The organism is Prauserella shujinwangii, assembly GCF_003001955.1.
In the GTDB taxonomy this organism is placed as follows: Bacteria; Actinomycetota; Actinomycetes; order Mycobacteriales; family Pseudonocardiaceae; genus Qaidamihabitans; species Qaidamihabitans shujinwangii.
Genome location: NZ_PVNH01000007.1, coordinates 112,744 through 169,904 on the forward strand (window position 1 = coordinate 112,744; position 57,161 = coordinate 169,904).

Here is a 57,161-nt window from a genome sequence, read left to right on the forward strand (position 1 = left end):
CGGGGAACGTCATGAGCATCGCGGCGAGGGCCAGCACGGCGACCGCGGCGACGGTCACCCGGCGCAGCAGCGTGATCTGCGTCTGCACGCGCCGCGCGTGCCGGTTGTCCCGGACGTCCACCCGCAGCTTGGACAGCGTCGTCTGCTCGGCGGCGACCAGCACCGCGCCGAACAGCCACGCGGCCGTCGCGATGAGCGCGAGGATCGCCGTGTGCGCGATGACGTCCCGCCAGGTTCCCGCGGGCAGCGCGAGCACCACGGTGGCCCGGAGGATGAGCACGGCGCCGAGCCAGCGCAGCGGCCTGCTCGCGTGCTCGGCGAGTTCCGCGGGCAGCGGAGACCGCCTGCCGAGCCTGCGCAGCGTCCTGCGCAGCACTCGTTCCGCGACCAGGAACAGGGCGAACGCGACCACCGCGACGGCGCCCGCCCAGCCGATCCGCATCCAGGCATCCGGCATCGCAGCGTGTTCCTCCCTCGGTCCGCGTGGAAGTCCCCGGGGAAGGTGCCCGGCCCCGCGCGGCCGGTAAACACCTACGGGTGATCGCCGGTGCGCCGCGCGCGGTAGGCGCGCATCTTGTGGCGGGCGCCGCAGATGTCCATGCTGCACCACACGCTGTTGGCGGCGGGCGAGCGATCGTGGAAGACCCAGCGGCAGTCCGGGTTGCGGCAGACCTTGAGCCGGGCGAGCGTTCCGGTGACACCCGCGGTGAACAGGATCCGCAGCAGCGAGGCCAGGACCGCGTCGGACCCGTCGGTGTGCCGGGGGCGCAGCACCGGCTCGCCGTGCCGCGTCCACCGTGGCCCCGTGAGGGTTCGCTCGGCGAGCCGGTCGAGGACGGCCGCCGCCGCTGCCGTCGCCGTTCCGCCGAGCACGTCCCGGATCGCCTCCCTGGCCTCGGCGAGCCTGGCCAGCTCGGCCTCGTCCGGCTCGACCCGGCCGAGCGCGTGCTCCCGCAGCCACGCGGTGGCCCCTCCTGGCGTGGCGAACGCGTCCTCGTCGTACAGGAACCGGGCCGAGTTGCAGAAGTCCTCGAGCCGGCGGAGCTCGCCGGGAGCGGCGGCGCGGGCGAACGGCATGGCGTCCATGTTACCGTCTGAGGGCATTAGCTGGTAACCAGGGAGGGACGATGCACGGCTGGGAGCTTCCCGAGCGGTTCGAGACCGGGGCCGGGGTGGTGCGCTGGGCGCGGTGGGGATCGGGGCCGCCGGTGGTGCTGCTGCACGGCACGCCGTTCTCCTCGCTGGTCTGGCGGGACGTGGGCCGGGCGCTGGCGAGCGGGCACGAGGTGTACGTGTGGGACATGCCGGGCTACGGCCGGTCGGAGATGCGGCAGGGCCAGGACGTCTCCCTGCGCGTCCAGGGGGAGCTCTTCGCGGCCCTGCTCGACCACTGGGGGCTGGCCGCTCCCGCGGTGGTGGCGCACGACTTCGGTGGCGCCGTGGCCCTGCGCGCGCACCTGCTGCACGGGGCGCGCTACGCCCGGCTCGCGCTGGTCGACGCGGTCACGCTGGCGCCGTGGGGCTCCCCGTTCTTCCGGCTGGTCGCCGAGCACGCGGAGGTCTTCGAGCGGTTGCCACCGCACCTGCACCGCGCGCTGGTGCGGGAGTACGTCGCCTCGGCCAGCGCGCGGGGACTGCGGCCGGGTGTGCTCGACGCGCTCGTCGCGCCCTGGCTGGGCGAGCCGGGGCAGGCGGCGTTCTACCGGCAGATCGCGCAGGCCGACCAGCGGTACACCGACGAGATCGAGGACCGTTACCCCGACCTCGACCTGCCGGTGCTCGTCTGCTGGGGCGAGGACGACACGTGGCTGCCCCCCGACCGGGGGCGCAGGCTCGCGGAGCGGATTCCCGGCGCGCGGCTGCGGCTGCTGCCCGGCGCGGGGCACCTCGTGCAGGAGGACGCGCCGGCCGCGCTGACCGGTGCGCTCGTGGACTTCCTGCGGCCGGGCTCCGGAGGGTGAGTCAGTCGAGTCCGGGGCGGTTGCGGAGGGCGCGGCGCAGCTTGGACGGCCAGGCCGCGGGCTGCAGTCCGGCGTGCCGGGACGCCTCGCCGAGCACGTCGAGCAGGTCCTCCCCGGCCGCGCTCTCGAGCTCGATCTCGATCTCCCGCCACGTGTCGAGACCCGCGGCCTCGCCGGAGGCCTCGGCGGTGACGTGGTCGTCGGTGAGTGTTGCGAGTGGACGGTCGTCGGCGTCGAGCAGGGGGTAGGAGTAGCGCGTGCTGCGGATGCGGGCGATCGGGGTGAGCTCGTGCTCGCCCGCCAGGTGCCGGATGCGCTCCCGCAGCGCACCGGGAACGGGCTCGGTCGGTTGCCCGAGCGGTTCGGTGACCTCATCCCGGTGGCCGTCGGCGCGAGGCAGCTTCAGATGCCAGCCCGCGTCGTGGCCGCCGGTGCGGCGGCGCAGGGTGACGCGGGCTCTGGTGAGCCGGTAGTCCGCCGTGTCGAAGTAGGTGGCCTCCAGGACCGACTTCACCGGGTCACCCTGCCGCGCCACCGGGCCGACGCCGTCCAGGCGCGGCACGGGCCGGTCCAGGTCCAGCTCGAACTTCAGCTCACGCTCGATCATGTGCCGCCATGATACCCAGGACGGCGTGCACCGGCCGGGTAACCGACAAGAACCCATTTCTTGACAAGTTGAGTTGTCGGTGACACCGTGGGAACCATGCAGGATGTGGCGGTGATCGACGACCCCGAAGCGGCCGAGGCGTCCCTGGATCCGGTGCGGGCCCGGCTGCTCGCGGAGCTTGTGGAGCCGGGATCGGCCACCACGCTCTCCCAGCGCGTCGGCCTGCCCCGGCAGAAGATCAACTACCACCTCCGCGCGCTGGAGCGGCACGGTCTGGTCGAGCTGGTCGAGGAGCGGCGCAAGGGCAACGTCACCGAGCGGATCATGCGGGCGACGGCGGGCTCCTACGTCATCTCGCCGCAGGTCCTCGGCGACGTGCAGCCGGACCCGCGGCGCGCGCCGGACCGGCTGTCGGCACGCTGGCTGCTGGCACTGGCGGCCCGGCTGGTGCGCGACGTCGGCGAGCTGGTCACCGGAGCCGCCCGTGCCCGCAGGCGGCTCGCCACGTTCGCCCTCGACGGCGAGATCCGCTTCGCGTCCGCCGGGGACCGGGCCGCCTTCGCCGAGGAACTGGCGAGCGCGGTCGCCTCCCTCGTGGCGAAGTACCACGACGAGACGGCGGTCGCCGGCCGGGACCACCGCCTGGTCGTCGCGGTGCACCCCACGCCCTCCCGCGAGCCGGAGACCGCCGCCGACGCTCGTGAGTGAAGAACGTGGTTCTCACCACGGAGAACACTCACGAGCCGGCGTAGAGCGCCTCGATCTCCGCGTGGTACTTCTCCGCGATCGGCTTGCGCTTGAGCTTCATCGTCGGCGTGATCTCGGCGCCGCCCGGCTCCCAGAACTCCGGCAGGATCCGGAAATTCTTGATCTGCTCCACCCGGGCGAGCTTCTCGTTCGCCGCCTTGATGCCGGACTCGACGGCCGCGCGCACACCGGGGTCCTCGGCCAGCGCCCCCGGGGAGGCGTCGGCGAGGCCGTGCTCCGCCGCGTAGGCCGCGGCGGCGTCCGGGTCGAGGGTCAGCAGCGCCACCACGTACGGCCGGTCGTCGCCAACCGCCACCACCGATCCGGCCAGCGGGCACGAGACCTTCACGGTGTTCTCGATGTTGGCGGGGGAGAGGTTCTTGCCGGACGCGTTGATGATCAGTTCCTTCTTGCGGTCGACGATGCGCACGAACCCGTCAGCGTCGATGGTCGCGACGTCGCCCGTGTGCAGCCAGCCGTCGGCGTCGATGGTCTCGGCCGTCTTCTCCGGCTGGTTGCGGTAGCCCTTCATCACCAGGGGCCCGCGCACGAGCAGTTCGCCGTCGTCGGCGAGGGCGATCTCCACCCCGCGCAGGGGCTTGCCCACCGTGCCGATGCGGAACGCGCCGGGCCGGTTCGCGACGGTCGCCGCGGACGTCTCCGACATGCCCCACAGCTCGTACACCGGGATGCCGAGGCCGAGCACCCACTCCAGTGCCTCCGGCGCGATCGCGGCCGCGCCCGACGCGGCGAACCGGACCCGGTCCAGGCCCAGCCTGGCGCGCAGTTTCCCGAGCACGAGCCGGTCGGCGAGCCGGTGCTGTGCGCGCAGGGCGGCGGGCACGGGCCTGCCCGCCGACTCCAGGCGGACCTTGCGGATGCCCACGTCGATGGCCCACTCCGCCAGCCGCCGTTTCGTGCCGTTCGGCTCGGCGGCCAGCGCCGCCTCGATCGCGGCCTTGAGCTTGTACCAGACCTGCGGCACCGCGCCGAAGAACGTCGGCCGGGTCTCGGGCAGCGCGGCGATCATCTGCTTCGCGTCGGGCACAGTGGTGATCCGCAGGCCGGTCACCAGGTTCTGGTAGTGGGCGCCCCACCGGTTGGCGACGTGCGCGTCGGGCAGGTACGACACGACGCTGTCCACGCCGGAGACCGGCGCGAGGTCGAACGTCGCGGCGAGTTCGGCCAGCATGTTCGCGTGCGTCAGCTCCACGCCCTTGGGCGGGCCGGTGGTGCCGGACGTGTAGATGACGGTGAGCACGTCCTCCGGTCCCACGGCGCGCCACGTCGCGTCGAAGTCGAACCCGGGCGCCGGTGTCTCCTCCAGCGCGGTGAGGGTGAGCGTGCCGTCCGGCGCCGGGTCCTGCGCGTCGACGCACACGATGTGCTCGACCGCCGTGCCCTCCCTGGCCACGCGCAGCTTGCCGAGGAACTGCTCCTCGCAGACCACCACGCGGGCGCCGGAGTCCCGCAGCACGTAGGCGACCTGCTCGGCGGCGAGCGTGTTGTAGATCGAGAACGGCGTCGCACCCGCGTGCAGCGCGCCGGTGTCGGCGAGGTGGAACTCGGGCCGGTTGGTGAGCATGAGCGCGACGGTGTCTCCGGGCCGCACGCCGAGCCCGGCCAGGCCGGTCGCGATGGCGCGCACCCGCCGCGCGTACTGCTCCCAGGTCACGCGCACGCGGTCGCCGGGGGTGCGCAGCGCGACCGCCCCGGGCGCACGCGCCGCGGTCCGCTGGAACGCCTCGCACAGGCTGCGGTTCTGCAGGATGTCCACGGTCATCTCCGAACTCCGCTGGTCGGCCGGATGCGGACCAGGGTGAGCCGCGCCACGTCTATTGTCAAGCTGTCAATAGTGGGCGCCCCGGACGGTGCCCCGGTCTTCCGCGCGGCTCCGTCTGGTGGAAAGCTGGAACGGCGCGGAACCGGTCGCGTCCGCGCGGCGTCCCTGTGGTGACGTCAGGCCGAACTGGGGGAGCGCGATGCCGGACACCACCGACGCCAGCGAGCGGATGATCGACGAGTGGACCCGGACCGTCCAGCAGCGCGCCGAGCGGTACCAGGCGATGGCGGCGAAGGTCGAGACGCTGTCGATCACCGAGCGCTCGCGCGACGGGCTCGTCGAGGTGACCGTCGACGCCAAGGGCCTGCTCACCGGCGTCACGATCGCCGAGAGCGCCCAGGGCAGGCGGATGGCGGAGATCTCCCAGCTGATCATGCGCACCGTGCGGGCCGCGCAGGCGCGGCTGCCGGAACTGCTGCAGCAGGCCATGGCCGAGACGATCGGCACCGAGGACCAGGCCGCCAACAAGATCTTCGAGGACGCGCGCAGGCAGTTCCCCGCGCCGCCGGAGGACGAGCAGGCTCCGGAGGAGCCGCGGCGCGAGATGAGCTTCGGCCCCGAGGACGACGAGCCGCCCGCGCCACCACCCCCGCAGAACCCGCAGCCACCACCCCCGCGGAACTCGCCGCCGCCACGGGAGCGACCGCGCGGGCGCTCCCGCGACGACGACGAGGATGACTTCGGCGGGCGCTCGATCCTGTCCTGACGCCGTCTCGGCGACGGCCGGCCTGGGGGTACGACATGACACACGGTGGTTTCGAGGTCGACGGCGACCTGGACGCGCATGCGGGGCAGCTCGACGACTGCACGGGCATGCTGCGGCAGGCGGCCGACGCCGCGCGGCAGGTCAGCATGCCGACCGACGCGTACGGCATTCTCTGCCAGCCGTTCCGGATGCTGCTCGACCCGGTGGAGCAGTACGGGATCGACGCGCTGGACGAGGCGGTCACCGCCATGGAGGCGGCCGCGGACAAGGTGCGCACGGCCGCGCGCCGGTACCGCGGCACCGAAGAGGGTTTCCGCTCGGCGCTGCGGGCGGGTGAGTGATGCCCGAGGGCAACCCGCTCGTCGCCGACGCGCCGCGGGACGGTGACGGCCCAGGGCCGCTGACGGAGGGCAACGGCGAGCACGGCTGGGCCGGTGGCATCGGCATCGCCGAGTCGGCGATCGACGCGTACAACGGCATCTCCTCCGGCAACTGGGTCGAAGGCGGGCTCGGCGCGCTCGGTCTCGCCGCCGAGGGAGCGGCCGCGGCCATCGACCCGTTCGGCTGGCTCCTGTCGTCGGTCGCGTCGTTCCTCATGGAGCACGTGCAGCCGCTGAAGGACATGCTCGACTCCGTGGCCGGCGATCCGCCGGTGATCCAGTCGTACTCCGAGACCTGGAGCAACGTCTCGGCGCACCTGGAGGAGACCAGGGCGACGTTCGACAGCGCCGTCCGGAACGGCACCACGGGGTGGCAGGGCGACGCCGCCGACGCCTACCGCCGCTCCTGCTCCGAGCAGGCCGAGGCGATCGGCGGCGCGGCGACGGTCGCGGGAGCGATCAGCACCGTCGTGATGATCATGGGCGAGGTGGTCGCCTTCGTCCGCGAGACCGTGCGCGACCTCATCGCCGACCTGGTGGGCAAGCTGATCTCGTGGGTGCTGGAGACCGTATGCACGCTGGGTTTCGGCACGCCCGTGGTCGTGGCCCAGGCGGTGACCGCGATCTCCAAGTGGGCCACCAGGATCGCCGAACTGCTGCGGAAGCTGATCGAGACGATCCGCAAGGTCTCGCCGCTGCTCGGCAAGCTGGCCGATGTCTTCGCGAGCATCATCAAGGTCTGCGGCAAGATCGCGGGCAAGGTCACCGGGCTCGACGTGATCAGCACCCGGAACATCACGCCGGGCGGGTTCTTCCAGCGAGGCGGTCCCGATGTGCCGTCACCCGGCGGGGGCGGCACTCCCGGCGGTGGCGGCGGCACCTCCGGTGGGAGCGGCGGCTCCGGTGCTACCAGCCGTTCGGACGGTGGCGGTCCGGGTCCCTCCGGGGGATCGGGAGGCACTCCGGACACCGGGGCAGCAGGCGCGCCGTCCGGAACGGAAAGGCCGGCGGCGGTGCGGGACGGCGGTGCGGGAACTCCTTCCGGCACGAGCACCGAAGCGGGTTCCTCCGGCCAGTACACAGTGGACAGCACGCCTGCCCGGGGCGACTCCGGTGCTCCGGGCACGACGCCCCGGACGAGCCCCGACGCGCCCCCGGCCACGGCTCCGCACGGTCCGGGCCCGGTGCGGAGCGACCCGCCCACGTCCGCACCGGCCGGCGGCGGCCACCCCGGCAGCGGTGGCGACTCCGGTGGCGCGCCGCCGAGGGCACCGTCCGGCGGCGGCCAGCCGCACGGTGGCGCCGACCAGGGCGGCGCGCCCGGGGCCACCCCGTCTGGTGGCGGGCACGTCCCGTCTGGTGGCGGGCACGCCCCGTCTGGTGGCGGGCACGCCCCGTCTGGTGGCGGGCACGCCCCGTCCGGTGGCGCGCACACCCCGTCCGGTGGCGGGCATCCGCCCGCGGGGGGTGGCCAGCCGGGTGGCCCGTCTCCCGCGGATCCCGGCGGACCCCGTCCCGCCGGGCCGCAGCCCGACACCACCTCCGCGAGCGCGACGGCACCACCGGCCGCGGCCGCCGCACCTCGGGCGGGCGATCCGGCACCGGCCGGGGTGCCGCCACAGCGGGGGCCCGAGGGCGGCCCCACAGGCACCGCACCGCAACAGAACCAGCCGCCGGCCGCGGGCGCGGCTCCCGCCGCCGGTGGTGGCGGCCCGGCCGCGGGAACCGCGCCGGGCGGGCGTCCCGGTGGCGGCGGCGCCTGGTCCGGCACTCCGGGCGCACCCGCGCCACGCACCCCGGACCCGGCCGTGCCCAGGGGCGGCCACCCCGCCCCGGCCCGGCCGCAGGACCCGCCGGGAGCGCGCCCCGGCACGGGGCCTTCCGGCGCCGCGCCGCATCCCGCACCGCGCGGCCTCGCGCCGTCGCCGCACGGACCGGGCGGTCCTGGCCCGTGGCGACCGGGCGGTTTCCCGCACGCGCCCGGGCAGCCGCCCGCCCCGGCCCCCGCGTTCGGCCCCGGTGCCCCGCATGGGCCCGGCGGCCCACCCGGACCGGGCGGCCCACCCGGACCGGGCGGCCCACCCGGACCGGGCGGCCCACCCCGGGCGGGCGGCCCGGCGCAAGGTCCTGGCCACGGCCCTGGCGGTCCCGGCGACCGGCCCGGTGGTGGCCCCGGTGGGGAAGGACACCACCGGTCCGAACCGGACGGACACCGCCCCGGACCAGGCGACCCCGGACCCGCGCACCCCGCGCCGGAACGGCTCACGCCGGACGAGGTGAACCAGCACCACGCCGAACGCACCCCGGCGGGCACGTCGTACCACCGCGGCGACGGGGAACTGGGCGACCTGCCGCAGCGGGTGCGGCCCGACCCGGACGGCCGGTACACAGTGGACGTCCACGTCACACCGGACGGCCATGCCCGGATCGGCGACCGGCTCTACACGCCGGAGGAGTTCGCGGACGTCCTGCGCCGCAACGGTGACTACGACGGGCGCCCGATCCGCCTCATCGGCTGCGACGCGGGATCCAACGACTTCGCCCGGCGGCTGTCCACCGAGCTGGACACCGAGGTGCTCGCACCGAGCAAGCCCGCGTGGACCGACTCGCGGGGCCGGGTGTTCTCGTCCGACTACGAGGTGGGCCCCGACGGCCGGATGCGGCCGAGGATCCCGCCGAACGGCGAGTGGGAGGTGCACCGCCCCGACGGCTCAGCCTCCCGGGCGGGAGACGACGGCTTCACCCCGGACACCGCGGATGCCGACAAGCGCGACGTCGACGGTGCGGACGCGCAGGCCCGGGGCCGGGAGTTCCCTTCGCCGCAGGAGCACGACTGGCGGGAACCGTCGTACACACCGCCTGCCCGCCCGGTCACGGTCGCCCCCGGGGAGCGGTTCTTCGACCCCGCCAACCCCCGGCAGCTGGACCCGGAGACCAAGTACGAGGTCACCGACGGAACCGGCAGGCGGACGACGGTCTACACGGACGACTCGCGGCCGCCGAACATCACCCACGTCGACGCCGAGGTGCCCAACGTCCGGGTCGGCAGCGACCCGCACCAGCCGGTCGGCAACCCCGACACCGACCACCTGCTGCCCGGCGTCGACTACCGGGTGGACACCGGCGAGGGCGTGTTCGAGTTCCGGACCGGCCCCGACGGCAGGCCGGTGCTCGACCTGGACGACTTCGACCCGCCGTCCGACCCGCCGCCGCGCCGGATGCCCCCGGTCGAGGGCTGGGACCCGAGCGCCCGGGGCGACGGTCCGTTCAGCAACAGGCCGCGGGAGGAGCTCCAGCCGAACGCACGGTACGACGTGTACTCGACCGGCGCCGACGGCGGCCGGGTGTGGCACGGCACCTTCTACACCGACTCGGACGTGCCGCCGAAGTTCACGCACATCGAGACGTGGCCCGACCACGAGCGGGGCCGAGTCAACCCGGAGACGGGCGACCGCACGACCATGCACGACCGGCACGACGGGCGCCCGGACGGGCTCCCGCTGCCCGGCGTGAAGTACAAGATCGGCGACATGGTCTACCACGCCGACCCGCACGGCAACGCCGCGGTGTCCTTCGAACCCGACTACAGCAGCCCCGCGGGCAGGCGCGTCGACACCTCGGTGCAGCGGCGCGTCGGGCACATCGGGCAGGCCGACCATCCCCAGGCGGGTGCCTTCCGCGGCGGGCACACCGCCGACCACGCGGCGGGCGGCGGCCAGGGCAGGCTCGCGATGTTCCCGCAGCCGTACCGGCAGAACCACCTGGTCGGCAACCCGGACAACTGGGCCCAGATGGAGACCGACCGCCGCACCATCGAACGGCACGGTGCGGACAATGGCAGAGTGCGCGTGTGGAACGACGCACCCTCGGTCGGTGAGACCCCGGACCGTACCCACGTGCTCTCCGAACGGAGAGCGCCCGACGGCAGCGTGACGCACAACTACAGGAGCTTCGTCAATGTCCCCAACCCAGCCCCGCCCGTCCGGCCCTCCGACGGGGACTCCTGAGGACGATCCGGCCGACGCCCTGCTCCGCCGGATCGGCGCCCAGCTGATCGCCGTCGCCCCGGAAGGCTGGCGGCGGATCGACTTCACCGCCACGATGGCCACGATGGTGGAGGACTTCGCGCTGACCGTCGTCCTGCCGGACGGCGGCACGCCGCCCGTCGACCCCCCGCCCGGCATCAAGCCGGACTTGATGGACCTGCGGCACCGCATGTACGAGCCGGGCCGGGGCACCTGGCTGTCGTTGCGGCTCGTCATCGACCCGCCCGGCTCCTACGTCGTCGACTTCAACTTCGACCTGGACCCGCGGTGGGACCCGCCGGTGCCCGACGTCGTCTTCCAACGTGACTTCGAGGCCTACCCGCGCGACCCGGCGCACGTCCCCGGATGGCTGCGCGAGCGGCTGGCCGGCGGTGCCGGTGACGGGGAGAGGAGCCCGCGCCCGTGAGCGGCCCGGCACCCTTCGGCGACGCGGACCAGGAACGCCTCCTGCGGCTGCTGCACGACGAGCTCCGGAGGTCGCTTCCGGCAGGCTGGGAGTACGCCCAGGTCAAGCACCGGGCGATCGGCCGCCACGCCGAGACGGCGGCGATCGTGCAGTCGGTGGCCGGGCCGCTGCTGCCGTGGCGGGCCCCGGAGCGGGTCACCGAGCTGTTCGGCGAGCTGAGGGCGGCATCGGCCACTTCGGACGGTGGCACGTGGCTGAGCGCGGTACTGGAGCTGCGGCAGTCCGGGGGCTTCCGGGCCCGCTTCGACGGCACCGGTGAGCCGGACTTCCGTGCCGGGCCGCCGCCCGAGGCCTTCGCCGAGGAACTGCGGCTGTTCCCCCGCGCCGAGGAGCACGTGCCCGGGTGGCTGCGGCGCCGCGCGGACGAGGCGGGGGAGGGCCGTTGACCCGGCCGCCGGAACCGCTGACCGCCGAGGCGCGACAGCATCTCGTCGGGCAGGTGGGGCACGCGCTCGCCGCGGCCGCACCCCGTGGCTGGCGCCTGCTGCGCGCCGAGTACCGCGCGGTGGGCAGGCACGTCGAGGCCGACCTGCTGGTCACCGGACCCGACCGGGTGGCCCGCCCGGTGCGGCCGCCCGAGCCCGCCATGCGCCTGCTGGCGACCCTGCGGGCCGGCATGTACGAACCGGGCCGGGGCACCTGGCTGTCCGCCGTGCTCGAATTCGCCCCCGGGGACGAGCCGAGGGCGGAGTTCTCGGTGGACGCCGAGCCCCGGTGGCGGCGCGTGCCGCCACCCGTGGGCTTCGCCGACGAGCTGCGCTTCTTCCCCCGCGCCGCCGAGTTCGTGCCCGGCTGGCTGCGCACGCGCGCCGGGCTGCCCGAACCTGCGCCTCCCGCCGGGCGCCTGCGCACGCCGCGGCTGTACGACGGGCTCGACCCGGCGGGCAGGCCCGTCACCACGCGCGGGCCGCTGCACCCGGCCGAGCGGGACCGCGTGCTCGGCTACCTGGAGGGCGCGCCGGTGGTGCTGGCCGCCCGCGGGTTCGGCGACGACGTGTTCGACCCGGACCGGCCCGCCTCGGTGCCGCTGACCTTCCGCACCGACGGCACGTGGGTGTGGCCGGGCGCGGTCGCCTACTACCTGCGCGAGCACGAGCTGGCGCCGGACCCGGACCTGCTGTCCCACATCCGCGCCCTGGACTTCCGACTGCCCGAAGTGGACGAACCGATCCGCGAGCTGGCCGTCGCCACCGTCACCGGGCAGTAGCCCGCCCTGGCCCGCCACCCGGCTCGCGCAGCAGCTCGCCGAGGTCGGCACCGGTGGGCACCTCGGCCGGGGCCCGGCCCCGCCGGAACAGCCGCGCCCCCGCGGCCGCCCCGCCCAGCGCCAGCCGGTCACCGTCCCGCTCCAGCCACGTGCCCTCGCGCAGCCCGAGCACCGGCACGTCGTCCTCCTCGAGGAACTGCAGCAGCCGTTCCTCCCTGGTCTCGCCCATATGCGTGCTGGCGGGATCCGGGTCCAGGTAGTGCGGATTGAGCTGGAACGGCACCAGCCCGAGCGCGTCGAACGTCGGCGGGCGCACGATCGGCATGTCGTTGGTGGTCCGGATCGTCGGGCAGGCGACGTTCGTGCCCGCGCTGGACCCGGCGTAGCGCAGGCCGTCCGCGATCCGCTCCCGCAGCGAGCGGACCAGATCCCGCGCGTACAGCTCGCGCAGCAGCCGGAACGTGTTGCCGCCGCCGACGAACACCGCCCCGGCCGAGTCCAGCAGGTCCTCGGGCCTGCCGCGGTGCGCACCGGTGACCTCGACCCCGTACGGTGCGAGCGCACCGGCGACCACCGCGGTGTACCCGTCGTGGTCCGCGAGCGCGAACGGGACGAACACCAGCCTGCGCACCCCGTCGAGGAAGGGGCCGAGCGCGCTCGCCGCGTGCTCCAGGAAGCCCTGGCCGGGCGCGGCCGAGTTGGACAGCAGCAGCAGACGCACGACCAGTACCTATCACGGCCGCGGGTCCGTGGCGCCGTCCGGCCCCGCGGCCGTGCGGTGACGAGAACGTTGATCCACCTGTTGTTCGGCCGGCGTCGACGGGCAGCGCCTTCGCCAGCAGCGTCAGCGGGATCGCCAGCAGGGCGGGCGGCGGCGGTCCCAGCACGAACCCGATGTTGGGCACGTAGGCCGAACACCGAGGTGACCCACCGGAACCGGCGGGTGCCCGACGCGCACGGCGTCAGCGCGGTCACCACGTCGCGCCGCTCGCCTCCGAGCAGCCCGAGCCGCCCGGGGAAGCGCACGGCGTCCATGCCCATGGAGAACACGAGCAGCAGGTCCGACGCCACGTTCGCGACCTGGCCCGGGAGGTTCCGCAGCACCTCCGCGACGCTGCCGACGTCCAGCTGGTTCAGCGCCGAGTCCACCTGGTCGCGGCCGATGCCGAGCCGTTCCGGCAGCGAGGTGGCCTGCGTGATGAGTGCCTCGAACTGGTCGGCGTACCCGGGCAGCGTCGCGGCCAGCTCGGCGATGGCGTACGCCGGCGAGCCGGCCAGTGCCGCGAGCACCCAGGTAGGCGGCCAGCACACCGGCGAGCGCCGCGAGTCACGCGGGCACGCCGCGCCTGCGGAGCAGGCCGCCGAGCGGGCTCACCGCGACGGTGCGCACCAGGGCCGGGAAGATCGGGCCGAGGATGCCGGCGACACCGCGGCTCCCGGCGACCACCACGACCAGTGCCGCCATCCCGGCGAGCACCACCAGCCCGCACGGGCGCAGTCCCGCCCGGTCGCCCCACCGGTTCCGGCGGCTGCGGCGGTCCGGGCGGTGTGGTCACAGCAGCTCGCTGGGATCCGCGGGCACGTCGACGGCGTGCCGGCGCAGCGCGTCGAGCGGGATGACGTCGAGGGCCCGGACGTGGGTGGCGGCGAGGACCACCGGCGGTGCGGCCCCGGCCTCGCAGGCCTCCAGCCACCTGGCGGCGCACACACACCATCGGTCACCGGGACGGAGCCCGGTGAACCCGTACTCCGGTCGCGCCGTGACGAGATCGTTTCCCGCGGCCTGCTGGTGGGCGAGGAACTCCGCGGTGACGACGGCGCACACGGTGTGGTTGCCGAGGTCCTCGGGCCCGGTCTGGCAGCAGCCGTCGCGGTAGAAGCCGGTCACCGGGTCGGTACCGCACTCCTCCAGCCTGCCGCCGAGCACGTTGCGATCCGTTGTCATGCCATCCAGCGTGGCACGGACGAGCCCGATCCGGCAGACCACACACCGGTGGCGTGATCAGTCCGCCGCACCGGTGGCGGCGTCCAGCCGGGAGAGCTGTTCGGTGACGGCGGCGGGGGTCAGGTCGGGCCTCCCGCCGGCGTGGCCGACGGCCGCCCCGGCCGCCGCGGCGGCGAGCCGGGCCGCCTCCCGCACCGGACCGCCCCGGGTGAGCGTCGCGGTCAGCGCGGCGACGAGCGCGTCCCCCGCTCCCGTCGTGTCCACGACGTCCGGATTCACGTGGGGCAGGAACTCGTGCCGGCCGGACTCGACGAAGACGTTGCCCTTTCCGGAGACCTCGAACACCACCAGCGAGGGGCCCTCCGCGATCAGCTCCCGCGCCGCCGCGACGGCGTCGTCCTCGGTCGTGAACGCGCGCCCCGTCAGCAGCTCCGCCTCGGTGCCGTCCGCCCGGACCACGTCGGCGCCCGCGAGCAGCTCCGCCCGGCCGCGTTCGTCCCGCACGGCGCCGTCGAGAACGACCCTGGCTCCCGCGCGGCGGGCCAGCCGGACCGCCTCCAGCGCGGCGGCCGTGGGCTGCTGCAGCTGGACGACGACCGTGGCGGCGTGGGCGATCGCGGTGCCGGACGCCGCGACGTCGCGCGAGGTGAGGAGCATGTCGTCCGGGACGTGCTCGAGGTAGCGCCACTGGCCGTGGTCGTCGACGACGTCGACGATCAGCGCGGTCTCACCCTGCCGCCTGCGGACGACGCCGGAGGTGTCGATGCCGTCGAGGCCCGCCTGCTCCAGGATCTCCGACCCGGCGTGGTCGGTCGCGGTCACGCCGACCAGCGTCGGTTCGAGGCCCAGCTGGGCCAGGCCGACCGCCTGGTTCGCCCCCTTGCCGCCGAGCACCTCCCGGCGCGACCGGACGGCGACGCTGCTCCCCGCTCCGGGAGCCTCCGCGACGCGGAGCACGAGGTCCCGGGCGACCTGTCCGGCCACCACCACATCGATCGGCATGCCCCAGCCCTACCCGGCGGTGCCGCGGCCCAACCACGGAACCGGCCTTCGTCGGTTGACCGGCGGCGCGGCGCTGTTCTAGATTCGCGACTCACTCTTCCTCAGCACGAAAGACGTGCGATACCTCGTGCCGTGGCACGCGGGCGTTCCGCGGGAGGCTTCGGGAGCGCCTGTCGAGCAGCCTCCCAGGCCCGATGAACCTGCCCCTGGACGGCTTCTCCTACTTCCGCTCGGACGAGCCCGCCGAGACGCAGCGGAAGCTGTCCTGGCTGTTCTGCACGCACCTGTTCGAGCTGCACGGGGACACCGCCAACGTCGACGCGCGGCTCAACGCGGTGCGGCTGGGCAGGGTGCTGCTGCTCTCGGCGCGCCTGGGCTGCGAGGTGCGGCTGTGCCCGGGGGAGACCCGGCCGTTCTACGTCATCGTCATCCCGCTCGCCGGCCGTGGCGTCTTCTTCCTCAACGGGGAACGCGCCGAGGTCAATCCGGGGGTGGGTGTCGTCGTGTCGCCGGACGTCTCGCTGGACGTGTTCCTCTCGGCCGACTTCGCGGCGATCGCACTGCGGATCGAGGAGGGTGCGATCGAGCACGCCGTGGCCGACCGGCTGGGGTTCCTGCCGCCGGTGCCCGTGCGCTTCGACCCGCTGATGAACCTGACCGCGGGCCCGGTGGTGGACTGGTGCGACTCCGTTCTCGACTGCGTCGCGGACCTCGACGATCCGGCGAGCCTGCTGCTCGCCTCCGACGACCTGCTGCGCCGCATGGACGACTCGCTGGTCGGCACGTTGCTGGCCGCCCAGCCGCACAACTACTCGGGCTTCCTCGGTGACCGGCGCGAACCGCCCGCATCCCGGCGCGCCGTGAGTTTCGTGCTCGGGCTGATGCACCACGACCCTCGGCTGTCCCTCGCGGACTACGCGCGCCGCGTGGGCGTCAGCGTCGAGGCGCTGCACGAGGGTTTCCAGCGCCGGTTCGGCATCGTCGCGTCGGCCTTCCTGCGCCGTGTCCGGCTGCGGCGGGCGCGGGCGCACCTGCTGCTCGTGGCGGGTGAACCGGCGGCGTCGGCGCGCGAGGTCTTCCTGCACTGGAAGCTTCCCTACGACCCCGGCGCGCTCGCCGAGTACCGTCAGCTCTACGGCGAGTCGCCGGAGGACACCCTGCGGGGCTGAGCGGCTTGCCTGCCGGTCGCTCACCGGGCCCTGGTGACGAAGGTCCCCTTCGACTTCAGCGTGACCACGAGGCCGCGGTCCCGGAGGATGTCGGTGGCCTTCCGGACAGTGCCGAGGGCGACGCCGTACTCCTCGGCGAGCGCGCGCTCGCCGGGCAGCCTGCTGTTCGGCGCCCACTCGCCGGACTCGATGAGTTTCGTGAAGTGGTCGGCGAGGAGCTCGTAGGTGTAGCCCGGCTTGTTGTCCGGGTTGAACTTCGGACCGTTCATGGGGTCACCATAGAACGGTGCCGAGCAGTCGGCCCTGCTCAACCGCGGACCACTGCGTTATGCCGCGTCCTGCCGCGCCCGTGCCCGTTCTAGGAGCGGACACAGTGGACCGTGTGGCGTCCTTCCGGGACGGTGGGCCGGAAACCGCGTGGTTCCGCCGGTTACGGACCCGTGCGTTCGGCCGCCCGCTGCGTGGTCACCGGGTTGGTGGTGATCTGGTCCGCCACGTCGATCAGCACCTTCGCCGCCCGCTCGACGTCCTTGAGCGTGAAGCGCGCCGCCGGTGCGCTGATACTCAGCGCCGCGGGCAGGTGCGTGCCGAGCAGTGGCGCGGCGACGCAGCGACCGTCGGCGGAGGTCTCCCCGTTGTCCACGGCGTACCCGAGCCTGCGGACCTTCGCGAGCTCGTCGAGGTAGCCCTCGGCCGTCGTGATCGTGTTGGCCGAGTGCTGTTCCATGCCGGTGCGCTCGAGCAGGTCGCGTACCCGAGCCTCGGGCAGCTGCGCGGCGATCGCCTTGCCCAGCGCGGTGGAGTGCAGCGGATCGCGGTCGCCGCGGGAGGCGGCCAGCCGCACCTTGTGCCTGCTCTCCACGATGTCCACGAAGATGACGTGGTCGCCGTCGAGCAGGCCGAGGTTCGTGGTCTCCTCGAACTCGTCCCGCAGGTTCTCCAGCCACGGCCGGGCGCGCTCGCGCAGGACCTCGAGGTGGCGGGACTGCATGCCGACGAAGCCGAGGCCGAGCCGGTAGAGCCCGGTGTGCTCGTCCCGCTCGACGTAGCGGTGTGCCTCGAGGGTCCACAGATAGCGGAACGCGGAGGACTTGGGCAGGTCGGTCGCCTGGCCGACCTCGATCAGCGAAACGCCGTCGATGGACTCCTGCAAGAGGTTGAGAATGGAACAGACCCGCTCCACGGCGCGAACGGAGTAATCGCGTTCCTCAGTCGCGGCCTTCTCCGCGGTCTCGCCGTTCTGCCCTTGGTTTCGTCGCCGTGGCAGCGTAATCACGTCCCCTCGGAATCGGATCATGTATTTCAGAATCCTAGCGTGCGGGCGCTTTCCAGACAGGGGGCCAGAAGTCGGATTCCGTACCGGTCGGAGCCGTGGTCCGGGTCGGCTGGAGAGGGCTGTTTCGCCGCAACTTTTTCGAGTGCGCGAGGTATTTATTTTGCTGATTGAAACAGTGCGCCGGGAGCTGCCGGAGAGCCGGGTGGAGACGCAACTTGCCCGACGCAAGTTTCTTGCCGGGCCCCTCGGTGACTGGTTTACTCGGCGCGTTGGATTCCCTGCGCGAGGCGATCTGCAAGTTGCTGATCGCAGGATGCACTCGTTTGGTGGTACGGCTCGTGACGCCGGTGGAGCAGAGTAGCGGCGAGAGGAGGTGCGGTGGGAATGTGTCAGAACCGTTCTGCGAGTCCACGTTCCCCCGGCCCGTCATGACGCACCGACCGCTCGACCGTTCCGAACCGCCCGTGTCCGGGTCGATTCGCCGGCGCCCCGGTGCGCCGGATGGCCGAAGTCCCCTCACACACCCCGCATCGGTGATCATGGTTTATGGCAACGCGCAGGAAGCGCGAGATGACGAGCGGAACAGACCGATCGGCGGGCCACCGTGGTCCGTCCGGCCGCACGGAGAGCCCGGCGCGCCACCCGCGCCGGACGGCGGACCACCGCCGGAGAGCGACGACGTGGAGCCGATCTGGTCACTGGTCCGCAGGCTCCGCAAGCAACGCGGCCTCACCCAGTACCAGCTCGCCGACATGCTCGTGAGCCTGTCCAGCAACCGCGGTGTCAGCAGGCACGAGGTGGCCCGCTGGGAACGCGGCAAACGGGTTCCCGGGCCGTACTGGCAGCGCTGGCTCAGTGCCGCGCTCGACGTCCCCTCGGAGCAACTGCACGCGGCCGCCCGGCGAGGTCGCCGGCTCCGCTGAGCGGCCGGTCGCCCGCCACCCTGTTCCGCCACCGGCTCCGTTCCGGTGAACGGCGGTTCCGGAACCCTTTCGTGCTCGCGAGTTGACCGGCGCGGTGGATAATTTCATCGCGCTGGCGTCATCATCCCGCCCCGGGCCTGTCATGTCAGGTGACGGTCCCACGGCGCGCCAACCCATTGGCGGGGAGAAGCGACGTCACGACGCGAGCGAGGTGGCCACGTGACCGAACCGCCTGCCAATCCGCTGTCGATCCGGCTGTCCCTGCGGCACGAACGGCTGTGGTGGCACATCGACGACGAGGATCACTCCCCGGAGCGCTGGGACGTCTCGGCGGACGTGTGGGAGCTCGACTCGTGCCCGGCCCAGGTCCGGCACGTGGGCGACATCTCCCTCGTCGTCGCGGACCTGCACCGCGACCGGAACCTGCTCGACTCCGTGGCGCTCGGCGAGTGGGCGCTGGAGTTCATCGCCGAGACCGTCCTCGACGCCAGCGACGGGCGGCTGCACCCCGAGCTCGACTCGGAGCTGTCGGAAGGGCCGCCCCGCATGGTGATCGTGCGTGACGTCACGCTGTCCCCGGTCTGGCGCGGGCACGGGCTCGCGGCACCGCTGGTCGCCGGCGCCCTGCGGACACTCGCGCGCACTGCCCGCCTGGCCGCGTGCCGGGTGTCGCCGCTGGAGTTCCGTGCCACCACGCCGGACCGGGTCTCGGCGGAGCTGGTCAGCGTGCGCATGGCGGCCATGCTGGAACGCATCGGCTTCCGCCGCTGGCGCGACGTCCACGTCGTCGACCTGCGGGACAGCGCGTTGCTGGAGGCCCGCATGCACATCCTCGACCACTGGTGGCCCTCGGGACGCGGGCACGTGCCCTGAGCGTCCCGGGCGGGCCCGGATCGCGCCGGGCGGGCCGCTGCCGCGGGCTAGTATCCCCGGGTGCCAGGACCGAGGGAAGGCCGTGCCGCACCCGCGGGCAGGGCCCGCACGCTCGCCTGGACGTACCGGCGCTTCGGCGAGGTCGATGCCGCGGGCACGTCGCCGCTGTACGAGCGTGTCGCCGTCGCACTGAGCGAGTCCGGTGCGGCGCTGCGCGCCCTCGAGGCGGTGCCGGCACGCAGGCGGCACCCCACGGTGATCCTCGCCGCGCTGCACGACCTGGCCCTGGCCGGCCGTGCCCCGGCGCTCGCCGCGGCGTACGCCGCCGGGGACGGCGCCGCCGCCGCGGGCGCGGCCGTCGACACGCTGGTGCGGATGACCGGGCAGGTCGCGGCGGTCGCCGCGCGCAGGCGGCCACGGACCGACGAGACCGGACGCTGCTCCGTGCTGTACCCGGCCATCGCCGAGGCGGCACGCCGGGCGGGCGCGCACACGGTCGGACTGATCGACGTGGGCCGCTCGGCCGGGCTCAACCTCAACGTCGATCGCGTCGGCATCACCTACGGCGACGGGCGGATGCTGGGCGACCCGGACTCCCCGGTGCGGATGTCGTGTTCGCTCGTGGGGGACCTGCCCGTCCCCGCGCAGCCGATGCCTGAGGTCGTCGCCAGGATCGGCGTCGACTCCGATCCGGTCGACGTGACCGACGCGGACGACGTCCGGTGGTTGCGTGCCTGCCTGCCGCCGGACCAGCCGGAGCGTGCCGCCAGGCTCGACGCGGAGCTGGCGCTGGCGGCGACGGCCCCGCCGCTGCTGCTGCGGGGGGACGTTCTCGAGGCGCTGCCCGACGCCGTCGCCCTGGTGCCCGCGGACGCGCTGCCCGTCGTCACCACGACGTGGGCGCTGTCGCGGTTCCCGCCGGAGAGCCGCCCGCGATTCCTGTGCCGCCTCGGCGAAGCGGCCGCGGACCGGGCGGTGGCGTGGGTGTCGGCGGAGGGAGTCGGTGTCGCGCCCGCGGTGCCGACACTGGGCGATCGCCGCGCCTCCGGCCACAGCATCCTCGGGCTGGTGCTGCTCGACCGCTCGGCCCTGCGCGCCGAAGCCCTCGGCCGCTGCTGGTCACGGGGCCGCCTGCTGTCGTGGCTGGCGGACCCCTGACGTCACCACGCTAGCGGGCGTCCCCCTGCGGTTCGCCCGCCCAGCCGGTGATCAGCTCGGCCGACCGCTCCGCGGGCAGCGCCTGCGCGGCGATCCGTTCCCAGCGGGCCCCGAAGTCCGCGACCTCGTCCGCACGCTCGTGACACACCCACCCGCGCGGCGTCCGGACGTAGGCCACCCCGGGATGGCCGTCGAGTTCGGCGGGCATGTCCAGCACCGAGAAGTTCCCCTCGGCCGAGGGCAGTCCCGCCGCCGGGGGCAGCACCCGCACGGTCACGTTGCCCTGCGCCGCCCGCGCGGCGAGGTGCCGGAGCTGGGCGCGCAGCACCGGCTTGCCGCCCACCCGCCTGCGTACGGCCGTCTCGTCCAGCACCACGTGGAGTTCGGTCGGCTCGGCGCCGCACAGCAGGGCCTGCCTGCCGGGCAGCAGGGCGCGGCGGAGCTCCGCGTGTGGCGGCCGGGTCACCCGCAGCACGTGCTCCGCGTACGCCGGGGTCTGCAGCAGGTCGGGGACCGCGTACGGCTCGTAGAGCCGGATCCGGGTCGCCGACGACTCGTACGAGAGGAACAGCTCCAGCTCCCGCAGCTTCCGGCGCTCCGCCTTGTCCCTGGGCAGCAGGCCACGCCACCACTCACCCTTGCCCGCCGCGTCGGTGACGAGCTTCTGGTACCGCGCGACGTGCTCGGCCCTGCCCAGCGCGGGCAGCAGGGCGGCGACGTGGTCGGGGTTGAACTGCCGGACCGCGGCCTCCAGGTGCCCGACCAGCGACTTGCCCGACCACCCCGCGCGCTCCGCGAGCTGTTCCCGCGTGTAGCCGCGTTCCTCGCGCAGCGTCGAGATGTGCTCGCCCATCCATTTGGTCGTCACGAGCGGTGTCGCTCCGAGCAAGGCTGTCACCTTCCGCGGCGGGCGAAGCGCGGCAGCGCATCACCCGGACAGGCCACACCGCGGTGTAGCGCGCTACATCGCAGCGTGCTACGGTCGGACGTGGCTACAGGTTGGACCGTTCATCCGTAACCGTAGCCCCCGGTGACGCGGCGGCTGGGAATTCCGTGGACCACGGCCGCGTCACCGGTGTGAACCCGTTCCCGTCAGCTTCCTCAGCGACGCCGCCGTTCCGATGCCAGGTGGTCGATGAACTCCCGAGACCGTTTCGTGCTCAGCGCCTGTCCCCGCAACCGGTCCGCCCGGTCGCGGAACACGCCGATCTGGCCCGCCTTCTCGAAGAAGGTGCCCTCGACGACCGTGGCGACATACGCGACGCCGGGGTGACCCTCCAGTTCGGGCGGCATCGCCATCACGGTGAACCCGGCGTCCGTGCTGGCGTGCGCGCCGAGGTCCGTCGGCAGCACCCGGATGTCCACGTTCGACCGCCTGCCCACGTCCAGCAGGTGCCGCAGCTGCTCCCGCAGCACCGCCGGTCCGCCGACCGGCCTGCGCAGTGCCGCCTCGTCGATGACGCACCGCAGCACGCAGGGGTCATCGCGGTCCAGCACCTCACGCGTGCGCCCGGCGCGCACCTCGCAGGCGAGCTCGACCCGTTCCTCGTCGGCCTCGGGTTCGGTGGCGTGGACGATTGCCTCGGCGTAGGCGGGCGTCTGCAGCAGGTCGGGCACCACCTGCGGGGCGTAGGTGAACGTCTCGACGGCCGAGGTCTCGTAGCCGAGGAACAGCTGGTACCACTCCGGCACGGCACCCTCGGGGAGGGTGTCCCACCACTGCCGCCTGGCCTTCGCGCGCTCGACCAGCGCCGCGAAGTACCCGGCGCGGTCGCCGTGTCCGTAGTAGCTCAGCAGTACTTCGATCTTGTTGACCGCGGGGAAGTTGCGGCCCGACTCGACGTGGCCGAGTGCGGCCGGCGACTTCTCCACGCGTTTGGCCGCTTCCGACCGCGAGGGGTTGTGGCTGCTGTTGCGCATGGCGGCGAACTCGGATCCGACCCATCTGCGCACCACGATGGGACACGCTTCGACCAAGGCGTCATCCTCCGCGTGCGGGCGAGTGCGGGCGCACTTCACCCGAATAGGCCACGCCCGCGATGTAGCGCGCTACGTCGTAGCGAGCTACATTGGTCGTGGCTACTGGTTACACCTGACACCTGTCACCGTAGCCGCTGGTGACGCCGGTCGTGGGTACCCCCTGGATCACGGCCGCGTCGCCCCAAAGCCTGGGGATGACAGTTCGGCCTGGGGAGTCTCATGGACAGCAGCAGCGCGCCCGCGGTGCGCCGGGTGGGCGTCGAGCCGTGGAGCGCGACACTCGACGTGCGCACCGCGGCGCTCGACGTGGACGAAGCGTGTTTCCGGCTGGCGTTGCGGCATCCGTACCACCGCACCGGCGACACGCCCGTGCTGTATGGCGCCGAGTCGATCGCGCCGTGCACGGGCGAGCTCACCCCGGACGAGCGGTTGCTCCTCGAGCTCGACTATCCCCGTGGGGTGCTGCCGCACGCGCACGACCGCAGCGCCCACGGCCGGTTCGAGCAGGCACACGTCGCCGACTACGTGCAGGCGCTGTTGCTCGCCCACGAGCGCCTGCTGGATCCACCCGACGAGCGGGCGGAGCGGCGGTACGCCGCCCGGCGCGAACTGCGCCCCGAGGTCCGGCTGCGGGTGTGGCAGGCGCGGTACCGCGTGTGGTTCCTCGCCGGGCGGGACAAGGCCTCGGCGCGGGAGCGCGCCGGAGAGCTGGCCGCGACCATCGTGGACTACGCGGGCCGTCCGTTCGCCCGGATCCACGACGTGCGGCCCGACCGTGCCGTCCTCCACTGGGACACCGACGTCGCCAGGGCACTGTGGAGGGACCACGAGGAGGGTGACCGGCACGATCGTGCCGGACTGCTGGCGCGTTCGGCCTGCGAGCTGTGGCGGGCGTTCCTCGTTGCCCGTGTGGCGCCGGTGAGTGCCTAGCACCGTGTCCGCCATCCCCGATCACGTGTCCGCCATCCACGATCACGTGTCCGCCATCCACGATCACGTGTCCGCCATCTGCGACGGTGCTCACCATGCCCGGTGTCGCCGACCGCGGACACGGGGACACGGACGGCGGACACGCGCGCACAGTTGGCGGACACGCGTGCACGGACGGCGGACACGGCGGCGTGGCAACTTGATCCGTTCGCACCCTCGACCCTCGCGGCCCGGTGCCGTATGCTGAAACATGAAGCTCTTGCAATGAGATTCATGTTCGCGGGCTTGCCGGGCGCCATTGCCCCCTCCTCGGGCGCCACGGCATCGAGAGTGCCCCGGCGCCGGACCCCCAGCGGCGCCGGGGCACTCGTCACGTCAGCCGGCGGAGCGCCGGTTCCCCGGCGAGGGTGGCTGCCCGCGGAGGATCTCGAGACGGTCGGATCCCGGCCAGCCGTTGACCCAGCTGGAGCCGGTCACCGCCTTGGCCTCTTTCTTCAACGGCGCCAGCATGCGCGAGATCTCGCGGTAGGACCCCACCGACGAACCCGCGCACACCAGGGTCGCCAGCGACACCGTCACCGGAACGCCCTCCGCGGACCAGGCGCTCTCCAGCACGCCGTCGGCCAGCTTCGTGATCCGGTCGATGCCACAGGCGATGAGGAAGTCGTCGCCGCCCACGTGGCTCACCACCACGTCGCCCAGCGTGGCGCTCAGCTCCGTCAGCCTGCGGCCGAGCGCGCGGATGAGGTCGTCGCCCGCCGCGAACCCCACCGTGTCGTTCACCCGCTTGAACGAGTCGACGTCGAGCCAGCCGACCACCACGGGCTGGCTCGCCGCGACCCGGCGATCGACATCCCGGGCGACGGCGTCGCTGCCGGGCAGCCGGGTCAGCGGGTTGAGCGCGGCGGCCTCCTCGATCTTCGCCTCCGCCATGCCGCGCATGATCTCGTGGACGAACACCACGCCTTCGCAGCGACCGTCCTCGTCCACCACCACGATGTCGTCGCCGGTGCGGTTCCAGTCGGCGTCCGCGACGAGGTCGAGCAGCTCGATCGCCGCCGCGCCCTTGCGGATCACGTGCGGCGGGTCCGCCAGCCGCGCGGCCGGCCGGTGCGCGTGCAGCGCGTGCCCGAACGGTCCGGTGACGGCGAGCAGGAACCGTGTCCGGTCGATCGACCACTGTGGACGGTCGTCGAGGTCGACCCCGACGATCCCCGTCGGTGCGTCGTGCGCGGCGAGCACCGTGCGGACCTCCTCGCACGTCGCCTCGGCGGGCAGGGTGGTCGCCGGCCGCAGGAACGCGTCGATCGACGGCATGGCGGTGGGCGTGAACGACGGCGGGCCGAGCTGGTTGTCCGGGCTGGCGAGGGTGAGGGTGCCGGTGGCGGTCATGCCCGGCCTGGCGGGTGCGAACAGGTTGCCCTGGACCACGCGGACACCGATCCGGCGCACCGTCTCCAGCTGCTCCTCGGTCTCGATGCCGGTGGCCACGAGCCGGGACTGCGTGCGGGCCGTGTAGTGGACCAGCGCTTCGACGAGAGCGACCGTCGCCAGATCGTCGGGCAGTCTGCGCAGCGCCGTCCGGTCCAGCTTCACGAGGTCCACCCGTGACTCGGCGAGGAGGTTGAGCGGCAGGTCTCCGGCCCCCAGCCCGTCGAAGGCGAGCCGGAAACCCGCGTCGGCCAGCCGGCGCAACCCGCCGAGCAGCGCACCGGACGGCACGCTGTGGAACGGCGGCCCGATCTCCAGCACCACCTCACGAGGTCTCCGGTGCGCTGTCGTCAGCGCTTCGTGCAAGGGGGCCAGTGCCTCGGCGGGAGCGGCCGCCGTGAGCGCCGTGATGTTGAGATGCAGGGGGAGGAGCGTGTCCAGCTCCGCCTCGTCCAGTACCGCGCGCGCGGCGAGCCCCGCGTCGACCTCGACCAGCCTGCCCTGGCGCAGCGCCGAGCCCAGGAGCTCGCGCACCTCGCCCGACGGTGGCCGGGCCAGCGCCTCCACCGCGACGACACCGCCGGTGTGCAGGCTGTACAGCGGCTGGAACGCGAAGCGGACCTGGCTCAAGGCGACTCCCACGCCTGCACGGCGAAATGTAGCCTGATACTCACACGACCCGGCGACAGAATCAAGGCTGCTCAAACCTCCGGCATCTTTCTAGTCCATTGAGCTGAAGTTCAGTTGAACGGCTACCGGGCAGTAGTGACAAACCACGCCGTTTATGAAATGTCTTCAGCTATGAATACGTGGACTCGGCGAGAATTGTTCCGTGCGGGCGGGGTCGCCGCCGTCGCCGCGGGGGCCGGAGCGTTCGGTGGTGTGGCGGTCGCGGACACCGGCCCCTTCGCCCACGGCGTGGCGTCCGGTGACCCGCTGCCCGGCGGCGTCGTGCTGTGGACCCGGGTCACCCCGGTGGCCGACGCCGTCCCCGGCTCCGGGGCCGGTCCCGAGGTGCGGGTGCGCTGGGAGATGGCGCTCGACGAGGGGTTCCGGAACGTCGTGGCCCGCGGCGCGGTGCCGACCGGCCCGGCGCGTGACCACACCGTGAAGGTCGACGTCACCGGACTGGCCCCGGGCACGTGGTACTGGTACCGGTTCCACCTGGGCGGGGCCGCCTCGCCCGCGGGCCGGACGCGGACGGCGCCGGCCGGGGACGCGCCCGTCGACCGGCTTCGCTTCGGCGTGGTGTCCTGCTCGAACCTGCAGGCCGGCCACTTCTCCGCCTACCGCCACCTGGCCCGCCGGGAGGACCTGGATGGTGTGCTGCATCTCGGTGACTACCTGTACGAGTACGCGCCCGGCGAGTACCAGGCCCGGGACGTGGTGGTCCGCCCGCACGACCCGCCGATCGAGATGACGACGTTGGCGCACTACCGGCGCAGGCACGCGCAGTACAAAGCGGACCCCGACCTGCGGGCGCTGCACGCGCGGGTGCCGTTCGTCGTCACCTGGGACGATCACGAGTCCGCGAACGACGCCTGGTCCGGCGGTGCGCAGAACCACACCGAGGGCGCCGAGGGCAGGTGGCTCGACCGCAGGGCCGCCGCCCAGCGGGCCTACGCCGAGTGGATGCCCGTGCGCTACGAACCGGGCGGGCGGCTCTACCGCAGGTTCACGTTCGGCGCGCTCGCCGAACTGTCCATGCTGGACCTGCGCACCTATCGCAGCAGGCAGGCCGCGCACCCGCTCGATCCGGCGATCCACGATCCGGATCGGACGATCACCGGAGACGCGCAGCTGCGCTGGCTGCGGGACGGGCTCGTCACGTCGGGTGCGCAGTGGAAGCTGGTCGGCAACCCGGTGATGATCGCGCCGGTCCGCTTCCCTTCGACACTGTCCACGGAGGAACTGCGGGCGCTGTCGCGGCTCACCGGGCCGTTGACCGGAGTTCCGTACAACGTGGACCAGTGGGACGGCTACACCGCCGACCGCAGGGAGCTGTTCGCGGCGTTGCGGGATCACGGCGTGCGGGACACGGTCTTCCTGACGGGCGACATCCACTCCGGCTGGGCCGCCGACCTGCCCTACGACCCGCTGACGTATCCGCTCAACCGCAACTCGGTCGGCACCGAGCTCGTCTGCACGTCGGTCACGAGCGACAACCTGGACGACATCCTGCGCGTGCCGCCGCGCACCGTGTCGCTCGGCGTCGAGGCGGCCGTCCGGGTCGCCAACCCGCACGTCCGCTACCTCGACTTCGACTCGCACGGCTTCTCGGTGCTGGAGGTGGCGCCGAGCCGCGTGCAGATGGACTGGTTCGCGCTGGCCGACCGCACCGATCCGGGCAGCGCCGCGCGGCACACGGCGTCGTTCACCGTGCGCGCGGGCACGCAGCGCGCGGTCCGGACGTGGGAGCCGCTGCGATGAGCGGGGTCTCCCGCCGCCACTTCCTGCGTCTGACCGCGGGGACGGGCGCCGCGGTCGTGCTCTCCAGCGCGACCCCGGCCGCGCTGGCCGAGGGCGGGCCGCGGGACACGCGGGTGTACGTGCTCGTGGTCGACGGGTGCAGGCCGGACGAGATCGGTCCCGTGCTGACCCCGCACCTGCACCGCCTCCGGGAGAGTGGCACGAACTTCCCCGCCGCGCGTTCGCTGCCCGTCATGGAGACCATCCCGAACCACGTGATGATGATGTCCGGGCTGCGCCCGGACCGCTCCGGCGTTCCGGCCAACTCGGTGTACGACCCGGGGGAGGGCGCGGTCCGCACCCTCGACCGGCCGTCCGACCTGCGCGCCGCGACGCTGCTGGACCGGCTGCGTGCGGCCGGTCACGTGACCGGCAGCGTGCTCAGCAAGGAGTACCTCTACGGCATCTTCGGCGAGCGGGCGAGCGTGCGCTGGGAACCGTTCCCCATCGTCCCGGTGAGCGGGCACGCGCCCGACCTGGCCACCACGGACGCGCTGATCGCGATGGTGCACCGCGCCGATCCGGCGCTGGTCTTCGTCAACCTCGGGGACGTGGACCGGGCCGGGCACACCGATCTCACCGGAACGACACTGCGCGCCGCGCGCACCGCGGCGCTGTGGTCGACGGACCTGCAGGTGGGCAGGTTCGTGGCGGACCTGAAGCGCACCGGGCGCTGGGCGTCGAGTGTGCTGCTGGTGCTCGCCGATCATGCGATGGACTGGTCGCTGCCGCACCGCGTGGTGTCGCTCGCGGGTCGCCTGGCGGCGGATCCGGCGCTGACCGGCCGGGTCGTGGTGGCGCAGAACGGTGGCGCGGACCTGCTGACGTTCACCGGTCCGGAGGCCGAGCGGGCGGCGGCGGTGGCGCGGATGCGGTCGATCGCGGCGGGCACGGAGGGGGTGCTGTCCGTGCACGCGCCCGCGGAGCTGCGACTGGGTCCCGAGGCGGGGGACCTGGTGGCGTACTGCCGGGCGGGGTGGCGGTTCACCGATCCCGACGTGTGGTCCAACCCCATTCCCGGCAACCACGGCCATCCGGCCACGGAGCCGATCCCGTTCTTCGTGGCGGGCGGTCATCCGGCCGTGCGGGCGGGAGCCACCTCGTCCGCGCCGGCCCGGACGGTCGACGTCGCGCCGACGGTCGGCGCGCTGTTCGGCCTGCCGGAGCCCGCGGGCGGATATGACGGAACCGCCCGCCTCGACGCGCTTGTCGGTGTGTGACGCCGTTTCCTCCCCACCGCCGAGTTCTGCGTTCCGGACGTCGATTTCTGCGTTCGGGGCGCCGAGTGCCGCATTCCGGAACGCGAGTGCCGCGTTCCGGCCGGTGAATTCCGCATTCGGTCTTCGTGGTGACCGGTACGGCATCCTCCGGGAATGCGGAACTCGCGTTTCCGAACGGGGGACTCGCGGCCTGGAATGCAGAACTCGCGGTTCTGGGCGGGGGGCTCGCGGGGCGCGGCGACGGGGGCCCGGCCAGGCGCTGCGGGGGTGCCGCGGGGCACTGTCGGCGCCGGGATCGCGAGGGTTGCCCGCGAGGCACCCGGGGTACCCGGTCGGGCACCGGGGGTGGCTTTTGCCGGGTTTGTTGATCGATGCGCAACGCGTTGCTGATAACGCTACGAACTCGACTGGGCGTGTCGCCGTCAGGCCGGTGGACTAGTAAAGCTGTGAAAGTGGCACCCAGGGCAACCTTGAGTGGTACTGACTGCTCCATACGAGTGAGATCGTCGTCATGGCCGGTGAAGCGTCGGTAGAGCTGTCAAGAGCCGGTGAAGGATTGGCCGGAACAGCGCGACTACCACGCGGTATACCGTCTTCAGGGTCGCTCCGGAGGGCTGTGCGCGGTGCGCTCAGGAGTGCGGATCGCGAGCGCCGGAGTTATACAACGGGTGAAACCGCACGTCACGCCATCGACCCATTGATTGGTTCCGCCCGGGCTCAATAGATTGGCTCAAGGCGCTTCGCCGGGATCAACGTGGATGCCCGCAGCGGGGTGCCGAGTCGGGGTGAATTGGGTCGAGGGGCGCACGCGCGGCGCCCTCGGCGGAGGCTGCGCGCGAACGGCGCTGCGGCCGCGGAATTTCCACCGGCTGCGGACCGTGTGGCCGCGCGCGTCCGCGTGACTTTTTCCGGCTGATTGGCGGCGGTGCGCCGCGCGCCTTTTCGCGGGTGAGGAGGAAACCGAACAGTGCCGTGAATGCCGTGCCGAGGTGAGGGAACGCGCCACGCGTTCCGCGACTGACTGTGTATCCGGCCGCACGTGGAGGGAAACGCAATGAACGAATCAACGCCCGGCCAGACGGACGTTCGACCGGCCGGAACGGCCGATACCGACGAAATCCAGGCGCACCCGGCGCAGAAGTTCGGAGAGGACCCGCTGCAGGTCCGGGACACGGACCACTACACCAACGAGTACGTCAAGGGTTTCGTCGAGAAGTGGGACGACCTGATCGACTGGAGGAAGCGCTACGAGAGCGAGGGCAGCTTCTTCACTGACCTGCTCAAGTCCCGCGGCGTGAAGTCCGTTCTGGACGTGGCGACCGGCACCGGTTTCCACTCGGTGCGGCTGATCGAGGAGGGTTTCGACACCACCAGCGTCGACGGCAGCCCGGAGATGCTGGCCAAGGCGTTCGAGAACGGGATGAGCTACGGCGGGCACGTGCTGCGCGTGGTGCACGCGGACTGGCGCTGGCTCAGCCGGGACGTGCACGAGAAGTTCGACGCGGTGATCTGCCTCGGCAACTCGTTCACGCACCTGTTCTCCGAGCGGGACCGGCGCAAGGCGCTCGCCGAGTTCTACTCCGTGCTCAAGCACGACGGCATCCTGATCCTGGACCAGCGCAACTACGACTCGATCCTGGACAACGGGTTCTCGAGCAAGCACAGCTACTACTACTGCGGTGAGGAAGTGGTGGCCGAGCCGGAGTACGTCGACGACGGGCTCGCGCGCTTCCGGTACAGCTTCCCCGACAAGTCGCAGTACCACCTCAACATGTTCCCGCTGCGGAAGGACTACGTCCGGCGGCTGCTGCGGGAAGTCGGCTTCCAGCGGGTCGAGACCTACGGTGACTTCCAGGAGACCTTCGCCGTCGACGAGCCGGACTTCCTCATCCACGTCGCGGAGAAGGACTACGTGAAGACCACCGACGACCGGCTCAACTACTCCGCCGCGGTCAACGTGGCGCGGGACTACTACAACTCGAACGACGCCGACAACTTCTACTTCACCATCTGGGGCGGCGAGGACATCCACGTCGGCCTCTACGAGACGCCGGACGAGCCGATCGCCCCGGCCAGCGTCCGTACCGTGGAGCGGATGGCGGGCAAGCTGTCGCTGACCGAGCACAAGCACGTGCTGGACCTCGGGGCCGGCTACGGTGGTGCGGCCAGGTACCTCGCACGGACCTACGGCTGCCGGGTCACCTGCCTCAACCTGAGCGAGGTGGAGAACGACCGCAACCGCCGGTACAACGAGGAACAGGGTCTGGACCACCTCATCGACGTCGTCGACGGCTCCTTCGAGGACCTGCCCTTCGAGGACAACCACTTCGACGTCATCTGGTCGCAGGACGCCATGCTGCACAGCGGTGACCGCCTGCGGGTGCTGCAGGAGGCCACCCGCGTGCTCAAGGCGGGCGGCGAGTTCGTGTTCACCGACCCGATGGCGTCGGACACCTGCGAGAAGGCAGCGCTGCGGCCGATCCTGGACCGGCTGCACCTGGACACGATGGGCTCGCCCGCGTTCTACCAGCGTGAGCTGAGCAGGCTCGGCCTGCGCGACATCACGTTCGAGGACCACACGCCGCAGCTGGCGACGCACTACGGCCGGGTGCTGCAGGAGACCCAGCGGCGCGAGGCCGACATCGCCGAGAAGGTGAGCCAGGAGTACCTCACCCGGATGAAGAAGGGCCTGCAGCACTGGGTCGACGGCGGCCACGCGGGGAACCTCGCGTGGGGCATCTTCCACGCGCGTTCCTGATGGCGTCCGGCACACCGGCCGCGCACACCGAAACCGACATCACCGAGGAGAGAAGGCGGAACTGTGACTGCAAACCGTAGGCTGTTCACCAGCGAGTCCGTGACCGAGGGCCACCCGGACAAGATGTGTGACGCGATCAGCGACACGATCCTGGACGCGATGCTCGCGGCCGACCCGCGCAGCCGGGTCGCGGTGGAGTCGCTGATCACCACCGGCCAGGTGCACATCGCGGGTGAGGTCACCACCGAGGCCTACGTCGACGTGCCCGCGCTGGTGCGGGACAAGGTGCTGGAGATCGGCTACGACTCCTCGGCCAAGGGCTTCGACGGCAACTCCTGCGGCGTCAACGTGGCGATCGACGCGCAGTCGCCGGACATCGCGCAGGGCGTGGACACCGCGTACGAGTCGCGGCTGGAGAACGCCCTGGACGACCTGGACAAGCAGGGCGCGGGCGACCAGGGCCTGATGTTCGGCTACGCCTGCACGGACACGCCGGAGCTGATGCCGCTGCCGATCGCGCTGGCGCACCGGCTCTCGCGGCGGCTGACCGAGGTGCGCAAGAACGGCACCGTGCCGTACCTGCGTGCCGACGGCAAGACCCAGGTCACCATCGAGTACGCGGGCGACCAGCCGGTTCGCCTCGACACCGTGGTGATCTCCAGCCAGCACGCCGAGGGCGTCGACCTCGACGCCGAGCTCGCGGTCGATCTCAAGGGGAAGGTGATCGCCCCGGAGATCGAGAAGCTGGGCCTCGAGGCCGAGGACCCGCGGATCCTGATCAACCCGACCGGCCGCTTCGTGGTCGGCGGCCCGATGGGTGACGCGGGCCTGACCGGCCGCAAGATCATCGTCGACACCTACGGCGGCATGGCGCGGCACGGTGGTGGCGCGTTCTCCGGCAAGGACCCGTCGAAGGTGGACCGTTCGGCCGCGTACGCGATGCGCTGGGTGGCGAAGAACGTGGTGGCGGCCGGCCTGGCCGACCGGGCCGAGATCCAGGTCGCCTACGCGATCGGCAAGGCGGCGCCGGTGGGCCTGTTCGTCGAGACCTTCGGCACTGAGAAGGTCTCCCCGGACCGGATCCAGGCCGCGATCGACGAGGTGTTCGACCTGCGCCCGGCCGCGATCATCCGCGACCTCGACCTGCTGCGGCCGATCTACGGGCCGACCGCGGCGTACGGCCACTTCGGCAGGCCGGACCTCGACCTGCCCTGGGAGCGCACCGACCGGGCCGCGGCGCTGAAGGACGCGGCGAAGGCCTGACCCGCCGTCGTGGGCAGGGGGCCGGGGTTCGCCCGGTGGAGAGCCCGGTTCCCTGCCCACGACGCCCGGCCGACCCCTACGACACGAGGAGTGTGCCCGAATGCGCATCGCGGTGACCGGCTCGATCGCCACCGACCACCTGATGGTCTTCCCCGGCAAGTTCGCCGACCAGTTCGTGGCCGACCAGCTGGAGAAGGTGTCCCTGTCCTTCCTGGTCGACCAGCTCGACATCCGCAGGGGAGGTGTCGCCGCGAACATCTCCTTCGGCCTGGGCTGCCTCGGTATGACGCCGATCCTGGTCGGCGCGGTCGGCACCGACTTCGACGACTACCGCGCCTGGCTGGAGCGCCACGGCGTCGACACGAAGTCCGTGCACGTGTCGCAGGACAAGCACACGTCGCGGTTCCTGTGCACCACCGACGAGACGCAGGCCCAGATCGCGTCGTTCTACGCGGGCGCGATGGAGGAGGCCCGCAACATCGAGCTGCAGGCCGTGGCCGACCGGGTCGGCGGACTCGACCTCGTCGTGGTGGCGCCCAACGACCCCGTCGCCATGGTGCGGCACACCGAGGAGTGCCGCGACCGCGGCTTCCCGTTCGCCGCCGACCCGTCGCAGCAGCTGGCCCGGATGGAGGGGCCGGACGTGCGCAAGCTGATCGACGGGGCGAAGTACCTGTTCACCAACGAGTACGAGACCTCGCTGCTGCTGCGGGTCACCGGCTGGACGGCGGACGAGGTCCGCTCCAAGGTCGACCACTGGATCATGACCCACGGGCCGGACGGCGTGCGGATCGAGGCCGAGGGCGAGGAGCCGGTCTCCGTCCCGGCGCTGCCCGTGCAGAACGAGGCCGACCCGACCGGCGTCGGCGACGCCTTCCGCGCCGGGTTCCTCTGGGGCGTGCACGCGAAGCTGAGCAAGGAGCGCGCGGCGCAGGTCGGCTGCACGCTGGCGACGATCGTCCTGGAGACGGTCGGTACCCAGGAGTACACGCTCGACCGCGCGGAGTTCTCCGAGCGCATCGCGAAGACCTACGGTAACGACGCCGCGGCCGAGATCGAATCCAAGTTGCGCGTGTGAGCGCGGCCGGGGAGGTAGGTAGATCCGTGGACAGCTCGTTCCTCACCGAACTCGAACGCCGGGTTCTCGTGGCCGACGGCGGGATGGGCACCGCGCTGCAGGCCCACGACCTCACGCTGGACGACTTCGCCCAGCTCGAGGGCTGCAACGAGATCCTCAACGACACCCGCCCCGACGTGGTGAGCTCGGTGTACCGGGGTTTCCTCGAGGCGGGCTCCGACGCGATCGAGACCAACACGTTCGGGACCAACCTCGCCAACCTCGGCGAGTACGGGATCGCCGACCGCATCCGGGAGCTGGCGGAGAAGGGCGCCGCACTGGCCCGGCAGTGCGCGGACGAATACTCCACTTCGGACAAGCCACGGTTCGTGCTCGGCTCGGTCGGGCCCGGCACCAAGCTGCCGACGCTCGGCCACGCGCCGTACGCGGAGCTGCGGGATGCCTACGTCGAGAACGTGCTCGGCCTGCTCGACGGCGGCATCGACGCGGTGCTGGTCGAGACCTCGCAGGACCTGCTGCAGACCAAGGCCGCGATCGTCGCCGCCAAGCGGGCGATGGAGCAGGCCGGGCGGCGGGTGCCGATCATCGCGCAGGTGACCGTCGAGCAGACCGGCACGATGCTGGTGGGCTCGGAGATCGGCGCGGCACTGACGGCGCTGGAGCCGCTCGGCATCGACATGATCGGCATGAACTGCGCGACCGGTCCCGCGGAGATGAGCGAGCACCTGCGGGTGCTCGCCCAGCACGCGCGGGTGCCGATCTCGGTCATGCCGAACGCGGGCCTGCCCGAGCTGGGCCCGAACGGGGCGGTCTACCCGCTGCGGCCGGACGAGCTGGCCGAGGCGCTCACCGGGTTCGTCACCGACTTCGGCGCGCGCCTCGTCGGCGGCTGCTGCGGCACGACGGGCGAGCACGTCCGCGCGGTGTGCGAGGCGGTCTCCGAACTGGAGCCGAGGCCACGTACGCCGGAGATCGTGCCCTCGGTGTCGTCGGTGTACCAGGCCGTGCCGTTCGAGCAGGACGCCTCGATCCTCAACGTCGGCGAGCGCACCAACGCCAACGGCTCGAAGGCGTTCCGGGAGGCGATGCTCGAGGGCCGCTACGAGGACTGCGTGGAGATCGCCAAGGCGCAGACCCGTGAGGGTGCGCACATGCTCGACCTGTGCGTGGACTACGTGGGCCGCGACGGCACGCACGACATGCGGGAACTGGCCTCCCGGCTGGCGACCGCCTCCACGTTGCCGATCATGGTGGACTCCACCGAACCCGAGGTGATCGAGGCCGGGCTGGAGCACCTCGGCGGCCGGTGCGCGATCAACTCGGTGAACTACGAGGACGGCACCGAGCCCGGCGGGCGGTACGACCGGGTCATGCGCATGGCCGTGGAGCACGGTGCGACCGTGGTGGTCACGTGCATCGACGAGGAGGGCCAGGCGCGCACGGCGGACTGGAAGCTCCGCGTCGCCGAGCGGGCCATCGAGGACCTCACCACCAACTGGGGTCTCGAGAAGTCGGCGATCATCATCGACTGCCTCGTCTTCCCGATCACGACGGGGCAGGAGGAGGTCCGCAAGGACGCCATCGAGACGATCAACGCGATCCGGGAGCTGAAGCGCAGGCACCCGGACGTGCAGACCACCCTCGGTCTGTCCAATGTGTCCTTCGGGCTCAACCCGGCGGCGCGGCAGGTGCTCAACTCGGTGTTCCTGCACGAGTGCCGGGAGGCCGGGCTCGACTCCGCGATCGTCAACTCGTCGAAGATCCTGCCGATGAACAAGATCGACGACGAGGCGCGGGAGGTCGCGCTCGACCTGGTCTACGACCGGCGCAGGGCGGAGTCCGACGACGAGGAGGGCTACGACCCGCTGCAGAAGCTGATGTCGCTGTTCGAGGGCAAGACCGCGTCCTCGAGCCGGGCGTCGCGGGCCGAGGAGCTGGCGAAGCTGCCGCTGTTCGAGCGGCTGGAGAAGCGCATCGTGGAGGGTGAGGTCAACGGGCTCGAAGCCGACCTCGAGGACGCGATGCGGGAGAAGGACCCGCTGGCGATCATCAACGAGAACCTGCTCGCCGGGATGAAGGTCGTCGGCGACCTGTTCGGCTCCGGTCAGATGCAGCTGCCGTTCGTGCTGCAGTCGGCCGAGGTGATGAAGACAGCGGTGGCCTACCTCGAACCGCACATGGAGAAGCAGGAGGACGGCGGCAAGGGCAGGCTGCTGCTGGCCACCGTCAAGGGTGACGTCCACGACATCGGCAAGAACCTCGTCGACATCATCGTGTCCAACAACGGCTACGAGGTGGTGAACATCGGCATCAAACAGCCGATCAACGCCATCCTGGAGGCCGCCGAGGAACACAAGGTCGACGCCATCGGCATGTCCGGCCTGCTGGTGAAGTCCACCGTCATCATGAAGGAGAACCTGCAGGAGATGAACTCCCGCGGGGTGGCGGAGAAGTACCCGGTGCTGCTCGGCGGCGCCGCCCTCACCCGGACGTTCGTCGAGAACGATCTCGACGAGGTGTACGAGGGCGACGTCCGCTACGCCAAGGACGCCTTCGAGGGCCTGCACCTGATGGACCGCCTGATGGCGATCAAGCGGGGCGACGCCCCTGAGGAGGACGAGGCGGAGCGGGCCAAGAAGGCCGAGCGCAAGGCCCGCCGGGAACGGTCGCTGCGCATCGCCGAGAAGCGCAAGGCCGAGCAGGGCGACGAGCCCTCACTCGACGACACCACCAGGTCCGATGTGGACCCCAACGTCCCGGTGCCCACGCCGTCGTTCTGGGGCTCGAAGGTGGTCAAGGGCGTCGCCGTCGCCGACTACCTCTCGCTGCTCGACGAGCGGGCGACGTTCTTCGGGCAGTGGGGCCTGCGCGGCGCCAAGCGCGGCGAGGGTCCGTCGTACGAGGAGCTGGTGGAGACCGAGGGCAGGCCACGCCTGCGCGCGTGGGTCGACGAGCTGTCCACGGCCGGCATCCTGCAGCACGCCGCGCTGGTGTACGGCTACTTCCCCTGCTACTCGGACGGCAATGACCTGGTCGTCCTCGACAAGGACGAGCCGGACGCGCCCGAGCGGCTGCGGTTCAGCTTCCCCCGCCAGCGGCGGGACCGGCGGCTGTGCCTCGCCGACTTCTACCGGTCGAGGGAGAAGGCCGAGGAGACCGGCCAGGTCGACGTGCTGCCGCTGCAGCTGGTCACGATGGGGCAGCCGATCGCCGACTTCGCGAACGAGCTGTTCGCGAAGGACGCCTACCGGGACTACCTGGAGGTGCACGGCCTCGGCGTGCAGCTGACCGAGGCGCTGGCCGAGTACTGGCACCGGCGCATCCGGGAGGAGCTGCGGTTCTCCTCGGGCGCGGCGGTGGCCGAGGAGGACCCCGAGGACGTGCAGCAGTTCTTCAAGCTCGGCTACCGCGGCGCGCGGTTCTCGCTGGGCTACGGCGCCTGCCCGGACCTGGAGGACCGGGCCAAGATCGTCGAGCTGCTCGAGGCCGAGCGGATCGGCGTGGAGCTCTCCGAGGAGTTCCAGCTGCACCCGGAACAGTCGACCGACGCGATTGTCGCCCACCACCCCGAAGCGAAGTACTTCAACACCTGACCGAAGCGCGTCGCGGGGCACAACCCCACAACACGAAAGGAAACCATGAGCGCGAAGTTGCAGAAGGTGAACGGTCTCGAGTTCGCCGTGGCCGACCTGAAGCTGGCCGAGGCCGGCCGGCACCAGATCCGGCTGGCTGAGCACGAGATGCCGGGCCTGATGGCGACTCGCAGGGAGTACGCGGAGTCGAAGCCGCTGAAGGGCGCACGGATCGCGGGCTCGCTGCACATGACCGTGCAGACGGCGGTGCTCATCGAGACCCTGCGGGAGCTCGGTGCCGAGGTCCGCTGGGTGTCCTGCAACATCTTCTCCACGCAGGACGAGGCCGCGGCGGCGGTGGTGGTCGGCCCGAACGGCACGCCGGAGAAGCCCGAGGGCGTCCCGGTGTTCGCCTGGAAGGGCGAGACGCTGGAGGACTACTGGTGGTGCACCGACCAGCTGTTCCAGTTCGGTGAGTCGGGCCCGAACATGATCCTGGACGACGGCGGCGACGCCACCCTGCTGGTGCACAAGGGTGTCGAGTTCGAGACGGCGGGCGCGGTGCCGGAGGCCAGCGAGGACGACCCGGAGGAGTACAAGGTCGTCCTGGCCACCCTGCGCAAGAGCCTGGCCGCCGACGGCAAGCGGTTCACCAGGATCGCCGAGGACATCAAGGGCGTCACCGAGGAGACCACCACCGGCGTCCACCGGCTCTACGAGTTCGCGAAGACCGGCGAGCTGCTGTTCCCGGCGATCAACGTGAACGACTCGGTCACGAAGTCCAAGTTCGACAACAAGTACGGCTGCCGGCACTCCCTTGTGGACGGCATCAACCGCGCGACCGACACGCTGATCGGCGGCAAGATCGCCGTGATCTGCGGATTCGGCGACGTGGGCAAGGGCTCGGCCGAGTCGCTGCGGGGTCAGGGTGCCAGGGTGATCGTCACCGAGATCGACCCGATCTGCGCGCTGCAGGCCGCGATGGAGGGCTACGAGGTCACCACGCTCGAGGACGTGGTCGACAAGGCCGACATCTTCATCACCACGACCGGCAACTTCAACATCATCACCGCCGAGCACATGGCGCGGATGAAGCACCAGGCGATCGTGGGCAACATCGGCCACTTCGACAACGAGATCGACATGGCGGGCTTGGAGCGGACCCCGGGCGTCAAGAAGGTCGAGATCAAGCCGCAGGTGCACGAGTACACCTTCCCGGACGGCCACTCGATCATCGTGCTGAGCGAGGGCAGGCTGCTCAACCTGGGCAACGCCACCGGCCACCCGAGCTTCGTGATGAGCAACAGCTTCACCAACCAGGTGATCGCCCAGATCGAGCTGTTCACGAAGACCGGTGAGTATGACAAGCAGGTCTACGTGCTGCCCAAGCACCTCGACGAGAAGGTGGCGCGGCTGCACCTCGACGCGCTCGGCGTCAAGCTCACCAAGCTCACCAAGGAGCAGGCCGAGTACATCGGCGTGGACGTGGAGGGCCCGTACAAGCCCGACCACTACCGCTACTGAGTCCTCGTCGCGCCGGTGCCCCGCGCCCTGCGCGGATGCGGGGCACCGGCCCAGCCGGTCGGTGACCGCGGAGACAGCGAGAAGGAGCCATGAACACCATCGCACTCGAGCTCGTTCCACCGGACCTCGACGGCGGCCGGGAGAAGGCCGTCGACATCAGCCGCAAGGTGGTCGAGCACAGCAAGGCCAGCGGTATGACCGACCAGATCAAGCACCTGCTGATCCCCGGCATGATCGCCGAGGACGAGGACCGGCCGGTCGAGATGAAGCCGAAGATGGACACGCTCGACTTCTGGCGGGTCGTGCGGCCGGAGATCGGCGACGTGCGCGGCCTGTGCACGCAGGTCACGGCGTTCCACGACAAGGAGCAGCTGACCGGGCGACTGCGGTCACTCCGTGAGTCCGGAATGGACGGTGTCGCGTTCGTCGGCGTGCCGCGCACGATGAGCGACGGCGAGGGGCCCGGCATGGCGCCCACCGACGCGCTCGCCGAGTTCGGCGACATCGTGGAGAACCGCGGCGTGATCCTGATCCCGACCCGGGAGGGGGAGCAGGGGCGGTTCGGGTTCAAATGCGACCGCGGCGCCACGTTCGCCATGACCCAGCTGCTGTTCTCCGACGCGATCGTCGAGTTCCTGCGGGGCTTCGCCGCGCACAGCTCGCACCGGCCGGAGATCCTGCTCTCGTTCGGGTTCGTGCCCAGCGCGGAGAGCCGGGTCCGGCTCATCGACTGGCTGATCCAGGACCACGGCAACGACGTGGTGAAGCAGGAGCAGGAGTTCGTCGCCAAGCTCGCCGAGCTGCCGTTCGAGCAGCGCAAGCGCGAGCTGGTGGAGCTGTACCGGCGCGTGATCGACGGTGTCGGCGAGCTGGGCTTCCCGCTGAGCATCCACCTGGAGGCCCCGTACGGCCCGGTGAAGCCCGCCTTCGAGACCTTCGCCGCCATGCTCGACCACTGGTCCCCGCTGACCGCGGCGTGACGATTCGGACGCAGTGAAGGCCACCATCACCGCGTCCAACGCACTGATGGTGGCCTTCACTGCTCGTACGCGGGCGCACCCAGACCGGTGGCGGCCGGTCAACGGCGATCGGCCGCCACCCTCCCCTCGGGTGCGCCCGGCCCGGGCTCCTGGCGGCCGGCGCGGTACTCCCGCGGGCTGATGCCACGGACCCGCTTGAAGGCCGAGCTGAACGCGAACGGGGTGCCGTAGCCGACCTTCCTGGCCACCGCGGCGACGGTGGCGTCGGGCCCGCGGAGCAGGTCGGCCGCCAGCGTCATCCGCCAGCGCGTCAGGTACGCCATGGGCGCCTCGCCGACCAGTTCGGTGAACCTCCGCGCGAACGCCGCGCGGGACGCCCCCGCGCGGCCGGCGAGCGTGGTCACCGTCCACGGCGCCGCGGGCTCGGCGTGCATCAGCCGCAGCGCGCGGCCGACCACCGGGTCGCCGTACGCGCGATACCACGCGGGCGCTCCCGCGTCCGGCCGGTCGAACCACGCCCGCAGCGTGGACACCAGCAGCAGATCGAGCAGCCGGTCGAGGACCACCTCCTGGCCGGGGCGGTCCCGGCGCAGCTCGTCGCCGAGCAGGCTGAGCAGCGTCGCGCCCGCCGCGCCGCCCCGGACCACCGCGACCCGCGGCAGTGCCCGCAGCAGGTGCCCGCCGACCTCGCCCGGCAGGGGATAGGTGCCGACGAGCAGCACCGTCGGGCTGTCCGGATCGTCGCCCCACGTCCGCACCCCCAGGTCGAGCGACTCGCACAGCTCCTCGCCCGCGACCGTGGTGGTGCGCTGGCCCGGGTGCACGACCACCCGCGGCGGGCTGCCCGGCTCGTCGGCGACCGAGTACGGTTCCGGCCCGCGGACCACGCCGACGTCGCCCGGCCGGAGCCGGACCGGTGCGGGACCGTCGGGCAGGACCCACGCGTCGCCGCGCACCATCGACAGCAGGGTCAGCGGCGCGCCGTCGACCACGCGGATGTGCCACGGCGGGCTCAGCACGGACCGCAGCAGGAAGGCGCCGCGCGCCCTGGGACCGTCCAGCAGCCCCGCGAACGCGTCCATGCGGTCACTCTAGAGCTGTGCCCGGTGCCCCGGTGAGCACCGGCGTCGAGCGGCGGGCGCCCGGTGAGACGGACACGTATGCGGCCGAGCCGATCGGCGATGGTGCCCGGCCACCCCGGCCGGTTGACTGGGGTCGCCCACCGGACCGGGAGGACCGACCATGCTCGACGGAGTCCGCTTCGCCCTCACCCTCGCCGCCACGCTCGGCTCGGGGCTCGTCGCCGGGGTGCTGTTCGCGTTCTCCAGCTTCGTCCTGCGCGCGTTCCGGCTGCTGCCCGCCGCGCAGGGGATCGCCGCGATGCAGTCGGTCAACCGCACGGTCCGTACGCCGTCGTTCCTGCTGGTGTTCACCGGCACCGCCGTGCTGGGCGCCGCGCTCGCCGGCTGGGCCGCCGTGACCGGCGCCGGTCACGGCGGCGGCTGGCTTCTCGCCGGCGGCGTCCTCTACGTCGCGGGCACGTTCGTGCTCACCGGCGCGGTGCACATCCCGCGGAACAACGCACTCGACACCGTCGACCCGCACACCCCGGAGGGCGCGGCGGCGTGGGCCCGCTTCGTGCCCGCGTGGACCGCGTGGAACCACGTGCGGACACTGGCCGCGCTGGGTGCCTGCGCCGCCTTCGCCCTCGCCCTCGCCGCCTGACCGGGCCTGGCACGCCCGGCGCCGGATGTCCTGAGTGGCTCGTTGCCGACGAGAAACGTCAGTAACGAGCCACTCAGGACAGTGGGCGGTCGGTGGTGCGGGCGGCGGGGTCTTGCGCGGGCTCGGTGGTGCGCTGGGCCGGGATGTCCGGGCTCTCCGGCAGCGATCGCCCGGCGAGGCGGGCGATCCTGATCCGGATCCCGCCGCGGAACGCCGCGCGCAGCGGGGCGAGCACGCCGGTGCACGGCAGCGGCCACGGAATGTCGGCCGGGCCGAGCGGGCGCGCGAGCCCCGCGCCGCTCATCGTCCAGCCCGCGTCGTCGTCGGTGAGCTCGATCGTCACCGGCCGCCCCCGGGCCGCCCGCGCCAGCGTGCGGTCCCGGCCCGTGGGCACGAGCACGTCCCCGTCCGGCAGCACCACGCAGGCCACCGGAACGGGGTCGTCGTCCTCGACCCGGAGCACGGCCCCGCGGCTGCGTTCCGGCGTGCCGGCGAGGCCGGCGCAGATCCGATGCGTGAGGGTGTCCACCCGCTCTCCTTCCTGCCGGGCCGGGCGGAGCGGCTCGCGGGCGGAGCTCACCCGTGTCAGCGGCCGGGCCGCCGCCCGGACGCCTGCTCGCGTTCGGGGGTCGAGATGATGGCGATGACCTTTCCTCTGCCTCGTGGTGCGGTTGGGCGCGGGAACGCTGAACCGCGCTCGTCATTCCTTGGTACGCCGGGCGAAACGTCGAGTCCAGACCTGGCACCCGCGAGGCGGAATGCGCGCGGCCCCGTGCGGGTTGCTCTCCCCGTACGGGCAAGCGAGGGAGGAACCGTGGTGAGGGAAACGCCGGGGCGGGACGGACGGCGCTCGCCGGTGCTGCGGACCGGGTGCGGCAGGGAGGTGTCGGTGACGCGGCTGCGCGTCGACGGGGGTCAGGCTCCGATCGAGCGGGTCTCGCTGAGCATCTCGTGCCAGGACCACGACGGGGAGCGGTTGTGGACGAGCCTGACCCCGGACGAGGCCCGCAGGCTCGCTCGCTGGCTGTTCGACCAGGCGGGCCCCGCCGCGCGGTAACGCGGGTCACCCACGGATCCCGCCGCACCGCCGGGTTTACGTCCCCTGTCGGTGGAAAGCCTCGGACTGACCCTCCGTCACTACGTGAGAGTAAGGGGGTATGTCCGAATGGCGACGCGCACGGGTTCGATCGACCAGCACCCGGACATCGTCGCGCTGCGCGACCGCTACGAGCAGGCCGCCGAGACGCCGCAGGCGCAACTGCTGGACGGCCTGACCTTCCTGGGTGGTCTGTACGTCGCGATCTCCCCGTGGGTCGTCGGCTTCAGCTCCGCTGGCGCACTGGCCGTGAGCAACCTGGTGACCGGTATCGCACTGGCCGTGCTGGCGATGGGCTACGCGGGCGCCCACGGGCGGATGCACCGCCTGGCCTGGGTCGCCCCGCTGATCGGGGTGTGGACGATCATCACACCCTGGGTGATCCTGCAGGGCGCCGCGACCACCGGCATGGTGATCAGCAATGTCATCACCGGCGGTGTCGTGACGTTGCTGGGTCTCGGTGTCGCCGCGATCGGCATGACCGGCCGTTCGCGGCGGTCCCGCTGACCGGTGCGGGCGACGTGAACCCACCATCGGACACCGCGGTATCGCGGCCCGGGAGTTCCCGGGCCGCGATCTTCGTGTGGGGGCCGGGCGCCCGTGCCTAGCCCGCGACGGCGCCTGGCCGCGCTGCTGCTGCTCGCCTCGGTCCCGGTACTGGCCGAGGCCGCGATCCTGCGCGGTGCCGGCTTCACCACCGCGCTGCCGCTCGCTCCGCAGGCGAGCGCCCCGCCCCCGTTCGGCGCCTTCCACGACCTGCGCTGGCTGCTCGTCTACCACGACTCGTGGCTGATGTTCGCCGGCGAACTCCTCGCCGCGGTGGCCGTGCGCACCGTCCTCGGAGCGGCGCTGGTCCGGGCGGCCTGGCCCGCCGGGACGCCCCCGCCCGGCCCGCGGCGGCTGCTGCTGGCCAACCTCGGTTTCACCGTCGTCGCGCTGGTCGTGCTGTCCCCGTGGGCCGCCATCGCGGGCGCGGCCTCCGGCATCTCGCTGTCCTGGTTCCTGTTCGGCGAGCTGGTGCCGCTGGGTTTCCTCAGCCTGTTCCTGCAACGCGGCGGGATCACCGGGAACTGGTGGCGCGGGCTGCCCTCGCCCGCACTCGCCGGGTGGTCGCTGGCGATGGTGCTGGTGTTCTCGGCGGAGGCGTTCGTGGTCGGGTTCACCCCCGGCTGGTGGGTCGTCCCGGTGGCCGGGGCACTGGGCGCGCTGAACGGGGCTGCTGTGGCGGCGGCTCGTCGCCGCCGCGGTGCGGGCCGGGCCCGCCCTGCCGCGGCTGCCCGCCGCACCCGTCGCCGTGGCGGTCTCGGCGGTGGCGCTGCTGGTGCTGGCGCACCTCTCGCTGGTCGGCGGGGCACCGGCGCGGCCCGCCGAGGAGCGCACGCCCGCGCTGGTCGTCGACGGTCCGGATCCGCGCGCCGCCGTGCTGTTCATCGCCGGGTACGACTCGTGGTACTCCGGCAAGCCGGTGCACGACCGGATCGGCATCACGCGCTACTCCTACGCGGGCCTCGGCCAGGACGGGCGGCCGCTGCCGTACCACCCGATCGACACGCACGCCTCCCTCGACGCCAGCGCCGCGAACCTCCGCGCCCAGATCGACGTGCTGCACCGGCGCACCGGCAAGCCCGTCGCGGTGATGGCCCGCAGCGAGGGCACCCTCGTCGTGCGGACGTTCCTCGCCAGGTACCGGCACCCGCACCTGGAGTCGGTGGTGCTGCTCAGCCCGCTCGTCCGGCCGGGGCGGGTCTACTTTCCGCCGCAGGACGCGAGGGCGGGCTGGGGGCTGGCGCTCGGCTGGGAGCTGCGCGGCATGCTGTCGCTGGTCCGCTGGACGAGCGGCGCGAAGGCCGACGCCGACTCCCCGCTCGTGCGGTCGGTGCTCAACGACGCGCCGCTGTACCGGAACCGGATGCTCTGCCCGGAACCGGGGGTGCGGATGATCGCCTTCGTCCCGTTGGTCACCGCCGCGGTGGTGTCGCCCGCCGACTACCCGGCGGTGCCCAGCGTGCAGTTGCCCGGCCTGCACGCGTCGATGCTCGGGCGGATGGACATCCAGCGTGCCGTCGCCGACTTCCTCGCGGGCAGGCGGGTCGACGGCAACCCGAGCACGTACTACCCGGCGATCCAGATGGCCGCCGCCGCGTGGCAGGCTCCCGCCCTCCCGCTGAAGCTCAACGCGGTGTGGGAGCGGGACACGCCGGACGCCGCGTTCGGCGATGACGGTTGCTTACCGCGACCGAGATGAGCATCGCCGTCATCTGATCGGACGCTCGGTTACGCCATCCGGGTGTCCTGAGTCACAGGTGGCGCGGCAGCGCCCCAGCACCGTCCCGAATGTCGGTACCGTCCTGGTCGTGGGGCATCTCCGTTCGCGCATCATGTCCATCGTCACGCGCCTGTATCTCGCGCGTGCCCGGAAGAAGGGCTTCGACCTGTCGAAGATGGCCTTCTTCCCGGACTCGGCACTGTTGCCGCTCCGGCGCGACGGCCTGGACCCGGTTCCGGAGCTCGGGCGGACCCGGGAGCGGGAGCCGATCAGCAAGCTGCCCGTCCCGTTCGGGATGAACGTGTGGTTGGTGACCGGGCACGCCGAGGCGAAGGCCGTGCTGAGCAACGCCAAGGACTTCAGCAACGACTTCACCAACCTCGTCGGCACGGCAGGGGCCGACGACGAGCAGAACCCCGGCGGCCTCGGCTTCGCCGACCCGCCCGTGCACACGCGCCTGCGCAAGCTGCTGACGCCGGAGTTCACGATGCGCAGGCTCGGCAGGCTCAAGCCGGGCATCGACGCGATCGTGCGGGAGCAGCTCGACGCGATGGACAAGGCCGACGGTCCGGTCGACCTCGTGGAGCACTTCGCCCTGCCGATCCCGTCGCTGGTCATCTGCGAGCTGCTCGGCGTGCCCTACGAGGACCGCGAGGAGTTCCAGCACCTCAGCGTCGCGCGGTTCGACCTGTTCGGCGGTGCGGGCGCCTCCCTCGGCGCGATCTCCGAGTCGCTGAGCTACCTGCAGGGCGTCGTCCGCAGGCAGCGCGAGGAGCCGGGCGACGGGCTGCTCGGCATGATCATCAAGGAGCACGGCGACGAGGTGGACGACCGGGAGCTCGCCGGACTGGCCGACGGCGTGCTCACCGGCGGGTTCGAGACCACGGCGAGCATGCTCGCGCTCGGGGCGCTGATGCTGCTGCGCGACCCCGAGGCGTTCGCGCGGGTGCGGGACGACGACGAGGCGGTGTCCGGGATCGTCGAGGAGCTGCTGCGGTACCTCACGGTGGTGCAGGTGGCGTTCCCCCGGTTCGCGCGGACGGACGTCGAGGTCGCCGGCACGCGGATCGCGGCGGGTGACGTCGTGATCGTCTCGCTCAGCGGCGCCGACCGCGACCCCGCTCTCGGGTCCGGGATCGAGCGGTTCGACTCCGTCCGGGAGCCGACGCCCCACCTCGCGTTCGGCTACGGCGTCCACCGCTGCATCGGTGCCGAGCTGGCCCGCATGGAGCTGCGGGCGGCGTATCCCGCGCTGGTCCGCCGGTTCCCCGGGATGCGGTTGCACGTCCCGCCGGAGGAGCTGGAGTTCCGCAAGTCGTCGATCGTGTACGGCGTCGAGTCGCTGCCCGTCGTCCTGCGCTGACCAGCCGTCCGCGCTCGTGAGTGTTTTCCGTGGTTAGAACGACGTTCCGCACTCACGAGGGTGACCAGCCGCTCAGACCACCATCGCGGCGGCCAGCCCGAGGAACGCCGTGCCCGCCACGCCCTCGATCAGGCGCCGGGTGCGCGGTCCGGTCATCAGCCTGCGGCCGCGTCCGGTCACCTGGATCACCAGGGCCCACCACAGGGCGGAGGCCACGACCGTGGTCACCGCGAGCAGGAGCGTCTGCGCGGTCACGGTGGCCGCGGTGGCCCCGGTGGTGACGAACTGGGGGAGCAGGCCGACGAAGAACAGCACCGCCTTCGGGTTGAGCACGTTGCTCGCGAACCCGTCGCGGTACGGGTGGGTGCCCGCCGGTGGCCCGTCCACGGCGATCTCCGCCGCGGCCGCGCCGCCACGCCGCGGCAGGCTCGCCCGCAGCGCGGTGACGCCGAGCCACGCGAGGTAGGCGGCGCCCGCGAGCTGGATGCCGCGCAGCACCGGCGGGTGCGCGGCGACCAGCATCGACAGCCCGGCCGCCGCGGTGATCGTGTGCACGGTGAGGCCGGTGACGATCCCGGCCGCCGTGTACATCCCCGCGCGGATCCCGCCGCGCAGCGAGTGCCGGAGCACGACGAGGAAGTCCGGGCCGGGGGTGCACAGGACGACGAGGAGCACGCCGACGAAGGCCAGCCACCGTTCGACTGTCATGCGCTCACGTTCGCGCTGTGTCCGGACCCTGGCAAACCTGTCCGGATAGCATCCGAGGAATGACCGAAAAGGCGAGTCTGGATCCGGTGGACTGGCACATTCTGAGCGTTCTCCAGGACGATGCGTCGATCACGAACAAGGCGCTGGCCGAACGCGTCGGACTGCCGACGTCGTCGTGTCACGAGCGGGTCCGCAGGCTGCGGGCCACCGGGGTGATCTCCGGGGTGAAGGCCGTCGTGGATCCCGCGGCACTGGGCCGGGGGCTGCAGGCGTTCATCGCCGTGCGGCTGCGCCTGCACCGGCGCGAGCTGGCCGAGGTGTTCGTCGCCGCGGCGCTGGCACTGCCCGAGACGCTGTCCGTCTACAACGTGTCCGGTCCGGAGGACTACTTCCTGCACGTCGCGGTCACGGACAGCGCGCACCTGCAGCGGATCATCGTGGACCATCTGGCCACCCGGCCGGAGGTGGCCCATGCCCAGACGCACCTGATCTTCGACCGGCCGCTCACCGCGACCGTCCGCCCGGTGCCCTCGTGACGGGTTGCGCGCGGTGTTACGGTCAATGAGTGAGTGAGCCACTGATCAACAAGACGGTTCCGCGGTCGAACGTGGTGGACACGGTCGCGGACAGCCTGCGCACGGAGATCCTGTCCGGTGCCTACGCGCCGGGGGACTACCTGCCGCCCGCGCGCGAGCTCGCCGAGCAGTACGGCGTCAACCGCACCTCGCTCAAGCACGCGCTCGTCCGGCTGACCCAGGCCGGTCTGCTGGAGACCCGGCACGGGATCGGCACCCGGGTGCGCGACTTCGAGCGCGAGGGCGGAATCGACCTGCTCCCGATGCTGGCCGTCGCGAACGCGGCAGGCTGGGCGCGGGCGATCTTCGAGGTGCGCACCGAGATCGGCACGCTCATCGCGGTGCGGGCAGCCGCGCACGCCACCCCGGCCCAGCGGGACCGTCTCACCGATCTGGCCGGACGGCTGCGCTCCGCGGGGGACGCCGACACGGCGCAGGTGACCGAGGCCGAATGGCACCGGGAGCTCGCCAGGGCCAGCGGCAACCGCGTGTACCCGCTGCTGATGAACGTCGTCCTCGACACCTACCTGCGGCAGCGGCGGGCCCTGCGCGGGCCGTTCCTCGATCCCGCCGCCGCGGCCGACCGGCTCACCCCGTTGTGCCGGGCGGTGTGCGACGGCGCGGACGCCGCCACGGTCCGGGCGGAGGCGGCCCGCTACCTCGACGAGACCGGCGCGCTGATGCTCGCGGGTGGCACGGCGGCGGAGGCGGAGACGGAGGGAGACCGGACATGACCACCGGAACCGGCTGGCGCACGACGTTCAGCGAGACCATGGCGGGCGACGGGGGCACCCGGCCGTGCGAGCTGCGGCTCGACGTGGACGTGCCGGGCCTGCTCCACCCGCTGGCCGACGTGGAGGCCGGGCTGCGCGGCCGGGTGCGTATCCCCGGCCTCGCCGACGACCCGGCCGCCACCGGCACGCTGCACATCGCCCCCGTAGCGCGCAGGCGCATCCGCTACCGGCTCGGCTTCACCGCGCTGGACGGCCGCAGGCTGCACCTCGACGGCTGGAAGTCAGTCAGCTTCCGGCACCTCCTGCGGTCGATGACGACGCTGCCCGCCACGGTCACCGATGAGTCCGGCGCCGTGGTCACCGAGGTCGTGGTCCGCTTCGACCTCCGCAGGGCGCTCGGGCCGATGCTGCGCAGCGCTCGCCTCACCAGGGCAGGCGACCGCGACGACCTGGCGCCGCGCTGGGACGGCAGCCCCGGCAGGCTGGAGGTCTGGTACACCACCCTCACCGACCCGGCCACCGGCACCGGCTTCTGGGTGCACCACGAGCTCGTCGCGCCCGCCGGGGGCGGCGCGCCGCACCTGCACGGCTGGGCCACCGCGTTCCCGCAGGACGGGCCACCGGTGTTCGCCCGGTTCGGCCCGCACGACTGGACGGAGCCCGCGGCGGGGCACGTGCTCGGCACGCCGGCCGCGACGGTCACCCCGCACCGGCTCACCGGCAGCGCGGGCACGCTGTCCTGGGACCTGGCAGGCGACGGCGAGGCCGGAACACTGTTCACGTTCCCCCGCTGGGCGTGGCGCACGGGCGTGCTGCCCGGAGCGCAGGTGGTGCCCCAGCCCTCGGCGCGCTTCACCGGCGAGATCCGCGTCGGCGACCGCACGCTGCGGGTCGACCGGGCGCCCGGAGCCACCGCGCACATCTACGGCCACGGCAACGCGCGCCGCTGGGCCTGGCTGCACGCCGACCTCGGTGGTGGCGACGTGGCGGAGGTCGTCGCCGCCGTGTCCACCCGCCCCGGCCTGCGCCGCCTGCCACCGCTGCCGTTCGTCCGGCTGCGCGTGGACGGGCGCGACTGGCCCGCGGGCGACCCGTTGCTCGCCGCGCTGCGGCTGCGCGCCGACCTCGCGCTGCCCACCTGGCGCGTGCACGGCCGGATCGGCGACCACCGCCTCACCATCGAGGTCACGCAGCCGCCCGAGCACACGGTCGCGGTCGACTACGCCGATCCCGACGGCAGCCCCGCCGTCTGCCGCAACACCGAACGCGCCGACGCGCTCGTGCTCGTCGAGCGGCGCTCGGGCGGCCGGTGGCGGACGGTGCGGGAGTGGCGGCTCGACGGCACCGCGCACGCCGAGGTCGGCGACCGTGCCTGACGGGGCCGCGCCCCGCAGGGCGCTCACCGGCACGGTCGGCGCCCTGCTCGGTCTCGACGACGTGGCCGACGCCCGCGCCGTCGCCGCGCGGGTCGAGGCGCTGTGCGGCGGGTTCCCGCCGTTCGCGCGGGCGGGGCTGCACGCGGGCGCCGGGCTGTTCGACGCCACCGCGCTGCTGCTCACCGGCAGGCGGCTGGACCGGCTCGACCCGGCGCGCCGGGACGCGTTCTGCCGGGCGATGACCGCGCGGCCCACGGCGGCCGCGCTGGTCGACGCGCTCAAGCTGCCCGCGCTGCTGGCCTCCGGCGGGCAGGAGATGCCGGAGCGACCGGCGCTCGTCCGGCCCGACGCCGAGCTGGACTGCGTTCCGGCGCACGCGTGGCCCGCGCGGGCCACCGCCGACGCCGTGGTGATCGGATCGGGAGCCGGGGGCGCGATGGCCGCCAGGGAGCTCGCCCGCGCGGGACTGCGGGTCATCGTGGTGGAGGAGGGCCGCCGCTTCGGGGTGCGGGACTTCCGTACCGCCCCGCCCGCGGAGCGTTTCGGCGCCCTCTACCGCGACGGCGGCGCCACCGCCGCCGTGGGCGTGCCGCCGGTGCTGCTGCCGCTCGGCCGCGCCGTCGGTGGCAGCACGGTGGTCAACTCGGGCACCTGCTACCGGCCGCCCGAGCGCGTGCTCGGCCACTGGCGCGCCCACGCCGGGGTCGAGCTCGTCGACCGGTTCGCCGAACTGGTGCCGGAGGTCGAGCGGACGCTCCGGGTCGCCGAGCAGCCGACCGACGTGCTGGGCCGCAACGGCCTGCTCGCCCTGCGCGGCGCCGAGCGGCTCGGCTGGCGGGCGAGCCCGCTGCGGCGCAACGCGCCCGGCTGCGGCGGCTGCTGTCAGTGCGCGGTGGGCTGCCCGCGCAACGCCAAGTACGGGGTGCACCTCAACGCCCTGCCGCAGGCGTGCGCGGCCGGTGCGCGGATCGTCTCGGAGCTGCGCGTCGACCGGGTGCTCACCGAGCGCGGGCACGCGGCCGGGATCGCGGCACGCAGGCCCGACGGCTCCCGCGCCGAGATCCTCGCCCCGCTCGTCGTCGTGGCGGCGGGCGCCACCGAGACCCCGCCGCTGCTGCGCCGCTCCGGCCTCGGCCGGCACCCCGAGCTGGGCCGCAATCTCGCGCTGCATCCCGCGCTCAGCGTCGCGGGCCGGTTCGCCGAGCCCGTCGAGTCCTGGCGGGGCGTGCTGCAGAGCGTCGGCATCGAACGCTGGCACGACGACGGCATCCTGCTGGAGGCCACCGCCGCGCCGCCCGGCATGGGCACGTTCGTGCTGCCGGGCACGGGCAGCGCCCTGCGGGCGGAGATCGCGGACTCGGCCCACCTGGCCACGCTCGGCGCGATGATCGCCGACGCGCCGTCCGGCCGCGTGCACGGCCGGGAGCGGGCCGTGCCGAGCTACCGCCTCACCCGCCGCGACGAGGACCGCCTGCGCACGGCGCTGTGCGTGACCGGCGAGGTGCTGTTCGCCGCGGGCGCGCGGGAGGTGCTCACCGGACTCGCCCGCCACCCCCGCGCCGGGAGCCCCGCCGAGCTGCGTGCGATCGCGGCGCGGGTACCCGCACGGCAGCTGCACCTCGCGGCCTTCCACCCCACCGGGACGGCGCGGATGGGCGCCGACGGCCGGACCAGCCCGGTCGACGCCACCGGCGCGCTGCGGGGCGTGCGCGGGGTGTACGTGGCCGACGCCTCGGTGCTGCCCAGCTGCCCCACGGTCAACCCCCAGGTCACCATCATGGCGATGGCACTGGCGATCGCCGGTGCCGCGCTCGACGCCGTGGACTGACAGCGCTGAGGGCGACGCTGACGGCGCCGACGACACGGACGACACTGACGGGGTGACGATGCACGAGGCGCTGCTCGGCGTCGCCGGGGCGAGCCTGCTCGCCTGGCTGTGGCTGGCCGTCGCGCACGGCGGCTTCTGGCGGTCCTGGCGGGAACGCGCCGGGCTGCCGCGGGTGCCGCCGCCCGCGCGGCCGCCTCCGGTGGCCGTGGTGGTCCCCGCTCGCGACGAGGCCGCCGTGCTTCCGGAGACGTTGCCTGCCCTGCTCGGCCAGGACTACCCGGGCGCCGCGCGGGTCGTGCTCGTCGACGACGGGAGCACCGACGGCACCGCGGCGCTGGCCGGGCGGCTCGGCCGGGAGCACGGCGGGCTGCCGCTGACGGTCACCACGCCCGGCCCCGCGCCGGAGGGCTGGACCGGCAAGCTGTGGGCCGTGCGGCACGGGATCGCGGACGCCGAGCGGGGTGGCGCCACGTACGTGCTGCTCAGCGACGCCGACATCGCCCACGGTCCCGGCTCGCTCGCCGCCCTGACCGCGTTCGCCTCCGCGGGCGAGCTCGATCTGGTGTCGCAGCTGGCCCGGCTGCGCACGCGGTCCCGCTGGGAGCGGCTGCTGGTGCCCGCGTTCGGGTACTTCTTCGCCCTGCTGTACCCGTTCCGGCGGGTCAACCGGCCGGGTGCGCGCACCGCGGCCGCCGCGGGCGGCTGCTGCCCTGCTCCGGCTCGACGCCCTGCGCGCGGCAGGCGGGATCGAGGCGATCCGGGGCGCCGTGATCGACGATGTCGCGCTGGCCCGCGCGGTCAAGCGGGCGGGCGGCCGCCTCTGGCTCGGCCCGGCCGACGATGTGCGCAGCGTGCGGCCGTATCCGGGGCTTGCCGGGTTGTGGCGGATGGTGGCCCGCAGCGCCTACGCGCAGCTGCGTTACTCGCCGTGGCTGCTGCTGGCGACCGTCGCCGGACTGGCGCTGGTGTTCCTGGCGCCACCGGTCACCGCGGTGACCGGTGCGGTGACCGGTTCCGTGCCCGCGCTGCTCGCGGGCGGCACGGCGTGGGCGATCATGGCCGGGACGTACGCGCCGGCGCTGCGGTACCACGGGCTCCCGGTGGCCTGCGCCCCGCTGCTGCCCGGTGTCGCCCTGCTGTACCTGCTGATGACGATGGACTCCGCCGTGCGCCACTGGCGAGGGCTCGGCGTGGAATGGAAGGGCCGCAGCTATGCCGCACGCGGACGGGGCTGACGGGCCCGGCAGGCCCGCCGGCACCGGCTCGTGCGCGGGAAACGCGGCGCGAACCACGTTTCCCGCTCACGGGCGGGCGTGCTGGTGGGAGGGCTCGCGCAGGGTCTCCGGGACGGCGGGCAGGCCGGGCGGGAGGTCGTCGAGGAAGTCCCGCGCGTTCGCCAGGCCCCGCTCGACCAGCTCGGCCGACCGGGAGAAGTCGGTCGGCGCGACCGTGAGCGGGCACGGCGGCGGCAGCACGATCAGCGGGAAGCCGTCCGGGATGCGGCGGATGTCCTCGACCAGGCGGCGCTGGATGAGTAGCGACAGCGCGTGCGCCGCGACGGCGAGGGCGCTGCCGGGCGGCTCGCGCAGCGCGCACGGGTAGCCAGTGGGCAGCACGTAGATCCGGGTCGCGCCGTGCGCGAGGGCCTGCGAGATCGGGGTGTTGTTGGTGACGCCGCCGTCCATGAGCGGGTCCCCGCCGATCCGCACCGGCGGGAACACCCCGGGCAGGGCGGCGCTGGCGCGGGCGGCCTCGGCCGCCGGTCCGCTGGACAGCCTCCGCTCGTCGCCGGTCAGCACCTCGGTGGCGATGAGGTGCAGCGGGACCGGCGCCTGCTCGAGGCGGTCGAACTCGACCCAGCGGCGCAGCAGCTTCTTCAGCCCGCGCGGCGACACCAGGTGGTCGCGGAAGCCGAGCAGGCCGAGCAGCGCCGTCAGCGGGCTGAGCGGGAAGACGTCCCGGTGCCGCAGTGACGTCCACACGTCCGCGAGCGTGCGCGCCGTCGGCACGGCCGGCGGGCGGGAGGCGAGGAACGCGGAGTTCAGCGCGCCCACCGACGTGCCGACGATGAGGTCCGGCGCGATGTCCCGCTCGTAGAGGGCGCGCACCATGCCGGCCTGGATCGCGCCGAGGCTGCCGCCCCCGGACAGCACGAAGCCGGTCTTCCCGGCGGTCGCGGGGTTCCCGGTGGACTCGGCCATGCTCCGCAGTGTGCCGGGGCGCCGCGGCGCTGTCACAGCGGAAGGTCACGGCGCGTGTGCTGCACGCTCACCCAGTGGTCGGTGGTGAACTCCTCGATCGCCCACGCGCCGCCGAACCGGCCGACGCCGGACGCCTTCTCCCCACCGAACGCGGTGTTGGGCTCGTCGTTGATCGTGGTGTCGTTGACGTGGGTCATCCCGGCCCGCACGCGCAGCGCGAAGGCGACCCCGCGCTCGACGTCCTCGGTGAACACCGCGCTGGACAGGCCGTACTCGGTGTCGTTGGCCAGCTGCAGCGCGTGGATCTCGTCGTCGGCCCGCACGATCGTCGCGACCGGGCCGAACACCTCCTCGGCCGCGGTCGCCACGTCGTTGCTCCCGGCGAGCACGTGCGGCGGCAGCACCTGCCCGGTCGGGCCGCCCGGCTCGCCGGAGAGCAACAGGTCCGCACCGCCGGACACGGCGCGGTCGATCTTGTCCCGCACGGCGTCGAGCTGGCGGGCGTTGACGACAGGGCCGATGTCGGTGCCCGGGTCCGCGGGGTCCCCGCAGCGCAGCTCCCCGGCCCGCGCGGCGACGCGGTCGGCGAGCTCGTCGTGCACGTCGGCGTGCGCGATGATCCGGTTGGTCGCCATGCACACCTGGCCCTGGTGGAACAGCGACCCGAACAGGGCGGCGTCGACGGCGCGGTCGAGGTCGGCGTCGTCGAGCACCACCAGCGGACCGTTGCCGCCGAGCTCCAGGCTGAGCTTCTTCAGCGCCGCCTTCTCCGCGATGCCCCGGCCGACCGGGGTCGACCCGGTGAACGACACGGCGGCGGCGCGCGGATCGGTGACGAGCGGGTCGCCGACGTCCCCGCCACCGCCGATGACCACGTTGAGCAGTCCCTCCGGCAGCCCGGCCTCCTCGTAGATCTTCGCCAGCAGCAGCCCGCCGGTGACCGGGGTGTCGCTGGCGGGCTTGAGCACCACGGCGTTGCCGACGGCGAGGGCAGGCGCCACCGACCGGTTGGACAGCTGCAGCGGGAAGTTCCACGGGCTGATCACCGCGACGGTGCCCACCGGCTGCCGGTACACCCGGTTCTCCTTGCCGCCGATCAGTGCGGCGGGCAGGATCCGCCCCTCGACCCTGGCGGGGTAGGAGGCGGCCTCCAGCATCACCGCGCGCACGGCGAGCCATTCCCACTCGGCGCGCGGGCGCACCGCTCCGGCCTCGGCGACCAGCCAGTCGATGATCTCCTCGCGGCGGTCCTCCATGATGCGGGCGGCCCGGACGAAGACCTCGGCGCGCTCGGAGGCGGGCCGCCGCGCCCATTCCGGCTGTGCCCACTCGGCGGCCTCGTAGGCGGCGGCCACGTCGGAGGCGTCCGCCTTGCCGATCTCGGTGAGGGTGTCGCCGGTGTACGGGTTGACGTCCCTGGCGGGCTCGCCCGCCGCGCCCGTTCGCCACTGTCCGCCCACGGGCATCCGGTCGAACCCGGTGTACGGCGCTGGTGTGCTCGTGTCCGCGGGCACCTGTTCCTCCTCGCTCGGGCGGGTTCTCGCTGACCTCGTCCGGTTACCCGCCGTACCGCGCGGCTACGCCGCCGGCACCCGGGTGTGCCGTTCCGCCTCCCGGGTCACCAGGTCCGCGGCGTCCTGTTCGAACAGGGCCTGCCCGCGGGCGATCCGGTCCCGCCGGAGCGCGCGGTCGGTGGTGAGCCTTCGCGCGGCGGCGAGCAGCTCGGCCGTGTCGTCGGCGAGGTCGGTGAGCCCGAGTCGCGCGAGGGCCTCCGCGTCGTCCCTGCCGTGCCCGGGAATCGGCCGGAACGTCACCACGGGAACGCCGCGGCACAGGGCCTCCTTGGCGCTGAGCCCGCCCGCGTTCTCCACCACGAGGTCCGCGGCGCCCGTCAGCCGGGGCATGTCCTCGACCCAGCCGAGCACCGCGCCCCGGCCGAGCCTGCGGCGCAGGCGTTGGCGCAGCCGCTCGTTGCGGCCGCACACCACGACGGGGAACCAGCCGGGGTCGTCGGCGAGCGCCGTGACGGCCCGCTCCACCGAGCCGAACCCGAACGAGCCGCCGACGACCAGCGCGATCCGGGCGTCCGCGGGAACGCCCAGCTCGTCGCGCACCGGCGCGGGGTCGCCGCGCGGCGCCGAGAACGCCTCCCGCACCACCGGGCCGCACACCCCGGCGGCCCGGCCGGTGCGGCGTTCCGCGTCGGCCGCGGCCGAGGGGGAGATGCACAGCTCGGCGTCGTTGGCCGGGTGCAGCCACAGGCCGTGCACCGAGAACGTGGTGACGAACGACACCGCCGGGGTCGGCAGCGTGCCCTGCTCGCGGAGCTGCCCGAGACACAGGCTCGCCAGGTGATAGGTCGACACGGTGACGTCGGGCCGGACCTCGCCGACCAGCCTGCGCAGGCCCGGCAGCGCGAGCCGCACGGTGGGCGCGACCCGCCGCCGCGCGCGTTCGTGCAGGAAGTACCGCCGGTAGATCAGGTCGTACAGCCACGGGGCGCGGTTGACCAGCCAGGGGTAGAACCTGCCCAGCCAGTTGCCCGTGCCGGCGGGCATCAGGTCGTTGAGGTCCGCGAGCACGACCTCGTGCCCGCGGTCGGTGAGCCGTCGCGCCAGCTCCCGGCTCACCTGGACGTGGCCGCCGCCCATCGCGGCGGTCAGGATCAGAACTCGATAGCCCATCGGCGCCTCCCGTCCCTCTGCGCACCTCGCACATTCCCCGGGCGCGCCGGGGCAAACCCGGGCCGTTTCTCCCTGGCCGATCCGGGAACCCCACACGCCGGACGGACCTATCGAGCCGGAGGTGCGATGGTCTACGCCCTGAGTGCCGTGGCGGCGCTGATCCTCGGTACCGGCTCGGTCATCCAGCAGCGCGCCGCCGCCGAGGCGCCGCCGGAGCACAACCTCTCCCCGAAGCTGCTCGTCTGGCTCGCCCAGCGGCCGCTGTGGCTCGCGGGAGTGGGCACCTCGCTCGTCGGCAACCTCGTGCTGGCCACGGCGCTCGGCACCGGGAGCGTGACCGTGGTGGAAACGGTGTTCGTGGTGCGGCTGGTGTTCGCGCTGTCGCTCGCCGCGCTGTGGCGCAGGCAGCGGATCCCCGGCCGGGACTGGATCGGCACGGCCGCGGTCTGCCTCGGCATCATCGGGTTCCTGCTCAGCGCCGAGCCGGTGAAGGGTGAGGCGGGCGTGCCGGACGGCCGCTGGGCGCTGGGCGGCGGGATCATCGTCGGTCTCGCGATCGCGCTGGCGGTCGTCGCCAGCAGGCTCGGGCCCGCCCGGAGGGCCGTGCTGCTCGGCGCGGGAGCGGGCGCGCTGTACGGGCTGCAGGCGGCGCTCACGCACACGGCCGTGCGGATCCTCACCGGGTCGGGCGTGCTCGCCCTGCTGGTGACGTGGAACGGCTACGCGGTGGTCGCGGTGGCGCTGCTCGGCATGCTGCTCGTGCAGAGCGCCTACGAGACGGCGCCACTGCCCGCGTCCTACCCGGCGGTGGTGACCACCGAACTGCTGGCGAGCATCGCGGTCGGCATCGCCGTGCTGGGCGGGCAGGTCCGGACGGAGCCGCCGCGGCTGGTGGTCGCCCTCGCCGGGCTCGCGGCCATGATCGTGGGGATCTCCCTGCTGACCACGTCCCGTCTCGTCACCGGCAGGCTCGACGAGCTGGTGCGCAGGCAGGAGGTCGGGCATGCCACGCGCATCGCGGCGCGGTTGACGCGTGAGCTGACCAAGGCGGAACGGGCCCGGCGGCCCGGACCGGCGGCGCGGCGCGTGAC

General features: G+C 73.0%; 52 protein-coding genes and 1 pseudogene (2 of these 53 only partly in view). 33 read left to right on the forward strand and 20 right to left on the reverse strand.

The features are described from left to right. Window positions 1-457, reverse strand: the start of a protein-coding gene (locus B0I33_RS17840; protein ID WP_106179938.1) for a mechanosensitive ion channel family protein. It extends 698 nt beyond the left edge of the window; the window shows 457 of its 1,155 coding nt (coding positions 1-457); the start codon lies at window positions 455-457; the stop codon falls past the left edge of the window. 74 nt (window positions 458-531) lie between these two features. Then, window positions 532-1,077 (reverse strand): CGNR zinc finger domain-containing protein, encoded by a 546-nt coding sequence (locus B0I33_RS17845; RefSeq protein WP_106180168.1) that lies wholly within the window; start codon window positions 1,075-1,077, stop codon window positions 532-534. A 50-nt stretch (window positions 1,078-1,127) separates the two neighbouring features. Here B0I33_RS17845 and B0I33_RS17850 point away from each other — a divergent pair, with 50 nt between their 5' ends. Continuing rightward, the gene (locus B0I33_RS17850; protein ID WP_106179939.1) at window positions 1,128-1,961 is read left to right on the forward strand and encodes an alpha/beta fold hydrolase; all 834 of its coding nucleotides are present in this window, start codon (window positions 1,128-1,130) and stop codon (window positions 1,959-1,961) included. Window position 1,962: 1 nt separating this feature from the next. Here the strand turns inward: B0I33_RS17850 and B0I33_RS17855 are convergent, their stop codons facing one another. Next, complete coding sequence (locus B0I33_RS17855) at window positions 1,963-2,568, reverse strand: CYTH domain-containing protein (protein WP_181193341.1); 606 nt, start codon at window positions 2,566-2,568, stop codon at window positions 1,963-1,965. Window positions 2,569-2,664: 96 nt separating this feature from the next. On the opposite strand from B0I33_RS17855, the gene B0I33_RS17860 reads away from it, so the two are divergent. Continuing rightward, entirely contained in the window at window positions 2,665-3,276 is a 612-nt protein-coding gene (locus B0I33_RS17860; protein WP_181193342.1) for an ArsR/SmtB family transcription factor, read from the forward strand. Between the two features lie 28 nt (window positions 3,277-3,304). On the opposite strand, the gene B0I33_RS17865 is transcribed toward B0I33_RS17860, so the two are convergent. Continuing rightward, window positions 3,305-5,098, reverse strand: coding sequence for an AMP-dependent synthetase/ligase (locus tag B0I33_RS17865; protein WP_106179941.1), 1,794 nt, complete (start codon window positions 5,096-5,098; stop codon window positions 3,305-3,307). A 199-nt stretch (window positions 5,099-5,297) separates the two neighbouring features. Between B0I33_RS17865 and B0I33_RS17870 the strand changes: the two genes are divergently transcribed. The 6 genes from B0I33_RS17870 to B0I33_RS17895 are packed head-to-tail and all read left to right on the forward strand — an operon-like array spanning window position 5,298 to window position 11,963. Continuing rightward, complete coding sequence (locus tag B0I33_RS17870; protein ID WP_106179942.1) at window positions 5,298-5,864, forward strand: YbaB/EbfC family nucleoid-associated protein; 567 nt, start codon at window positions 5,298-5,300, stop codon at window positions 5,862-5,864. 35 nt (window positions 5,865-5,899) lie between these two features. Next, window positions 5,900-6,205: a type VII secretion target gene (locus tag B0I33_RS17875; RefSeq protein ID WP_106179943.1), complete on the forward strand. Its 306-nt coding sequence runs from the start codon at window positions 5,900-5,902 to the stop codon at window positions 6,203-6,205. Further along, a complete protein-coding gene (locus tag B0I33_RS29990) occupies window positions 6,205-10,251 on the forward strand; it encodes a hypothetical protein (protein WP_181193343.1) in 4,047 nt (1,348 codons plus the stop codon). The genes B0I33_RS17875 and B0I33_RS29990 overlap by 1 nt, the downstream gene beginning before the upstream one ends. Then, window positions 10,202-10,696, forward strand: a complete 495-nt coding sequence (locus tag B0I33_RS17885) for a hypothetical protein (protein WP_106179945.1) — start codon at window positions 10,202-10,204, stop codon at window positions 10,694-10,696. Before B0I33_RS29990 ends, B0I33_RS17885 begins: the two co-directional genes overlap by 50 nt. Next, complete coding sequence (locus B0I33_RS17890) at window positions 10,693-11,142, forward strand: hypothetical protein (RefSeq protein ID WP_106179946.1); 450 nt, start codon at window positions 10,693-10,695, stop codon at window positions 11,140-11,142. The genes B0I33_RS17885 and B0I33_RS17890 overlap by 4 nt, the downstream gene beginning before the upstream one ends. Continuing rightward, the gene (locus B0I33_RS17895; RefSeq protein WP_106179947.1) at window positions 11,139-11,963 is read left to right on the forward strand and encodes a ferredoxin; all 825 of its coding nucleotides are present in this window, start codon (window positions 11,139-11,141) and stop codon (window positions 11,961-11,963) included. The genes B0I33_RS17890 and B0I33_RS17895 overlap by 4 nt, the downstream gene beginning before the upstream one ends. Here the strand turns inward: B0I33_RS17895 and pepE are convergent. From pepE to B0I33_RS17910, 4 genes are all read right to left on the reverse strand, one after another. Further along, the gene (gene pepE / locus B0I33_RS17900; protein ID WP_106179948.1) at window positions 11,950-12,684 is read right to left on the reverse strand and encodes a dipeptidase PepE; all 735 of its coding nucleotides are present in this window, start codon (window positions 12,682-12,684) and stop codon (window positions 11,950-11,952) included. The genes B0I33_RS17895 and pepE overlap by 14 nt on opposite strands. A 606-nt stretch (window positions 12,685-13,290) precedes the next feature. Further along, on the reverse strand, window positions 13,291-13,428 hold the full coding sequence (locus B0I33_RS29995; protein ID WP_181193344.1) for a hypothetical protein: 138 nt from the start codon (window positions 13,426-13,428) through the stop codon (window positions 13,291-13,293). A gap of 87 nt (window positions 13,429-13,515) precedes the next feature. Beyond that, entirely contained in the window at window positions 13,516-13,908 is a 393-nt protein-coding gene (locus tag B0I33_RS17905) for a DUF2237 family protein (protein ID WP_106180170.1), read from the reverse strand. Between the two features lie 57 nt (window positions 13,909-13,965). Beyond that, window positions 13,966-14,910 carry a PfkB family carbohydrate kinase gene (locus tag B0I33_RS17910; protein WP_106179949.1) on the reverse strand — a complete coding sequence of 315 codons (945 nt, stop codon included), beginning with the start codon at window positions 14,908-14,910 and terminating at the stop codon, window positions 13,966-13,968. A gap of 194 nt (window positions 14,911-15,104) precedes the next feature. Between B0I33_RS17910 and B0I33_RS17915 the strand changes: the two genes are divergently transcribed. Beyond that, window positions 15,105-16,079 carry a cupin domain-containing protein gene (locus B0I33_RS17915; protein WP_106179950.1) on the forward strand — a complete coding sequence of 325 codons (975 nt, stop codon included), beginning with the start codon at window positions 15,105-15,107 and terminating at the stop codon, window positions 16,077-16,079. 20 nt (window positions 16,080-16,099) lie between these two features. On the opposite strand, the gene B0I33_RS17920 is transcribed toward B0I33_RS17915, so the two are convergent. Continuing rightward, complete coding sequence (locus B0I33_RS17920) at window positions 16,100-16,348, reverse strand: GntR family transcriptional regulator (protein ID WP_106179951.1); 249 nt, start codon at window positions 16,346-16,348, stop codon at window positions 16,100-16,102. 161 nt (window positions 16,349-16,509) lie between these two features. Beyond that, a complete protein-coding gene (locus B0I33_RS17925; protein ID WP_425440494.1) occupies window positions 16,510-17,346 on the reverse strand; it encodes an IclR family transcriptional regulator in 837 nt (278 codons plus the stop codon). A gap of 548 nt (window positions 17,347-17,894) precedes the next feature. Here B0I33_RS17925 and B0I33_RS30810 point away from each other — a divergent pair. The 3 genes from B0I33_RS30810 to B0I33_RS17940 all read left to right on the forward strand — a co-directional run bounded on the left by B0I33_RS30810 (window position 17,895) and on the right by B0I33_RS17940 (window position 20,309). Then, window positions 17,895-18,278 (forward strand): helix-turn-helix domain-containing protein, encoded by a 384-nt coding sequence (locus B0I33_RS30810; RefSeq protein WP_106180171.1) that lies wholly within the window; start codon window positions 17,895-17,897, stop codon window positions 18,276-18,278. Window positions 18,279-18,497: 219 nt separating this feature from the next. After that, complete coding sequence (locus B0I33_RS17935) at window positions 18,498-19,151, forward strand: GNAT family N-acetyltransferase (RefSeq protein WP_106179953.1); 654 nt, start codon at window positions 18,498-18,500, stop codon at window positions 19,149-19,151. Window positions 19,152-19,211: 60 nt separating this feature from the next. Next, complete coding sequence (locus B0I33_RS17940; protein WP_106179954.1) at window positions 19,212-20,309, forward strand: DUF2332 domain-containing protein; 1,098 nt, start codon at window positions 19,212-19,214, stop codon at window positions 20,307-20,309. Window positions 20,310-20,319: 10 nt separating this feature from the next. Here B0I33_RS17940 and B0I33_RS17945 read toward each other — a convergent pair whose 3' ends face one another. Beyond that, entirely contained in the window at window positions 20,320-21,198 is an 879-nt protein-coding gene (locus B0I33_RS17945; protein ID WP_146147517.1) for a helix-turn-helix domain-containing protein, read from the reverse strand. A gap of 212 nt (window positions 21,199-21,410) precedes the next feature. After that, a complete protein-coding gene (locus B0I33_RS17950; RefSeq protein ID WP_106179956.1) occupies window positions 21,411-22,265 on the reverse strand; it encodes a DUF5753 domain-containing protein in 855 nt (284 codons plus the stop codon). A 243-nt stretch (window positions 22,266-22,508) separates the two neighbouring features. On the opposite strand from B0I33_RS17950, the gene B0I33_RS17955 reads away from it, so the two are divergent. Continuing rightward, a complete protein-coding gene (locus B0I33_RS17955; protein ID WP_106179957.1) occupies window positions 22,509-23,219 on the forward strand; it encodes a hypothetical protein in 711 nt (236 codons plus the stop codon). A gap of 375 nt (window positions 23,220-23,594) precedes the next feature. Here the strand turns inward: B0I33_RS17955 and B0I33_RS17960 are convergent, their stop codons facing one another. Beyond that, complete coding sequence (locus tag B0I33_RS17960) at window positions 23,595-25,280, reverse strand: GGDEF domain-containing protein (protein ID WP_106179958.1); 1,686 nt, start codon at window positions 25,278-25,280, stop codon at window positions 23,595-23,597. 171 nt (window positions 25,281-25,451) lie between these two features. On the opposite strand from B0I33_RS17960, the gene B0I33_RS17965 reads away from it, so the two are divergent. From B0I33_RS17965 to B0I33_RS18000, 8 genes are all read left to right on the forward strand, one after another. Continuing rightward, the gene (locus B0I33_RS17965; RefSeq protein WP_106179959.1) at window positions 25,452-27,080 is read left to right on the forward strand and encodes an alkaline phosphatase D family protein; all 1,629 of its coding nucleotides are present in this window, start codon (window positions 25,452-25,454) and stop codon (window positions 27,078-27,080) included. Continuing rightward, a complete protein-coding gene (locus B0I33_RS17970) occupies window positions 27,077-28,339 on the forward strand; it encodes an alkaline phosphatase family protein (RefSeq protein WP_106179960.1) in 1,263 nt (420 codons plus the stop codon). Before B0I33_RS17965 ends, B0I33_RS17970 begins: the two co-directional genes overlap by 4 nt. A 1,054-nt stretch (window positions 28,340-29,393) precedes the next feature. Then, the gene (locus tag B0I33_RS17975) at window positions 29,394-31,097 is read left to right on the forward strand and encodes a glycine/sarcosine N-methyltransferase (protein ID WP_106179961.1); all 1,704 of its coding nucleotides are present in this window, start codon (window positions 29,394-29,396) and stop codon (window positions 31,095-31,097) included. Between the two features lie 63 nt (window positions 31,098-31,160). Continuing rightward, window positions 31,161-32,360: a methionine adenosyltransferase gene (metK, locus tag B0I33_RS17980; protein ID WP_106179962.1), complete on the forward strand. Its 1,200-nt coding sequence runs from the start codon at window positions 31,161-31,163 to the stop codon at window positions 32,358-32,360. A 100-nt stretch (window positions 32,361-32,460) separates the two neighbouring features. Next, on the forward strand, window positions 32,461-33,438 hold the full coding sequence (locus B0I33_RS17985) for a carbohydrate kinase family protein (RefSeq protein ID WP_106179963.1): 978 nt from the start codon (window positions 32,461-32,463) through the stop codon (window positions 33,436-33,438). 26 nt (window positions 33,439-33,464) lie between these two features. Then, complete coding sequence (metH, locus tag B0I33_RS17990; RefSeq protein WP_106179964.1) at window positions 33,465-37,031, forward strand: methionine synthase; 3,567 nt, start codon at window positions 33,465-33,467, stop codon at window positions 37,029-37,031. 45 nt (window positions 37,032-37,076) lie between these two features. Further along, window positions 37,077-38,534 carry an adenosylhomocysteinase gene (ahcY, locus tag B0I33_RS17995; RefSeq protein WP_106179965.1) on the forward strand — a complete coding sequence of 486 codons (1,458 nt, stop codon included), beginning with the start codon at window positions 37,077-37,079 and terminating at the stop codon, window positions 38,532-38,534. 89 nt (window positions 38,535-38,623) lie between these two features. Continuing rightward, entirely contained in the window at window positions 38,624-39,514 is an 891-nt protein-coding gene (locus B0I33_RS18000; RefSeq protein ID WP_106179966.1) for a mycobacterial-type methylenetetrahydrofolate reductase, read from the forward strand. A gap of 98 nt (window positions 39,515-39,612) precedes the next feature. On the opposite strand, the gene B0I33_RS18005 is transcribed toward B0I33_RS18000, so the two are convergent. Beyond that, complete coding sequence (locus tag B0I33_RS18005; protein WP_106179967.1) at window positions 39,613-40,596, reverse strand: AraC family transcriptional regulator; 984 nt, start codon at window positions 40,594-40,596, stop codon at window positions 39,613-39,615. A 160-nt stretch (window positions 40,597-40,756) separates the two neighbouring features. Here B0I33_RS18005 and B0I33_RS18010 point away from each other — a divergent pair, with 160 nt between their 5' ends. Further along, window positions 40,757-41,239, forward strand: a complete 483-nt coding sequence (locus B0I33_RS18010; protein ID WP_106179968.1) for an anthrone oxygenase family protein — start codon at window positions 40,757-40,759, stop codon at window positions 41,237-41,239. Window positions 41,240-41,312: 73 nt separating this feature from the next. Here the strand turns inward: B0I33_RS18010 and B0I33_RS18015 are convergent, their stop codons facing one another. Then, window positions 41,313-41,768: a hypothetical protein gene (locus tag B0I33_RS18015; protein WP_106179969.1), complete on the reverse strand. Its 456-nt coding sequence runs from the start codon at window positions 41,766-41,768 to the stop codon at window positions 41,313-41,315. Window positions 41,769-42,053: 285 nt separating this feature from the next. Between B0I33_RS18015 and B0I33_RS18020 the strand changes: the two genes are divergently transcribed. Then, window positions 42,054-42,296, forward strand: coding sequence for a hypothetical protein (locus B0I33_RS18020; protein WP_146147518.1), 243 nt, complete (start codon window positions 42,054-42,056; stop codon window positions 42,294-42,296). 108 nt (window positions 42,297-42,404) lie between these two features. Beyond that, on the forward strand, window positions 42,405-42,842 hold the full coding sequence (locus B0I33_RS18025; RefSeq protein WP_106179971.1) for an SPW repeat protein: 438 nt from the start codon (window positions 42,405-42,407) through the stop codon (window positions 42,840-42,842). 266 nt (window positions 42,843-43,108) lie between these two features. Here B0I33_RS18025 and B0I33_RS18030 read toward each other — a convergent pair whose 3' ends face one another. After that, window positions 43,109-43,498, reverse strand: coding sequence for a hypothetical protein (locus B0I33_RS18030; protein WP_106179972.1), 390 nt, complete (start codon window positions 43,496-43,498; stop codon window positions 43,109-43,111). A gap of 83 nt (window positions 43,499-43,581) precedes the next feature. On the opposite strand from B0I33_RS18030, the gene B0I33_RS18035 reads away from it, so the two are divergent. Continuing rightward, the gene (locus B0I33_RS18035; protein WP_106179973.1) at window positions 43,582-44,580 is read left to right on the forward strand and encodes an alpha/beta fold hydrolase; all 999 of its coding nucleotides are present in this window, start codon (window positions 43,582-43,584) and stop codon (window positions 44,578-44,580) included. A 109-nt stretch (window positions 44,581-44,689) separates the two neighbouring features. Then, window positions 44,690-45,964: a cytochrome P450 gene (locus B0I33_RS18040; protein ID WP_425440488.1), complete on the forward strand. Its 1,275-nt coding sequence runs from the start codon at window positions 44,690-44,692 to the stop codon at window positions 45,962-45,964. Between the two features lie 72 nt (window positions 45,965-46,036). Here B0I33_RS18040 and B0I33_RS18045 read toward each other — a convergent pair whose 3' ends face one another. Then, window positions 46,037-46,672, reverse strand: coding sequence for a LysE family translocator (locus B0I33_RS18045; protein ID WP_106179974.1), 636 nt, complete (start codon window positions 46,670-46,672; stop codon window positions 46,037-46,039). 59 nt (window positions 46,673-46,731) lie between these two features. Between B0I33_RS18045 and B0I33_RS18050 the strand changes: the two genes are divergently transcribed. The 6 genes and pseudogenes from B0I33_RS18050 (at window position 46,732) to B0I33_RS30460 (ending at window position 52,420) form a co-directional block, all read left to right on the forward strand. Beyond that, the gene (locus B0I33_RS18050; RefSeq protein WP_106179975.1) at window positions 46,732-47,208 is read left to right on the forward strand and encodes an Lrp/AsnC family transcriptional regulator; all 477 of its coding nucleotides are present in this window, start codon (window positions 46,732-46,734) and stop codon (window positions 47,206-47,208) included. Window positions 47,209-47,237: 29 nt separating this feature from the next. Further along, on the forward strand, window positions 47,238-47,981 hold the full coding sequence (locus B0I33_RS18055) for a FadR/GntR family transcriptional regulator (RefSeq protein ID WP_219927209.1): 744 nt from the start codon (window positions 47,238-47,240) through the stop codon (window positions 47,979-47,981). Then, window positions 47,978-49,357 (forward strand): hypothetical protein, encoded by a 1,380-nt coding sequence (locus B0I33_RS18060; RefSeq protein WP_219927210.1) that lies wholly within the window; start codon window positions 47,978-47,980, stop codon window positions 49,355-49,357. The genes B0I33_RS18055 and B0I33_RS18060 overlap by 4 nt, the downstream gene beginning before the upstream one ends. Further along, window positions 49,350-51,185: a GMC family oxidoreductase gene (locus B0I33_RS18065; protein WP_106179976.1), complete on the forward strand. Its 1,836-nt coding sequence runs from the start codon at window positions 49,350-49,352 to the stop codon at window positions 51,183-51,185. The genes B0I33_RS18060 and B0I33_RS18065 overlap by 8 nt, the downstream gene beginning before the upstream one ends. 58 nt (window positions 51,186-51,243) lie before the next feature. Next, window positions 51,244-51,801 (forward strand): annotated as a pseudogene (locus tag B0I33_RS30455) (glycosyltransferase); the annotation flags it as partial. A gap of 58 nt (window positions 51,802-51,859) precedes the next feature. After that, the gene (locus B0I33_RS30460) at window positions 51,860-52,420 is read left to right on the forward strand and encodes a glycosyltransferase (RefSeq protein WP_245900793.1); all 561 of its coding nucleotides are present in this window, start codon (window positions 51,860-51,862) and stop codon (window positions 52,418-52,420) included. Between the two features lie 66 nt (window positions 52,421-52,486). On the opposite strand, the gene B0I33_RS18075 is transcribed toward B0I33_RS30460, so the two are convergent. The 3 genes from B0I33_RS18075 to B0I33_RS29690 all read right to left on the reverse strand — a co-directional run bounded on the left by B0I33_RS18075 (window position 52,487) and on the right by B0I33_RS29690 (window position 56,070). Next, entirely contained in the window at window positions 52,487-53,386 is a 900-nt protein-coding gene (locus B0I33_RS18075; RefSeq protein WP_106179977.1) for a patatin-like phospholipase family protein, read from the reverse strand. Between the two features lie 32 nt (window positions 53,387-53,418). Further along, window positions 53,419-54,900, reverse strand: a complete 1,482-nt coding sequence (locus B0I33_RS18080) for an aldehyde dehydrogenase family protein (RefSeq protein WP_245900794.1) — start codon at window positions 54,898-54,900, stop codon at window positions 53,419-53,421. Between the two features lie 63 nt (window positions 54,901-54,963). Next, window positions 54,964-56,070, reverse strand: a complete 1,107-nt coding sequence (locus B0I33_RS29690) for an MGDG synthase family glycosyltransferase (RefSeq protein WP_146147519.1) — start codon at window positions 56,068-56,070, stop codon at window positions 54,964-54,966. 126 nt (window positions 56,071-56,196) lie between these two features. Here B0I33_RS29690 and B0I33_RS29695 point away from each other — a divergent pair, with 126 nt between their 5' ends. After that, window positions 56,197-57,161, forward strand: partial view of a DMT family transporter gene (locus B0I33_RS29695; RefSeq protein ID WP_146147520.1) — the 5' portion only. The gene runs 238 nt beyond the window's last position; 965 of the gene's 1,203 nt are visible here — the first part of the coding sequence; it begins with the start codon at window positions 56,197-56,199; its stop codon lies beyond the right edge, outside the window.

Bases quoted from the DNA above. Each gene is read 5' to 3' on its own strand.
- B0I33_RS17915 (WP_106179950.1), top strand. From the start codon at position 15,105: ATGAACCTGCCCCTGGACGGCTTCTCCTACTTCCGCTCGGACGAGCCC.
- B0I33_RS17865 (WP_106179941.1), bottom strand. From the start codon at position 5,098: ATGACCGTGGACATCCTGCAGAACCGCAGCCTGTGCGAGGCGTTCCAG.
- B0I33_RS17885 (WP_106179945.1), top strand. From the start codon at position 10,202: ATGTCCCCAACCCAGCCCCGCCCGTCCGGCCCTCCGACGGGGACTCCT.
- B0I33_RS18010 (WP_106179968.1), top strand. From the start codon at position 40,757: ATGCTCGACGGAGTCCGCTTCGCCCTCACCCTCGCCGCCACGCTCGGC.
- B0I33_RS17875 (WP_106179943.1), top strand. From the start codon at position 5,900: ATGACACACGGTGGTTTCGAGGTCGACGGCGACCTGGACGCGCATGCG.
- B0I33_RS17985 (WP_106179963.1), top strand. From the start codon at position 32,461: ATGCGCATCGCGGTGACCGGCTCGATCGCCACCGACCACCTGATGGTC.
- B0I33_RS29690 (WP_146147519.1), bottom strand. From the start codon at position 56,070: ATGGGCTATCGAGTTCTGATCCTGACCGCCGCGATGGGCGGCGGCCAC.
- ahcY (WP_106179965.1), top strand. From the start codon at position 37,077: ATGAGCGCGAAGTTGCAGAAGGTGAACGGTCTCGAGTTCGCCGTGGCC.
- B0I33_RS18025 (WP_106179971.1), top strand. From the start codon at position 42,405: ATGGCGACGCGCACGGGTTCGATCGACCAGCACCCGGACATCGTCGCG.
- B0I33_RS17955 (WP_106179957.1), top strand. From the start codon at position 22,509: ATGGACAGCAGCAGCGCGCCCGCGGTGCGCCGGGTGGGCGTCGAGCCG.
- B0I33_RS18005 (WP_106179967.1), bottom strand. From the start codon at position 40,596: ATGGACGCGTTCGCGGGGCTGCTGGACGGTCCCAGGGCGCGCGGCGCC.
- B0I33_RS17965 (WP_106179959.1), top strand. From the start codon at position 25,452: ATGAATACGTGGACTCGGCGAGAATTGTTCCGTGCGGGCGGGGTCGCC.
- B0I33_RS29990 (WP_181193343.1), top strand. From the start codon at position 6,205: ATGCCCGAGGGCAACCCGCTCGTCGCCGACGCGCCGCGGGACGGTGAC.
- B0I33_RS17975 (WP_106179961.1), top strand. From the start codon at position 29,394: ATGAACGAATCAACGCCCGGCCAGACGGACGTTCGACCGGCCGGAACG.
- B0I33_RS17920 (WP_106179951.1), bottom strand. From the start codon at position 16,348: ATGAACGGTCCGAAGTTCAACCCGGACAACAAGCCGGGCTACACCTAC.
- B0I33_RS17905 (WP_106180170.1), bottom strand. From the start codon at position 13,908: ATGACAACGGATCGCAACGTGCTCGGCGGCAGGCTGGAGGAGTGCGGT.
- B0I33_RS17855 (WP_181193341.1), bottom strand. From the start codon at position 2,568: ATGATCGAGCGTGAGCTGAAGTTCGAGCTGGACCTGGACCGGCCCGTG.
- B0I33_RS17860 (WP_181193342.1), top strand. From the start codon at position 2,665: ATGCAGGATGTGGCGGTGATCGACGACCCCGAAGCGGCCGAGGCGTCC.
- B0I33_RS17970 (WP_106179960.1), top strand. From the start codon at position 27,077: ATGAGCGGGGTCTCCCGCCGCCACTTCCTGCGTCTGACCGCGGGGACG.
- B0I33_RS18075 (WP_106179977.1), bottom strand. From the start codon at position 53,386: ATGGCCGAGTCCACCGGGAACCCCGCGACCGCCGGGAAGACCGGCTTC.
- B0I33_RS18000 (WP_106179966.1), top strand. From the start codon at position 38,624: ATGAACACCATCGCACTCGAGCTCGTTCCACCGGACCTCGACGGCGGC.
- B0I33_RS17850 (WP_106179939.1), top strand. From the start codon at position 1,128: ATGCACGGCTGGGAGCTTCCCGAGCGGTTCGAGACCGGGGCCGGGGTG.
- B0I33_RS18060 (WP_219927210.1), top strand. From the start codon at position 47,978: ATGACCACCGGAACCGGCTGGCGCACGACGTTCAGCGAGACCATGGCG.
- B0I33_RS18045 (WP_106179974.1), bottom strand. From the start codon at position 46,672: ATGACAGTCGAACGGTGGCTGGCCTTCGTCGGCGTGCTCCTCGTCGTC.
- B0I33_RS30810 (WP_106180171.1), top strand. From the start codon at position 17,895: ATGGTTTATGGCAACGCGCAGGAAGCGCGAGATGACGAGCGGAACAGA.
- B0I33_RS18050 (WP_106179975.1), top strand. From the start codon at position 46,732: ATGACCGAAAAGGCGAGTCTGGATCCGGTGGACTGGCACATTCTGAGC.
- B0I33_RS29995 (WP_181193344.1), bottom strand. From the start codon at position 13,428: ATGGCGGCACTGGTCGTGGTGGTCGCCGGGAGCCGCGGTGTCGCCGGC.
- B0I33_RS17870 (WP_106179942.1), top strand. From the start codon at position 5,298: ATGCCGGACACCACCGACGCCAGCGAGCGGATGATCGACGAGTGGACC.
- B0I33_RS17845 (WP_106180168.1), bottom strand. From the start codon at position 1,077: ATGCCGTTCGCCCGCGCCGCCGCTCCCGGCGAGCTCCGCCGGCTCGAG.
- B0I33_RS17910 (WP_106179949.1), bottom strand. From the start codon at position 14,910: ATGCCGATCGATGTGGTGGTGGCCGGACAGGTCGCCCGGGACCTCGTG.